Source organism: Oceanimonas marisflavi (assembly GCF_003049725.1).
Classification (GTDB): domain Bacteria; phylum Pseudomonadota; class Gammaproteobacteria; order Enterobacterales; family Aeromonadaceae; genus Oceanimonas; species Oceanimonas marisflavi.
Window position 1 is genome coordinate 1 of the sequence record NZ_QAGM01000010.1, and the last position, 56900, is coordinate 56900.

Annotated in this window: 54 protein-coding genes and 1 rRNA gene; 36 read left to right on the forward strand and 19 right to left on the reverse strand. The window is 60.2% G+C overall.

The window, feature by feature from the left end; genetic code table 11:
- Nucleotides 1-5 precede the first annotated feature (5 nt).
- Both rrf and DA373_RS07970 read left to right on the forward strand, forming a co-directional pair.
- Nucleotides 6-120, forward strand: a 5S ribosomal RNA gene (rrf, locus tag DA373_RS07965).
- Nucleotides 121-323: 203 nt separating this feature from the next.
- Nucleotides 324-1703 (forward strand): PhoH family protein, encoded by a 1380-nt coding sequence (locus tag DA373_RS07970; protein ID WP_107851785.1) that lies wholly within the window; start codon nt 324-326, stop codon nt 1701-1703.
- A 41-nt stretch (nt 1704-1744) separates the two neighbouring features.
- On the opposite strand, the gene thiQ is transcribed toward DA373_RS07970, so the two are convergent.
- The 3 genes from thiQ to thiB are packed head-to-tail and all read right to left on the reverse strand — an operon-like array spanning nt 1745 to nt 5014.
- Complete coding sequence (gene thiQ, locus DA373_RS07975; RefSeq protein WP_107851786.1) at nt 1745-2461, reverse strand: thiamine ABC transporter ATP-binding protein; 717 nt, start codon at nt 2459-2461, stop codon at nt 1745-1747.
- Entirely contained in the window at nt 2445-4043 is a 1599-nt protein-coding gene (gene thiP, locus DA373_RS07980; RefSeq protein WP_107851787.1) for a thiamine/thiamine pyrophosphate ABC transporter permease, read from the reverse strand. The genes thiQ and thiP overlap by 17 nt, the downstream gene beginning before the upstream one ends.
- On the reverse strand, nt 4043-5014 hold the full coding sequence (gene thiB / locus DA373_RS07985) for a thiamine ABC transporter substrate binding subunit (RefSeq protein ID WP_198650276.1): 972 nt from the start codon (nt 5012-5014) through the stop codon (nt 4043-4045). The genes thiP and thiB overlap by 1 nt, the downstream gene beginning before the upstream one ends.
- Before the next feature lie 146 nt (nt 5015-5160).
- On the opposite strand from thiB, the gene DA373_RS07990 reads away from it, so the two are divergent.
- The gene (locus DA373_RS07990) at nt 5161-5451 is read left to right on the forward strand and encodes a PilZ domain-containing protein (protein ID WP_107851789.1); all 291 of its coding nucleotides are present in this window, start codon (nt 5161-5163) and stop codon (nt 5449-5451) included.
- Between the two features lie 44 nt (nt 5452-5495).
- Here DA373_RS07990 and leuD read toward each other — a convergent pair whose 3' ends face one another.
- From leuD to leuA, 4 genes are read right to left on the reverse strand one after another with little or no spacing between them, the layout of a single operon-like run.
- The gene (gene leuD, locus DA373_RS07995) at nt 5496-6095 is read right to left on the reverse strand and encodes a 3-isopropylmalate dehydratase small subunit (protein ID WP_107851790.1); all 600 of its coding nucleotides are present in this window, start codon (nt 6093-6095) and stop codon (nt 5496-5498) included.
- A 10-nt stretch (nt 6096-6105) separates the two neighbouring features.
- Nucleotides 6106-7503 (reverse strand): 3-isopropylmalate dehydratase large subunit, encoded by a 1398-nt coding sequence (gene leuC, locus DA373_RS08000; RefSeq protein WP_107851791.1) that lies wholly within the window; start codon nt 7501-7503, stop codon nt 6106-6108.
- Nucleotides 7503-8603 carry a 3-isopropylmalate dehydrogenase gene (gene leuB / locus DA373_RS08005; protein WP_107851792.1) on the reverse strand — a complete coding sequence of 367 codons (1101 nt, stop codon included), beginning with the start codon at nt 8601-8603 and terminating at the stop codon, nt 7503-7505. Before leuB ends, leuC begins: the two co-directional genes overlap by 1 nt.
- Nucleotides 8604-8605: 2 nt before the next feature.
- Nucleotides 8606-10171: a 2-isopropylmalate synthase gene (leuA, locus tag DA373_RS08010; RefSeq protein ID WP_107851793.1), complete on the reverse strand. Its 1566-nt coding sequence runs from the start codon at nt 10169-10171 to the stop codon at nt 8606-8608.
- 715 nt (nt 10172-10886) lie between these two features.
- Between leuA and DA373_RS08015 the strand changes: the two genes are divergently transcribed.
- From DA373_RS08015 to DA373_RS08095, 17 genes are all read left to right on the forward strand, one after another.
- Nucleotides 10887-12605 carry an acetolactate synthase 3 large subunit gene (locus DA373_RS08015; RefSeq protein ID WP_107851794.1) on the forward strand — a complete coding sequence of 573 codons (1719 nt, stop codon included), beginning with the start codon at nt 10887-10889 and terminating at the stop codon, nt 12603-12605.
- Nucleotides 12605-13099: an acetolactate synthase small subunit gene (ilvN, locus tag DA373_RS08020; protein ID WP_107851795.1), complete on the forward strand. Its 495-nt coding sequence runs from the start codon at nt 12605-12607 to the stop codon at nt 13097-13099. Before DA373_RS08015 ends, ilvN begins: the two co-directional genes overlap by 1 nt.
- 89 nt (nt 13100-13188) lie before the next feature.
- The gene (locus DA373_RS08025) at nt 13189-13491 is read left to right on the forward strand and encodes a DUF2845 domain-containing protein (RefSeq protein WP_107851796.1); all 303 of its coding nucleotides are present in this window, start codon (nt 13189-13191) and stop codon (nt 13489-13491) included.
- A 174-nt stretch (nt 13492-13665) separates the two neighbouring features.
- A complete protein-coding gene (locus DA373_RS08030) occupies nt 13666-14328 on the forward strand; it encodes a helix-turn-helix transcriptional regulator (protein ID WP_232821228.1) in 663 nt (220 codons plus the stop codon).
- Entirely contained in the window at nt 14325-14708 is a 384-nt protein-coding gene (locus DA373_RS08035; RefSeq protein WP_107851798.1) for a RidA family protein, read from the forward strand. The genes DA373_RS08030 and DA373_RS08035 overlap by 4 nt, the downstream gene beginning before the upstream one ends.
- A 53-nt stretch (nt 14709-14761) precedes the next feature.
- Complete coding sequence (gene tusD, locus DA373_RS08040) at nt 14762-15163, forward strand: sulfurtransferase complex subunit TusD (protein WP_107851886.1); 402 nt, start codon at nt 14762-14764, stop codon at nt 15161-15163.
- The gene (tusC, locus tag DA373_RS08045) at nt 15163-15519 is read left to right on the forward strand and encodes a sulfurtransferase complex subunit TusC (protein ID WP_107851799.1); all 357 of its coding nucleotides are present in this window, start codon (nt 15163-15165) and stop codon (nt 15517-15519) included. Before tusD ends, tusC begins: the two co-directional genes overlap by 1 nt.
- A 6-nt stretch (nt 15520-15525) precedes the next feature.
- Nucleotides 15526-15810 carry a sulfurtransferase complex subunit TusB gene (gene tusB, locus DA373_RS08050; protein WP_107851800.1) on the forward strand — a complete coding sequence of 95 codons (285 nt, stop codon included), beginning with the start codon at nt 15526-15528 and terminating at the stop codon, nt 15808-15810.
- Nucleotides 15811-16167: 357 nt separating this feature from the next.
- Entirely contained in the window at nt 16168-16542 is a 375-nt protein-coding gene (gene rpsL / locus DA373_RS08055) for a 30S ribosomal protein S12 (protein ID WP_014293656.1), read from the forward strand.
- Between the two features lie 84 nt (nt 16543-16626).
- Entirely contained in the window at nt 16627-17097 is a 471-nt protein-coding gene (rpsG, locus tag DA373_RS08060) for a 30S ribosomal protein S7 (protein WP_094202188.1), read from the forward strand.
- 75 nt (nt 17098-17172) lie between these two features.
- Complete coding sequence (gene fusA, locus DA373_RS08065) at nt 17173-19272, forward strand: elongation factor G (RefSeq protein WP_107851801.1); 2100 nt, start codon at nt 17173-17175, stop codon at nt 19270-19272.
- A gap of 64 nt (nt 19273-19336) precedes the next feature.
- Nucleotides 19337-20521 carry an elongation factor Tu gene (gene tuf, locus DA373_RS08070; RefSeq protein WP_107851802.1) on the forward strand — a complete coding sequence of 395 codons (1185 nt, stop codon included), beginning with the start codon at nt 19337-19339 and terminating at the stop codon, nt 20519-20521.
- A 146-nt stretch (nt 20522-20667) separates the two neighbouring features.
- Entirely contained in the window at nt 20668-21093 is a 426-nt protein-coding gene (locus tag DA373_RS08075) for a TIGR01244 family sulfur transferase (RefSeq protein WP_107851803.1), read from the forward strand.
- Nucleotides 21094-21197: 104 nt separating this feature from the next.
- The gene (locus tag DA373_RS08080) at nt 21198-21389 is read left to right on the forward strand and encodes a bacterioferritin-associated ferredoxin (RefSeq protein ID WP_107851804.1); all 192 of its coding nucleotides are present in this window, start codon (nt 21198-21200) and stop codon (nt 21387-21389) included.
- A gap of 120 nt (nt 21390-21509) precedes the next feature.
- A complete protein-coding gene (locus tag DA373_RS08085; RefSeq protein WP_107851805.1) occupies nt 21510-21971 on the forward strand; it encodes a methylglyoxal synthase in 462 nt (153 codons plus the stop codon).
- A gap of 167 nt (nt 21972-22138) precedes the next feature.
- Nucleotides 22139-22570, forward strand: a complete 432-nt coding sequence (locus DA373_RS08090; RefSeq protein WP_107851806.1) for a GlcG/HbpS family heme-binding protein — start codon at nt 22139-22141, stop codon at nt 22568-22570.
- 166 nt (nt 22571-22736) lie between these two features.
- Nucleotides 22737-23357 (forward strand): TetR/AcrR family transcriptional regulator, encoded by a 621-nt coding sequence (locus DA373_RS08095; RefSeq protein WP_107851807.1) that lies wholly within the window; start codon nt 22737-22739, stop codon nt 23355-23357.
- 2 nt (nt 23358-23359) lie between these two features.
- Here the strand turns inward: DA373_RS08095 and DA373_RS08100 are convergent, their stop codons facing one another.
- Nucleotides 23360-24751, reverse strand: a complete 1392-nt coding sequence (locus DA373_RS08100) for an MFS transporter (protein WP_107851887.1) — start codon at nt 24749-24751, stop codon at nt 23360-23362.
- 232 nt (nt 24752-24983) lie between these two features.
- Here DA373_RS08100 and xdhA point away from each other — a divergent pair, with 232 nt between their 5' ends.
- From xdhA to pdxR, 8 genes are all read left to right on the forward strand, one after another.
- Complete coding sequence (gene xdhA, locus DA373_RS08105; RefSeq protein ID WP_107851808.1) at nt 24984-26429, forward strand: xanthine dehydrogenase small subunit; 1446 nt, start codon at nt 24984-24986, stop codon at nt 26427-26429.
- On the forward strand, nt 26422-28821 hold the full coding sequence (gene xdhB / locus DA373_RS08110) for a xanthine dehydrogenase molybdopterin binding subunit (RefSeq protein WP_107851809.1): 2400 nt from the start codon (nt 26422-26424) through the stop codon (nt 28819-28821). The genes xdhA and xdhB overlap by 8 nt, the downstream gene beginning before the upstream one ends.
- Before the next feature lie 52 nt (nt 28822-28873).
- On the forward strand, nt 28874-29701 hold the full coding sequence (gene xdhC, locus DA373_RS08115) for a xanthine dehydrogenase accessory protein XdhC (RefSeq protein ID WP_107851810.1): 828 nt from the start codon (nt 28874-28876) through the stop codon (nt 29699-29701).
- Nucleotides 29702-29729: 28 nt separating this feature from the next.
- Nucleotides 29730-31049, forward strand: coding sequence for a guanine deaminase (guaD, locus tag DA373_RS08120; RefSeq protein WP_107851811.1), 1320 nt, complete (start codon nt 29730-29732; stop codon nt 31047-31049).
- Between the two features lie 196 nt (nt 31050-31245).
- Nucleotides 31246-31980 carry a GntR family transcriptional regulator gene (locus DA373_RS08125; protein WP_107851812.1) on the forward strand — a complete coding sequence of 245 codons (735 nt, stop codon included), beginning with the start codon at nt 31246-31248 and terminating at the stop codon, nt 31978-31980.
- 236 nt (nt 31981-32216) lie between these two features.
- Nucleotides 32217-32612, forward strand: coding sequence for a nuclear transport factor 2 family protein (locus DA373_RS08135; protein WP_107851814.1), 396 nt, complete (start codon nt 32217-32219; stop codon nt 32610-32612).
- A gap of 44 nt (nt 32613-32656) precedes the next feature.
- Entirely contained in the window at nt 32657-34075 is a 1419-nt protein-coding gene (locus tag DA373_RS08140) for an NAD(P)/FAD-dependent oxidoreductase (RefSeq protein WP_232821229.1), read from the forward strand.
- Between the two features lie 123 nt (nt 34076-34198).
- Entirely contained in the window at nt 34199-35665 is a 1467-nt protein-coding gene (gene pdxR / locus DA373_RS08145; protein WP_107851816.1) for a MocR-like pyridoxine biosynthesis transcription factor PdxR, read from the forward strand.
- A 150-nt stretch (nt 35666-35815) separates the two neighbouring features.
- Here the strand turns inward: pdxR and DA373_RS08150 are convergent, their stop codons facing one another.
- A complete protein-coding gene (locus DA373_RS08150) occupies nt 35816-36856 on the reverse strand; it encodes a YeiH family protein (protein WP_107851817.1) in 1041 nt (346 codons plus the stop codon).
- Between the two features lie 138 nt (nt 36857-36994).
- Here DA373_RS08150 and DA373_RS08155 point away from each other — a divergent pair, with 138 nt between their 5' ends.
- The 5 genes from DA373_RS08155 (at nt 36995) to DA373_RS08175 (ending at nt 43126) form a co-directional block, all read left to right on the forward strand.
- Entirely contained in the window at nt 36995-37891 is an 897-nt protein-coding gene (locus tag DA373_RS08155) for a LysR family transcriptional regulator (RefSeq protein WP_107851818.1), read from the forward strand.
- 258 nt (nt 37892-38149) lie between these two features.
- A complete protein-coding gene (gene xsc / locus DA373_RS08160) occupies nt 38150-39913 on the forward strand; it encodes a sulfoacetaldehyde acetyltransferase (protein WP_107851819.1) in 1764 nt (587 codons plus the stop codon).
- A 132-nt stretch (nt 39914-40045) separates the two neighbouring features.
- The gene (locus tag DA373_RS08165) at nt 40046-40996 is read left to right on the forward strand and encodes a bifunctional enoyl-CoA hydratase/phosphate acetyltransferase (protein WP_107851820.1); all 951 of its coding nucleotides are present in this window, start codon (nt 40046-40048) and stop codon (nt 40994-40996) included.
- Between the two features lie 16 nt (nt 40997-41012).
- Nucleotides 41013-41306, forward strand: a complete 294-nt coding sequence (locus DA373_RS08170; RefSeq protein WP_107851821.1) for a DUF6506 family protein — start codon at nt 41013-41015, stop codon at nt 41304-41306.
- A gap of 350 nt (nt 41307-41656) precedes the next feature.
- Nucleotides 41657-43126, forward strand: coding sequence for an NCS1 family nucleobase:cation symporter-1 (locus tag DA373_RS08175; protein WP_107851822.1), 1470 nt, complete (start codon nt 41657-41659; stop codon nt 43124-43126).
- Between the two features lie 96 nt (nt 43127-43222).
- Here the strand turns inward: DA373_RS08175 and DA373_RS08180 are convergent, their stop codons facing one another.
- The 7 genes from DA373_RS08180 to DA373_RS08210 form a co-directional block, all read right to left on the reverse strand.
- Complete coding sequence (locus DA373_RS08180; RefSeq protein WP_107851823.1) at nt 43223-43723, reverse strand: universal stress protein; 501 nt, start codon at nt 43721-43723, stop codon at nt 43223-43225.
- A gap of 131 nt (nt 43724-43854) precedes the next feature.
- On the reverse strand, nt 43855-45198 hold the full coding sequence (locus DA373_RS08185; RefSeq protein ID WP_107851824.1) for a TRAP transporter large permease: 1344 nt from the start codon (nt 45196-45198) through the stop codon (nt 43855-43857).
- The gene (locus DA373_RS08190) at nt 45191-45826 is read right to left on the reverse strand and encodes a TRAP transporter small permease (RefSeq protein ID WP_107851825.1); all 636 of its coding nucleotides are present in this window, start codon (nt 45824-45826) and stop codon (nt 45191-45193) included. Before DA373_RS08190 ends, DA373_RS08185 begins: the two co-directional genes overlap by 8 nt.
- A gap of 66 nt (nt 45827-45892) precedes the next feature.
- A complete protein-coding gene (locus tag DA373_RS08195) occupies nt 45893-46906 on the reverse strand; it encodes a TRAP transporter substrate-binding protein (RefSeq protein WP_107851888.1) in 1014 nt (337 codons plus the stop codon).
- A 307-nt stretch (nt 46907-47213) separates the two neighbouring features.
- Nucleotides 47214-48968, reverse strand: coding sequence for a cobaltochelatase CobT-related protein (locus DA373_RS08200; protein WP_107851826.1), 1755 nt, complete (start codon nt 48966-48968; stop codon nt 47214-47216).
- 3 nt (nt 48969-48971) lie between these two features.
- Nucleotides 48972-49952, reverse strand: a complete 981-nt coding sequence (locus tag DA373_RS08205; protein ID WP_107851827.1) for an AAA family ATPase — start codon at nt 49950-49952, stop codon at nt 48972-48974.
- A 114-nt stretch (nt 49953-50066) separates the two neighbouring features.
- Nucleotides 50067-51848, reverse strand: coding sequence for a SulP family inorganic anion transporter (locus DA373_RS08210; RefSeq protein WP_107851828.1), 1782 nt, complete (start codon nt 51846-51848; stop codon nt 50067-50069).
- A gap of 167 nt (nt 51849-52015) precedes the next feature.
- Here DA373_RS08210 and DA373_RS08215 point away from each other — a divergent pair, with 167 nt between their 5' ends.
- Both DA373_RS08215 and DA373_RS08220 read left to right on the forward strand, forming a co-directional pair.
- Nucleotides 52016-53341, forward strand: a complete 1326-nt coding sequence (locus DA373_RS08215; protein WP_107851829.1) for an aldehyde dehydrogenase family protein — start codon at nt 52016-52018, stop codon at nt 53339-53341.
- Between the two features lie 191 nt (nt 53342-53532).
- On the forward strand, nt 53533-53937 hold the full coding sequence (locus DA373_RS08220; RefSeq protein ID WP_107851830.1) for a DUF3461 family protein: 405 nt from the start codon (nt 53533-53535) through the stop codon (nt 53935-53937).
- Between the two features lie 96 nt (nt 53938-54033).
- On the opposite strand, the gene DA373_RS08225 is transcribed toward DA373_RS08220, so the two are convergent.
- Nucleotides 54034-54282 carry a hypothetical protein gene (locus DA373_RS08225; RefSeq protein WP_107851831.1) on the reverse strand — a complete coding sequence of 83 codons (249 nt, stop codon included), beginning with the start codon at nt 54280-54282 and terminating at the stop codon, nt 54034-54036.
- A 208-nt stretch (nt 54283-54490) separates the two neighbouring features.
- Between DA373_RS08225 and DA373_RS08230 the strand changes: the two genes are divergently transcribed.
- Nucleotides 54491-54829 (forward strand): DUF3461 family protein, encoded by a 339-nt coding sequence (locus tag DA373_RS08230; protein WP_107851832.1) that lies wholly within the window; start codon nt 54491-54493, stop codon nt 54827-54829.
- Between the two features lie 139 nt (nt 54830-54968).
- Here the strand turns inward: DA373_RS08230 and DA373_RS08235 are convergent, their stop codons facing one another.
- Together DA373_RS08235 and uraH are read right to left on the reverse strand one after the other, a co-directional pair.
- Nucleotides 54969-56312: an NCS2 family permease gene (locus DA373_RS08235; RefSeq protein ID WP_107851833.1), complete on the reverse strand. Its 1344-nt coding sequence runs from the start codon at nt 56310-56312 to the stop codon at nt 54969-54971.
- A gap of 90 nt (nt 56313-56402) precedes the next feature.
- Complete coding sequence (gene uraH / locus DA373_RS08240) at nt 56403-56756, reverse strand: hydroxyisourate hydrolase (RefSeq protein WP_107851834.1); 354 nt, start codon at nt 56754-56756, stop codon at nt 56403-56405.
- Between the last annotated feature and the right edge of the window lie 144 nt (nt 56757-56900).

Genomic DNA, 56900 nt, shown 5'->3' on the forward strand with positions numbered 1-56900 from the left:
TTATGCCTGGCGGCCATAGCGTTGTGGAACCACCTGACTCCATGCCGAACTCAGCAGTGAAACGCAACCGCGCCGATGATAGTGTGGCAGCTGCCATGTGAAAGTAGGTCACTGCCAGGCACCCAATACCGAAAAGCCCTTCACTGATGTGAAGGGCTTTTTTCGTTTCTGCGCGTTTAATATGCAATTGCACTCCCCGCTATTTGCTTATGCTTGCCGCCCGGAGCAAAAAGGCATAGCGTTAAGTTGTAATAAAGCTGTCATGGCCCGGTGCTTTAACTGGACCATGACCATGACAAGGGCTCAGCCCGGGGAGCATGCCTATGGACGGCTACGACCGCAAACGCTTTATTCTCGATACCAATGTGCTGTTGCACGAACCCCTCTCCATTTACTCCTTCAAAGAGCACGATGTCGTCATTCCCATGACGGTGCTGGAAGAGCTCGACCGCATCAAGGACCGGCAAAAGGATGTCAGCCGGGACGCGCGGGTGGCCATTCGCACCCTGGAGGATATTTTCCACGATGCCACTCCCGAACAGATTATTGCCGGGGTGCAACTGGGACTGAAGGACGACGACGCCTCGGGCCGTATTGCCATTATCTCGGATCGTCACCTGCCGGAAGGCTATGCAGTCTTTACCGACGACGAGGCCGACAACCGTATTATCAATACCGCACTTTATCTGCAGAAACACCACGGCGGCCGCAAGGCGGTGCTGGTGACCAAGGATATCAATATGCGGCTCAAGGCCAAGGGTGCCGGTCTTGAGCATGTGGAGGACTACCGCTCCGATCAGCTGGTGGACGACATTCGTCTGCTGGCCAAGGGTTTCTGCCATTTTGACGACAGTTTCTGGGACCGGGTAGGGGAATGCGAAAGCGAAACCCATGGCCGGGAGGTGATCCATACCGTTGCCGAAGAGCTGCTGCCGGGCGCCCATATCAATCAGTACCTGATCGATGACACCGAGGACTTTGCCGGCCGCGTGCTGGACAAGGAAAACGGTCAGCTGCGCTTTGTGGATCTGGGCCGGGAGCGCATGATGGGGCGCAAGGCCTGGGGCATTCAGCCCAAGAATATCTATCAGGCCATGGCGCTGGATGCGCTGCTGGACCCTCATATCGATATGGTGATCCTGACCGGGCCGGCGGGCTGCGGCAAGACCCTGCTGGCCATGGCCTCGGCGCTGGAAATGACCATAGAAAAGGGCATTTACGATCGTGTGATCGTCACTCGAAACACGCCGGAAATCGCCGAAAGCATTGGCTTTCTGCCGGGCACCGAGGAGGAAAAAATGGCGCCCTGGCTGGCGGCCATTACCGATACCCTGGAGGTATTGCACAAGCAGGACGAATGCATGGACGGCTCGCTCAGCTATATCATGGGCAAGGCCAATATTCAGTTCAAGTCGGTCAACTTTATGCGCGGCCGCAGCATTCAGAACACCTTTGTGCTGCTGGACGAATGCCAGAACCTGACCGCGTCCCAGCTCAAGACCATCATCACCCGCTGCGGTGAAGGCACCAAGCTGGTGTGCTCGGGCAACCTGGCTCAGATTGACTCCAACTACCTGACCCCGGTGACCTCCGGACTGACTTATATCGTGGAACGTTTCAAGGACTTTGAAGGCAGCGCCAATGTCTACCTGAATGGTGTGATGCGCAGCCGGCTGGCGTCCTTTGCCGAAGAGAACCTGTGAAAAGTGGGGGGGTGAAATGTGAGGGGAGAGGAGTGGACTCCTCACTCCTCACTCCTCACCGCCGCCGTTCCCAGATACGCCCTTAATTCTGTTGTGCGGGGTGCCGACAGCAGCCCGCCGTCACCCTGCTCAAGAATACGGCCATCGTGTACATAGGCGATACGGTCGGCAACCCGGGCTGCCTCTTCCGGGTGATGAGTGACCAGCAGTACGATCAGTCCCAGCCGGTCGGTCTGTTCCCGTAACAACTGCAATAACTCAAAACGCAGTGCCGGATCCAGTGCCGAGAAGGGCTCGTCCAGCAACAGCACCGGCCGCTGGCGTACCAGACAGCGGGCCAGCCCCACCCGTTGTTGCTGCCCGCCGGAGAGTTGCCCCGGCTTGCGTTTCAGCAGGTTACCAATGCCGACCTGTTCGGCCACCGCGTGAACCTGCTGCTGCTGGGCCGGTGTCAGTTTCAGCCCCGCATGCAGCCCGATGGCGATATTCTGGTATACGTTCATATGCCAGAACAGGTTGTTGTCCTGAAACAGGGTGGTCACGGGCCGCGCCGACGGTGACAGCCCGTGCAGATCCTGGCCATTCAGGTGCAGTTCACCCCCGTCTACCCGGGCAAAGCCGCCCAGCATGGCCAACAGGGTGGACTTGCCGGCACCGCTGGGGCCAATCAGCGCAGTGATGGTGCCCGGCGCGGCGGTGAGGGAAAAACACTGGCGCTGCTCCGGGTAATGAGCGCTCAGGTTATTCAGCGTAAGCATGCTTGCCTCCCAGTACGCGCTCAATCAACAGAAACAGGGTCAGGTTCAGTGTCAGTAATACCAGGGCGGTAGCGGCGGCATCCGTCATCTGATAGCTGCCCAGTTGCTGATACAGCAACCAGGGCAGAGTCTGCAGTTGCTGGCTGCCAAACAGGGCGATGGCGCTTAAGTCCCCCAAGGACAGCATCATGGCCAGAGAGAGCGCCAGGGCCAGGGGTTGGCGCAGCAGCGGCCACTCCACCAGCCGAAGGCGGTGCAAGCCGCATACGTTCAGGCTGCTGCACAGGCGGTCGTAGCGGTGGGCCACTCGCTCCATCGGCAGTTGCAGGGTGCGCAGGGCATAGGGCATGGCCATCAGGGCATTGACCAGCACCACCAGCAAGGGGCCGAGGGCAAACACATCGGCCACGCCGCGCAGCAGAATAAACAGCCCGGTGGACAGCACCACCGCAGGTAATACCAGAATGACGGAGCCGCTGGCTTCCAGCCCGCCGGCCAGCAGGTGGCGATTACGCTGCAGCCGCAGATGGCGGCTGGTGACCAGCAGTCCGGTGGTGAGCGTGACCGACAGCAGACCGGCCCCGACGGCGATGCTCATGGACTGCCCCAGTGCCGACCACAGCCGGCTAGAGGTCAGTGCCGGCAGCAGTCTGGGGTTGAGGCCGGCGGTCACGATGGCCAGCAAGGGTGGCAGAAAGACGACGAACGCCACCGCCATCACCATGGCATCGGTCAGCCGGGTGCGCCACCAGGGCGCATCGTGGCGCAGGCAGGCGCTGAGCCGGTCACCCCGGTATTCCGGCGGCTTGCTAAGACGGTACTGCACCAGCAGAAAAGCACCACAAAACAGCAGTTGCAGCAGGGCCAGGCTGCCCGCGAGAGGCAGATCAAAGTCATAACGCAGGGCCTGATAGATGGCCACTTCCAGGGTGGTGGATTTGGGGCCGCCACCCAGCGCCATCACGGTGGCAAAGCTGGTAAAGCAGAGCATAAAGATCAGGCTGGCCAGCCCTGGCAGGGCGCCGCGCACCGCCGGCCAGATCAACCAGCGAAACAGCTGACGGCTGTTAAAGCCGAGCTGACTGGCCAGCCGCCACTGGCTGGCGGGAATGGCTTCGATGTTCTGCAGCAGAATGCGCGCCGCCAGCGGCATATTGAAGAACACATGGGCCAGCAGAATGCCGGTGAGACCATAAAGATAACTGACCGGCTCCAGGCCAAGCTGGGTCAGCAGCTGATTGCTCCAGCCCTGGCGGCCGTGCACCGCCACCAGTCCGAATACCACCAGGATTACCGGCAGCACCAGAGTCAGTCCAAACAGCCTGAGGAGCAGATTGCGGCCGGGAAAGCGCCGGCGCGACAAGGCCTGGGCCAGCGGCAGGGCCAGTCCCAGGCTGATCAGGGTGGACAGGGCCGCCTGGTAAAAGCTGAACCAGACCACATGGCGCAGGTAAGGGTCGGTAAAGACCTGAGCTGCATTGCTGCCACCCTGCATCAGCAGGGCGGCAATGGGAACAGCGGTGAGCATCAGAATGGCGACCAGACTCAGACTGCCCGGTAGCCACCATAAGCGGGATGGCATCAGCGGGTGGTGGCGTTCAGCCACTGGCGCAGCCATTGTTTGCGCTGGCTGGCCACTTCTTCGGGGCTGAAGCTCAGTGCCTGGCTGGGGGTCACCAGCTCATCAAAACCGGCGGGCAGCTCGGTGTCGATCACCGGATACATCCAGTTGCCGGCGGGAATATGCTGCTGAAAACCGGGAGTGATCATAAACCGCATAAAGCGATCCGCCAGCTCGGGCTGACTGGTACCCTTGATCTTGCCGGCCACTTCCACCTGCACATAGTGGCCTTCTTCAAAGCCGGCGGCCCGGTACTGGTGCTGTTGCTCCGCCTCAATGTGGTAGGCGGGGGAGGTGGTGTAGGACAGCACCATGTCGGCTTCGCCTTCCAGGAACATGCCGTAGGCCTCGCTCCAGCCCTTGGTCACGGATACAGTGCGTTTTGCCAGGTTTTGCCAGACGTCAGGGGCCTTGTCGCCATAGAGTTTCTGCACCCACAGCAGCAGTCCCTGGCCCGGGGTGCTGGTGCGCGGATCCTGATACAGCAGGGTCAGCTCGGGGCGCTCAAGCAGCTCGGCAAAGCTGGCGGGCGGGTTGGTCAGCTTGTCGGCATTATAGATAAAGGCGAAATAGCCGTAGTCATAGGGCAGGAAATAGGGATCGCTCCAGCCACCGGGCAGGGTCAGCCCTTTGGGGGCAAGACCGTGGGGTTCAATCAAGCCGGTCTCTTCAGCCGCCCGCAGCAGATTGTTGTCGAGCCCCAGTACAATATCGGCTTTGGTGTTACTTCCTTCCAGCCGGAGCCGGTTGAGTATGGATACACCGTCATCCAGCGCTACCCATTCCAGGTTACAGTCGCACTCGGCTTCAAAGGCGGTTTCTATCGCCGGGCCCGGCCCCCAATCGGATGCAAATGAGCTATAGGTATAGATGGTCAGCGTCGGCGTTTGTGCCGCCAGCGGCGCGCTGGCCGCCAGCAGCAGGGCAAGCAAAGTCTTTTTCACGGGCCACTCCCTGGTTGAATCATTAGTATCGGGGTGAAACGGCGCCCTTGTCGGCAAGCCCCGATGGCAAAAAGGAAAGACCGCTATTGTAGGTAGATTTACCCGGTGAAACCAGCCATTGAAAGGACAAGCCCATGTTACCAGCCAACAAGGAAAAGCGTCTGCATCAACGTATTGAGGTCAATGCGACCGTGATCCTGGCCACCGCCAGCGAGCGTGTTCAGGGAACCTGTCTCAATCTGAGTCAGCAGGGCATGTTGATGGAGGTGGAATGCGGGCGCTGTAGAAAAGGACAGCACTGGCAACTGATGCTGCCGGCAGTCGGTGACCGGGTGCCGTCAATCAGGGCCATGGCCACCGTGCTCAGGGTGGAACGTGGTGTGACCAGTGATCTGGTGGCGCTCCTTCTGGAAGACGTGCACTAAAAACGCCGACACTGGGCCGGCGTTGTGTGGTTTGCTGGGGCAGGTTACAGCCAGGCGGGCTGCTGCGCCTCGTAGGCGTCGATCTGATCCGCGTGTTGCAGAGTCAGGCCGATATTGTCGAGGCCGTTCAGCAGGCAGTAGCGGCGGAACTCATCGATCTCGAACGGGAAGGCGTGCTCGCCGGCGCGCACTTCCTGCGCTTCCAGATCCACGGTGATCTCGGCGCCCTTGCTGGCCGCCACATACTGAAACAGGCTTTCCACCTGCGTTTCGGTCAGGCGCACCGGCACCATGCCGTTGTTGATGGCGTTGCCGTAGAAGATATCGGCAAAGCTGGGGGCGATCACCGCCTTGAGGCCAAAGTCGGCCAGCGCCCAGGGGGCGTGCTCGCGGCTGGAGCCGCAGCCGAAGTTTTCCCGGGCCAGCAGGATCACCGCCTGATCGTAGGGCGCCTGGTTAAGCACGAACTCGGGGTTCGGCTGTTCGCCGGCGTCATCGAGAAAACGCCAGTCGTGAAACAGGTGCTTGCCAAAGCCGGATCGGGTCACCTTTTGCAGAAACTGCTTGGGAATGATCTGATCGGTGTCTACGTTGGCCGCATCCAGGGGGGCGGCGATACCGGTTAATTGCTTGAATCCGCTCATACTATTCCCCTTACAGATCCCGAATGTCGACAAAGTGACCGAACACGGCGGCGGCGGCGGCCATGGCCGGGCTCACCAGATGGGTGCGGCCACCCCGGCCCTGACGGCCTTCAAAGTTGCGGTTGCTGGTGGCGGCACAACGCTCACCGGGCTGCAGCCGGTCGTTGTTCATGGCCAGACACATGGAACAGCCGGGCAGGCGCCATTCAAAGCCGGCTTCGATAAAGATTTTGTCGAGGCCTTCGGCTTCGGCCTGGGCCTTCACCTGCTGGGAGCCGGGCACCACCAGCGCCTGAACGCCGGCGGCCACCTTGCGGCCTTTGGCGATGTCGGCGGCGGCGCGCAGATCTTCAATGCGGCTGTTGGTGCAGGAGCCGATAAACACCTTGTCGACACGTACGTCGGTGAGCTTGCCACCGGCGGGAATGTCCATGTACTGCAGGGCCTTGACCGCAGACTGACGCTCAACGGCATCGTCAAAGTCTTCCGGAGCAGGAATGGTGCCGTTGACCGGCATCACCTGACCCGGGTTGGTGCCCCAGGTGACCTGAGGGGCAATGGCGTTGCCGTCGAGCTCGACCACGGCGTCAAACTCGGCGCCTTCGTCGGACTTGAGGGTGCTCCAGTAGGCCACGGCCTGCTCCCACTGCTCGCCTTCGGGGGCAAAGGGGCGGCCCTTGAGGTAGTCAAAGGTGGTCTGATCGGGGGCGATAAGACCCGCCTTGGCGCCCAGCTCGATGGCCATGTTACAGATGGTCATGCGGGCTTCCATGGACAGCGCCTCGATGGCGCTGCCGCAGAATTCCACCACATAGCCGGTGCCGCCGGCGTGGCCGACTTCACCGATAATGGCCAGCACCACGTCCTTGGCGCTGATGCCCGGATTGAGCGTGCCGTTGACCTGAATCTTCATGGTTTTGGCCCGGCCCTGTTTCAGGGTCTGGGTGGCCATGACGTGCTCTACTTCCGAGGTGCCGATACCGAACGCCAGGGCGCCAAAGGCGCCGTGGGTGGCGGTATGGGAGTCACCACAGACGATGGTGGTACCGGGCAGGGTCAGGCCCAGCTCGGGGCCGATCACGTGCACTATGCCCTGATACTTGTGGTGCAGGTCATAGAGGGGCACGCCGAACTCTTCACAGTTCTTGGCCAGGGTTTCCATCTGGATACGGGCCATTTCACCGGAGGCGGCGATGTCGTTGGTCTCGGTGGAGACGTTGTGATCCATGGTTGCCCAGGTGCGGTCGGGGCGGCGCAGCTTGCGGCCCTTTTCGCGCAGGCCGTCAAAGGCCTGGGGCGAGGTCACTTCGTGCACCAGGTGGCGGTCAATGTAAAGCAGCGGGGTTTCGCCGGCTTCATTGCGCACCAGATGGGCGTCAAATACTTTCTGATAGAGGGTCTTGGCCATTAGCTTGCTCTCCGGATACGGGAAACGATCTGCTCACCCATTTGACTGGTGGACTGCACCGGATGTTCGGCCTTGTCGCTGTAAAGATCACCGGTGAAGTAACCGGCGGCCAGGGTTTCGGCCACGGCGCGCTCAATGGCTTGGGCCGCTTCTTCCTGCTTGAAGCTGTAACGCAGCATCAGGGCGGCAGACAAAATCTGGGCGATGGGATTGGCAATGCCCTTTCCGGCGATATCCGGGGCGGAGCCACCGGCGGGCTCGTACAGGCCAAAGCCCTGATCGTTCAGGCTGACGGACGGCAGCAGGCCCATGGAGCCGGTGATCATCGCCATTTCGTCGGAGACAATGTCGCCGAACAGGTTGGAGCACAGCAGCACATCGAACTGGGACGGATCCTTGATCAGCTGCATGGTGGCGTTGTCGATATAGATGTGATTCAGGGTCACGTCCGGATAGTCTTTGGCGATTTCGGTGACCACTTCGCGCCACAGAATGGAAGCCTGCAGTACGTTGGCCTTGTCGACGGAGGTGACCACGCCACGACGGCCCTGAGCCGCCTCGAATGCCAGCCGGGCGATGCGCTCGATTTCATAGCGGTGATACACCTCGGTATCAAACGCCTTTTCTTCCGGGCCAGAGCCTTCGCGGCCCTTGGGCTGACCGAAATAGATGCCGCCGGTCAGTTCACGCATGCACACGATGTCAAAGCCGCGGGCGCTGATGTCGGCGCGCAGCGGTGAAAAGCCTTCCAGACCCTGGTAGATCTTGGCCGGACGCATATTGCAGAACAGCTTGAAATGACCGCGCAGGGGCAGCAGGGCGCCGCGTTCGGGCTGCTCGTTGGGGGGCAGGTTTTCCCACTTGGGGCCACCCACAGAGCCGAACAGCACGGCATCGGCGGCTTCACAGCCGGCCAGGGTGGCGGCGGGCAGGGGGCTGCCGTGGTTGTCGATGGCGATACCGCCCACATCATAATGGCTGTATTCCAGCTGCAGGCCGAACTCGGCCTGCACCTTGTCCAGCACGCGAATGGCTTCGGCCATCACTTCCGGGCCAATGCCGTCACCCGGCAATACCGCGACCTTGTAGCTTGCGCTCATGTTCACACTGTCTCCATACGAATTTTTTTCTGAATTTCTTCTTTCTTTTCCGCGACCTGCTCGGCCCGGTAAATGCAGTTAATCACGTGCACCAGCGCCTGGGCAGACGACTCGACGATGTCGGTGGCCAGGCCCATGCCGTGGAACTTGCGGCCTTTGTACTCGGCGACGATGTCTACCTGGCCCAGTGCATCCTTGCCTTCGCCCTTGCTCTGCAGTTCGTACTTGTCGATGCGAATGTCATAGCCGGTTATCCGGTTGATGCACTGGTACACGGCGTCCACCGGACCATTGCCCACGGCGGCTTCGTTGACCACTTCGCCGCCCACTTCCATGCGCACGCTGGCGGTGGACATAACGTTGCTGCCGGACTGCACGCTCAGGTACTTGAGCTTGTACTGCTCCGGCTCTTCGTGGATCTGGCTGAAGAACACCAGGGCTTCCAGGTCGTAGTCAAACACCTGGCCCTTGCGGTCGGCCAGAGCCAGAAAGCTGGCGTAGAGGGTGTCGAGATCGTAGTCCTGCTCGCTGTAGCCCATCTCGGCCATACGGTGCTTGATCACATGGCGGCCGGAGCGGGAAGTGAGGTTGAGCTGGTTCTTGGGCAGACCGATGCTCTCGGGAGTGATGATCTCGTAGGTATTCTTGTTTTTCAGCACGCCGTCCTGGTGAATGCCGGAGGAGTGGGCAAAGGCGTTGGCACCCACAATGGCCTTGTTGGGCTGTACCGGCATGTTGCACAGGTTACGCACCAGCTGGCTGGTACGGTAGATTTCCTGGCTCTTGATGTTGGTGTGCACCCCGAGCAGCTCGCCCCGGGTCTTCATCACCATGGCCACTTCTTCCAGCGAGCAGTTGCCGGCCCGCTCGCCGATGCCGTTGATGGTACATTCGATCTGGCGCGCGCCCTGCTGCACGGCGGCGATGGAGTTGGCTACCGACATGCCGAGGTCATCGTGGCAGTGCACGGAAATGACCGCCTCATGAATGTTGGGCACCCGCTCGAACAGGGTCTGAATGATGCCGCCGAACTCGCTCGGTACGGTATAACCCACGGTGTCGGGAATGTTGACGGTGCGGGCGCCGGCCTTGATCACGGCCTCCACCATACGGCACAGGTTGTCGATGGGGGTACGGCCGGCGTCTTCGCAGGAGAATTCCACGTCGTCGGTGTAGCCGCGGGCGTGCTTGACCGCCGCCACACTCATTTCCACTACCGAGTCGAAGTCCTTGCGCAGCTTGCTCTGCACATGAATGTCGGAGGTGGAGATAAAGGTGTGAATGCGGAACTGATCCGCCACCCGCAGGGCCTCGCCGGCAGCGTCGATATCGGCCTTGAGCGCCCGGGACAGGGCACAGACCCGGCTGTTCTTGATATGGCGGGCAATGGTCTGCACCGACTCGAAGTCGCCGGGTGAAGAGATGGGAAAGCCCACTTCCATCACGTCCACACCGAGCCGTTCCAGAGCCTGGGCGATCTGCAGTTTTTCCTTGACGGTCAGGCTGGCGGAAAGCGCCTGTTCACCGTCCCGCAAGGTGGTATCGAATATAATGACCTGGTTCGACATGTCGCTTTCCTCTGTGTATCCGTGCCGCCCGAAGCAGAATGAAAAAAACCCGTGCGGACGGCACGGGTTTTTGAATGTGAAACTGTGTGAATGATAAATTCCAGCTACGCCTGACCCCGCGCGTTAATGCACCTTGTAGGTTAGTAGTAGTAGCTGAATCTGCTTTTGCATGGTCACTCACATCAGGAAGAATCCGTTAACAACGCTATACAGATAACGATTAACGGCGGCGCTGTCAACTTTACCTTGGCCGCAAGTGCCGACAACACAAACTAAATATAAAGGCGGAAAGGGTTTAATTCAGTGCTTTATTCTGTGATTTTAATTTTTTGCCAATCAATAGTTTCATGTTGCGTTGTCATGTTGTTGTTATTGTTTTGTTGTTGGTAAATCCCTGCTTTGCCGGTCCTGTTGGTGAGGCTTTAGCCGCTGGCGCCAGCGCGCGAATTTTGTTGGCGCTGTTGTGCCCGGAGCGGTAATGGCAGGCTGTTTCGAGCGAAGCCAACGGATTTGCCAAAGCCCGTAGACAACGGATTTAAAGCAGGTTAAGGTGATTTTTCATCCTTTTTCTGCTTATCTTCAGCTTCGCTGTTGTAAGTTGTTGTTTAATAAATATAAAAAGTCGCTCATTTTGCCATGTTGCCCGGCCGCCGGCCGGGTGTCATGGTACGAGGGAGTGGCAAGGTGAACGGAGCAGAGCCTGGAGGGCTTTACCATGGAGATGTTATCAGGCGCAGAAATGGTCGTGCGGGCGCTGGAGGACCAGGGGATTGATTACCTGTTTGGTTATCCTGGCGGCTCGGTACTGGACATCTATGATGCCTTGTTTGAAAACAGCAAAATAGAGCACGTGCTGGTGCGCCACGAGCAGGCGGCCGTGCACATGGCCGATGGTTACTCGCGGGCCACCGGCAAGGTGGGTACCGTGCTGGTGACTTCGGGTCCCGGTGCGACCAACTGTATTACCGGTATTGCCACCGCCTATATGGATTCCATTCCCATGGTGGTGCTGTCCGGACAGGTGCCGACCAACTACATTGGTGATGACGCCTTTCAGGAAACCGACATGATCGGTATTTCCCGTCCCATCGTGAAGCACAGTTTTTTGTGCAAGAAGGCGTCCGATATTCCGCTGGCCATCAAAAAGGCCTATTACATTGCCGCGTCCGGCCGTCCCGGCCCGGTGGTCGTGGACTTGCCCAAGGACATTCAGAACCCGAAGGAAAAGCATCCCTACGTCTACCCCGCCTCGGTGGATATGCGCTCCTACAACCCGACCGGGGTGGGCCACAAGGGCCAGATCAAGAAGGCGATGAAGGCGCTGGCCGAGGCCAGGCGTCCGGTGATGTATGTGGGTGGCGGCGCCATTACCGCCGACGCCAGCGGCCTGGTGGTGCAGCTGGCCGAGCAGTTCAACCTGCCGGTGACCAATACCCTGATGGGCCTGGGCGTCATGCCCGGTACCCACAAGCAGTTTATCGGTATGCTGGGTATGCACGGCACCTATGAAGCCAACAAGACCATGCACAACTCGGATCTGATCCTGGCCATTGGCGCCCGTTTCGACGATCGGGTGACCAACAACGTGGCCAAGTTCTGCCCCCATGCCACCATAGTGCATGTGGACGTGGATCCGACCTCCATCTCCAAGACCATTCCGGCGCACATTCCCATCGTCGGCTCGGCCGATACCGTGCTGGCGCAGATGCTGGAAGCGATTCGCGAGCTGGGGCTCAAGCCCGATACCCAGGCGCTGGACGACTGGTGGGTGCAGATCGAGCAGTGGCGGGATCGCAAGTGCCTGAGCTACGAGAAGAGCGACAAATACATCAAGCCCCAGCAGGTCATGGAGTCGGTATACCGCATCACTGAAGGCAAGGCCATCATCAGCTCCGACGTGGGCCAGCACCAGATGTTTGCCGCACTCTACTACCCCTACGACAAGCCGCGCCAGTGGATCAACTCCGGTGGCCTGGGCACCATGGGCTTTGGTCTGCCCGCCGCCATGGGCGCCAAGCTGGGCTGTCCCGATGCGGTATCGGTGTGTGTGACCGGTGACGGCTCTATTCAGATGAACATTCAGGAGCTGTCCACCTGTATGCAATACAACATACCGGTGAAAATCATCTCCATGAACAACAGCGCCCTGGGCATGGTGAAGCAGTGGCAGAAGATGTTCTATGAAGGTCGTCAGAGCCATTCCTACATGGACTCGCTGCCCGACTTCGTCAAGCTGGCCGAATCCTATGGCCATGTGGGCATGAAGGTGACCGATCCGGCCGAGCTGGATGCGGCCCTGGAGAAGTGCTTCTCCATGACCGACAAGCTGGTATTCATGGATATTCAGATCGATCCGGAAGAGCATGTTTACCCCATGCAGATCAAGACCGGAGCCATGGATGAAATGTGGTTGAGCAAAACGGAGCGAACCTGATGCGGCGTATTATTTCCCTGTTGCTGGAAAACGAGTCCGGTGCCCTGAGCCGGGTAGTGGGGCTGTTTTCCCAGCGGGCCTATAACATTGAAACCCTGACCGTGGCCCCCACCGAGGATCCCACCCTGTCACGCATGACCATCGTCACCAGCGGTGACGAGCGGGTGATCGAGCAGATCACCAAGCAGCTCAACAAGCTGGTGGACGTGCTCAAGGTCAGCGATCTGACCGACGGCGATCACATCGAGCGGGAAATCGTGCTGGTCAAGGTGCGCGCCGATGGCAGCAACCGCGACGAGGTCAAGCGCACCGCCGATATCTTCCGTGGCCAGATCGTGGATGTGACCCCGCACCTGTACACGGTTCAGCTGGTGGGCACCAGTGACAAGCTCGACGCCTTTATTCGCAACATGAGTGAAACCACCGAAGTGGTGGAAGTGGTGCGCAGCGGCGTCTGTGGTGTCTCCCGGGGCGAAAAGGCCCTGCGGGCCTGAGCCTTTGCCTCCTGAATAAAAAACCGCCTGCGGGCGGTTTTTTTGTGGCCGCAACAGGGGACTCCTATGCTTTGGGTTGGGAGGTGTTAATGCGCTACTGTTTTCTGTTATGGCTGCTGTGGCTCTGGCTGGCGCCGGCTCAGGCCGACAGCATGCGCTGCGACAACCGCCTGATCACAGACGGAGACCCGGTGGCATTGTTGCTGTTGTACTGCGGCGAACCCTTGATTCGCGAGCGCGCCTGGCGGGATTTTTACGATGACTACGGTTACCGTTTCAGCCGGGCCGATGGCGAACGATGGACCTATCATTTCGGGCGATATCAGTTTATGCAGATCGTCACCATTCGCCGTGGTCGTGTGGTGCGCATTGAGAACGGCCCCCGAGGCTGATCTCCGATTAGCTTGACCCGGCTCCCGGCCCGCTTCAAAAAAAGTTGACATTCATTATCAGCGATTGAAAATCAGAACCAGAGATATGGGTGGGAGCCAGCAATGCCAACGGAAAGTGGGACGGCCCGAAGCGGGGCGGCCCTTGTGCTGAATAATACGGCCACGGATGTCGCCTTGCGTACGTCGCACGAGGTGCTGTTGCGGTATGCGGAGCTGGTGGACGGCCTGGCGGCGCTCTACGGCCGGCATGGCGAGGCGGTGCTCTATTCCCTGCATGAACCGGCCGGTGTGGCCCTGCGGGTCGCCGGTGGCAACCGTCAGCCCGGTGCGGCCATGACCGACACCGAGCAACGGTTGCTGACCGAGCTGCAACGTCGGGGCGGAAACCGCCTGTGCCTGACCCACCAGCGTCCGGGCGGGCCGGTACGCAGCCTGCTGCAGGCGCTGCGTGGCCCTGCCGGTGAGCTCTCTGGCGTGCTGTGCCTGCATCTGGATCTGAGTGCGCCCCTGCACGAGCTGATGGCCGATTTGCTGCCGCCGGAAAACGAACGTCCCCAGGCCTCGGCGGAAAACTTCAGCAACAACGTGGAAGAGCTGGTCACCCTCACTGTAGAGCGTACCATCGAGACCATTAACGCCGATCCGGACGTGGCCAACAACGCCAAAAACAAGCAGATCGTCACCACCCTGTTTGAAAAAGGCATCTTCGATATCAAGGACGCCATTGCCATGGTGTCGGACAAGCTCAATATTTCCAAACACACTGTCTACCTCTATATCAGGCAGAAAAAACGCGATGACGAGGAGTCGTCGCCACATAACCAGGAGAACCCATGACTAAAACCGTAATCGCTACCGATCAGGCTCCCGCCGCCATTGGTCCCTATATCCAGGCTGCCCGTGTGGGCAACATGGTTTACACCTCCGGCCAGATCCCGCTGGACCCGTCCACCATGGACGTGGTGGAAGGCGGCATTGAAGCCCAGACCAAGCAGGTAATGGACAACCTGATGGCGGTGCTGGCCGAGGCCGGTGCCGATGCCACCAGCGTGATCAAGACCACCTGCTTCCTGTCCGACATGAACAACTTCCTGGCCTTCAACGAAGTGTATGCCAGCTACTTTGCCGCCGGTGCTCCGGCCCGCTCCTGTGTGGAAGTGGCCCGTCTGCCCAAGGATGTGCTGGTGGAAGTGGAAGCCATCGCCCTGGTGGAATAAGCCTTGCCAAGAGCGGCTTTGGCCGCTCTTTTGTTTTTTGCGGACTCATGTTCATGACCGAAACTCCCCTGCGTTTTGCGCTGCTGGTTACCGGCCCCTGCTACGGCACTCAGTCCGCCGCCGACGCCTGGCGCTTTGCCTGTGCCGTGCTGGAGCAGGGCCATGCCGTCGACAGCGTGTTTTTCTATCAGGAAGGGGTGCACAACGGGAACCGTCTGCTGCAGCCTGCCAGTGACGAGTTTGACCTGTACCGGGCCTGGGTGGATCTGGCCGGGCGCCATGACCTCACGCTGGATCTGTGTGTGGCGGCGGCGCTGCGGCGCGGTCTGTGCGATGACACCGGAGCCGCCGACGTGGGCCTGAGCGCCGGCAATGTGACCGCACCCTTTCGTCTCAGTGGTCTGGGGGCTCTGGCCCAGGCGGCGCTGACTGCCGATCGCGTGGTGCAATTCTGATGAACAAGGTTGCCTTTATCTTTCACACACCGCCCCATGGCAGTGCCGCCGGCCGGGAAGGGCTGGATGCGGTGCTGGCCACCTCGGCACTGAGTGAGGAGCTGGCGGTGTTCTTTATTGACGATGGTGTCTATCAGCTCAGGGCCGGTCAGGCCCCGGCGGCCATCAAGGGAAGGGACTATGCCCCCACCTTTGGTCTGCTGGAGTTGTACGACATAGAGCGAGTGTATGTCTGTGCCGACTCTCTGGCCGAGCGGGGCCTGAGTCTGGCCGATCTGTGCATCGAGGCCGAGGCCTGTGATGCCGGCGAGCTTGGCCGTCGCCTGGCCGGGCACGACGTTCGCCTGACCTTCTGAGGAATTATGCTGCATACCGTCAAACATTCCCCTTTCAGTCACCGCAGTCTGGAGCGGGCGCTGCACTATCTGCAGCCCGGGGATCACCTGGTGCTGTGGCAGGACGGGGTGATTGCCGCCACCCTGCCAGCCTGGCAGGCCCGGCTGCAGCCTCTGGCCGACGACGGCCGCCTGCATGTGATGCGTGAAGACCTGGACGCCCGCGGTCTTGAGCCGGTTATTGGCAAGCCGCTTACCATGGCCGGCTTCGTTGAGCTGGTTGCCACCCAGGGCAGCCCCACCGCCTGGTAGAAAACCAGTATTCATGACCGGCCGGTAGGTACCGCTTTAGCCGGCGTATATTCACAGGCCACTGTGTACTCAAAGCCTGTTGCACAGGCTCTGCCAGCTAAAGCGGCAGCTACAACTGGGTGCCAGTGAGTGGGCAGTGGCGGGGATTGCCGGAGTCGACCGTCAAATGTCATGGATGACATTTGCCGAGCGTCCCATGGATGGGCCTGAAGCGTGTCGGCGCAGGTAACCCCGTCACTGTCTGCACGAGCAACTGTATAAATCTTGACTTGCCCTCGGGGCAGGCATAGAATTTTGCGTCCCCGCTTTTGGGGATGGATTTTTTCAACTGTAGAACGACATTATCAGGAGCTGTTAATGGCAACTATTAACCAGCTGGTGCGCAAGCCTCGCCAACAAGCCGTTGCTAAAAGCAACGTGCCGGCGCTGGAAGCCTGCCCGCAGAAGCGCGGCGTGTGCACCCGCGTATACACCACCACTCCGAAGAAGCCGAACTCCGCACTGCGTAAAGTGTGCCGTGTTCGTCTGACCAACGGCTTCGAAGTGAACTCCTACATCGGTGGTGAAGGCCACAACCTGCAGGAGCACTCCGTTGTTCTGATCCGCGGTGGTCGTGTTAAAGACCTTCCCGGTGTGCGTTACCACACCGTGCGCGGCGCGCTGGACACCTCCGGTGTTTCCGCCCGTCGTCAGGGCCGTTCCAAGTACGGCGCCAAGAAGCCCAAGGCTTAATGGTTCTCCGTTAAGTAAGGCCAAACATTTATTTTTTTAACCTGTTTTGTTTTGGGTTATTCCTGAAGTTACGGAGAGTTTGCAATGCCAAGACGTCGCGTAATCGGCCAGCGTAAAATCCTGCCGGATCCCAAGTTCGGATCCGAGCTGCTGGCAAAGTTTGTTAACGTAGTAATGGTAGACGGCAAGAAGTCTACCTCTGAAAAGATTGTTTACGGTGCTCTCGACATCGTTGCCGCCAAGACCAGCAAAGAGCACCTGGCGCTGTTCGAAGAAGCCCTGGACAACGTTCGTCCTACTGTTGAAGTTAAATCCCGCCGGGTTGGTGGTTCTACCTACCAGGTTCCGGTTGAAGTACGCCCCGTGCGCCGTAACGCCCTGGCCATGCGCTGGCTGGTGGAAGCTGCGCGCAAGCGTGGCGAAAAATCCATGGCCCAGCGTCTGGCTGGCGAGCTGATGGATGCCTCTGAAAACAAAGGCTCTGCCGTGAAGAAACGTGAAGACGTTCACCGCATGGCCGAAGCCAACAAGGCCTTCGCCCACTACCGCTGGTAATGTGGGTGGGCGCGGCGCAAGCCGCGCCCCTTGTGGCTCACGAAGGACATTCGACCTTGGCAAGAGGATCTTATTGTGGCTCGTACAACCCCCATTGAGCGCTACCGCAATATCGGTATCAGTGCTCACATTGACGCCGGCAAAACCACCACCACCGAGCGCATCCTGTTTTATACAGGCGTGAATCACAAGCTGGGTGAAGTGCATGATGGCGCCGCCACCATGGACTGGATGGAGCAGGAGCAGGAGCGTGGTATTACCATCACCTCTGCGGCCACCACCTGTTTCTGGGACGGCATGGCGCACCAGTTTCCCCAGCACCGCATCAACATCATCGACACTCCCGGACACGTTGACTTCACCATTGAAGTAGAGCGTTCCATGCGGGTGCTCGACGGTGCGGTCATGGTGTATTGCGCCGTGGGTGGTGTTCAGCCACAGTCCGAGACGGTGTGGCGTCAGGCCAACAAGTATCATGTTCCCCGTATTGCCTTCGTCAACAAGATGGACCGTACCGGTGCCAACTTTCTGCGCGTGGTCGAGCAAATCAAGACCCGCCTGAAAGGGGCGCCCGTGCCGGTTCAGCTGCCTATCGGTGCGGAAGATCATTTCCGCGGCGTGGTGGATCTGGTCAAGATGAAAGCCATCGACTGGAATGACGACGACAACGGCACCAGCTTTGAGTATCACGATATTCCTGCCGAGCTGCAGGAACTGGCCGAGGAGTGGCACCAGAACCTGGTTGAAGCCGCTGCCGAAGCCAGTGAAGAGCTGATGGAAAAGTACCTGGAAGAAGGCGAGCTGAGCGAGGAAGAGATTAAGTCCGGTCTGCGCAGCCGCGTCCTCAGTAATGAGGTCATCCTGGTTACCTGTGGTTCCGCGTTCAAGAACAAGGGCGTACAGGCCATGCTCGACGTGGTGGTGGAGTACCTGCCGTCCCCGGTGGAAGTACCCGCCATTGCCGGTGTGAAGGACGACGGCGAAACGCCCGATTCCCGTCCCGCCGACGATGCCGCGCCTTTTGCCGCACTGGCGTTCAAGATCGCCACCGATCCCTTTGTGGGCAACCTGACCTTCTTCCGTGTGTACTCCGGGGTGGTCAGCACCGGCGATACCCTGCTGAACTCGGTCAAGGGCAAGCGCGAGCGCATTGGCCGCATCGTTCAGATGCACGCTAACAAGCGGGAAGAAATCAAGTCCGTTTGTGCCGGCGACATCGCCGCTGCCATTGGCCTGAAAGATGTGACCACCGGTGACACCCTGTGTGCCCCCGATGCGCCCATCATTCTGGAACGCATGGAGTTCCCCGAGCCGGTTATCTCGGTGGCGGTTGAGCCGAGAACCAAGGCCGACCAGGAAAAAATGGGCCTGGCCCTGGGTCGTCTGGCCCAGGAAGATCCCTCGTTCCGGGTCTGGACCGACGAAGAGTCCGGTCAGACCATTATCGCCGGCATGGGCGAACTGCACCTGGACATCATCGTGGACCGCATGAAGCGCGAGTTCAAGGTGGAGGCCAACGTGGGCAAGCCCCAGGTGGCCTTCCGCGAAACCATTCGTGGTTCCGTGGAGCAGGAAGGCAAGTTCGTGCGCCAGTCCGGTGGTCGTGGTCAGTTCGGTCACGTCTGGATCAAGATCGAGCCTCAGGAAGAAGGTGCCGGCTACACTTTCGTGAATGCCATTGTGGGCGGTGTGATTCCCAAGGAATACATTCCCGCCGTGGACAAGGGTATTCAGGAACAGATGAAGCAGGGCGTGCTGGCCGGATATCCGATCGAAGATATCAAGGTCACCCTGTATGACGGTTCGTTCCACGATGTTGACTCTTCCGAAATGGCCTTTAAGATCGCCGGCTCCATGGCGTTCAAGGCGGGTTTCATGAAGTGTAACCCGGCTCTGCTCGAGCCCATGATGAAGGTGGAAGTGGAAACGCCGGAAGAGTACATGGGTGATGTGATCGGCGATGTGAACCGTCGTCGCGGCATCATCGAAGGCATGGAAGACGGCCCCAGTGGCAAGATTGTGAACGCCCTGGTTCCGCTGTCCGAAATGTTCGGTTACGCTACCGACCTGCGTTCGCAGACTCAGGGCCGTGCTTCCTACTCCATGGAGTTTGCCAAGTACGCCGAAGTACCTGCGAACATGGCCGAGGCAGTGGTTGCTGCCCGCCGAGGTTAATTAATCTTTGTTAAATCTTCCCGTCCGTCGTTTCGGACGGGAGCAAATCAGGAAGGACTAGTCCGTGTCTAAAGAAAAATTTGAACGTACGAAACCGCACGTTAACGTTGGTACCATCGGCCACGTTGACCACGGTAAAACCACTCTGACCGCTGCCATCACCAACGTGCTGGCCAAGCAGTTCGGCGGTGCCGCCCGCGCCTTCGACCAGATCGATAACGCTCCCGAAGAAAAGGCCCGTGGTATCACCATCGCCGCTTCTCACGTTGAGTACGACACCGAAACCCGTCACTACGCTCACGTTGACTGCCCCGGCCACGCTGACTACGTGAAAAACATGATCACCGGTGCTGCCCAGATGGACGGCGCGATCCTGGTAGTAGCTGCCACCGACGGCCCCATGCCGCAAACCCGTGAGCACATCCTGCTGGCTCGCCAGGTAGGCGTACCTTACATCATCGTGTTCATGAACAAGTGCGACATGGTTGATGACGAAGAGCTGCTCGAACTGGTAGAAATGGAAGTTCGTGAACTGCTGTCCGAGTACGACTTCCCGGGCGACGACATTCCGGTAATTCAGGGTTCTGCTCTGAAAGGCCTGGAAGGCGATGCTCAGTGGGAAGAAAAGATCCTGGAACTGGCCGCTGCTCTGGATTCCTACATCCCCGAGCCCGAGCGTGCCGTTGACGGTGCCTTCCTGCTGCCGATCGAAGACGTATTCTCCATCCAGGGCCGTGGTACCGTAGTTACCGGTCGTGTTGAGCGTGGTATCGTTCGCGTGGGTGAAGAAGTGGAAATCGTGGGTATCAAAGACACCACCAAGACCACCTGTACCGGCGTTGAAATGTTCCGCAAGCTGCTGGACGAAGGCCGTGCCGGTGAGAACGTGGGTGTTCTGCTGCGTGGTACCAAGCGTGAAGACGTTGAGCGTGGTCAGGTTCTGGCCAAGCCGGGCTCCATCACCCCGCACACCGACTTCGAATCCGAAGTATACGTACTGTCCAAAGACGAAGGCGGCCGTCACACTCCGTTCTTCAAGGGCTACCGTCCGCAGTTCTACTTCCGTACCACTGACGTGACCGGTACCATCGAACTGCCGGAAGGCGTTGAAATGGTTATGCCTGGCGACAACATCAAGATGGTTGTAAGCCTGATCGCTCCCATCGCGATGGAAGACGGTCTGCGCTTCGCTATCCGTGAAGGTGGCCGCACCGTAGGCGCCGGCGTTGTAGCCAAGATCATCAAGTAATTGATGTCTGGCGCAATCCGCGCTGTAAAAAGGAGGCTTCGGCCTCCTTTTTTCGTTTTGGGCTTGCCTCCAGCCCTTTGCGTCAGTAGCGTCTGATGTAAAGGCCTGCGGGCAGTGTGCCCCGGCCACAGCATGAGGAAGCCAGCATGGATATCAAGCCGGTTACAGCAAGCTTTGCGGTGGCGGATCAGGTGACCGCCGAGGATCTGCCCCGGTTGCAGGCGATGGGTTACCGAACCCTTATCTGCAACCGCCCCGACGGCGAAAGCGCCGGCCAGCCAGCCGCCGAGACGCTGGCCGGACAGGCGAGGGCACTGGGCTTTGCCTGGGAGTGGATACCCATCAGCTCCGGTGACTTTACCGATGATGCCATTAATGACTTCCGTGTCGCTCTGGCGCAACATCCGCAGCCGGTGCTGGCGTTCTGCCGCACCGGCACCCGCTCCATCACCCTGTGGGCGCTGTCGCAGGCCGCCAGACAGCCGGCAGAGGCGCTGCTGCAGCAGTGCGCCGCGGCCGGCTATGATCTGTCGGCGCGGAAGGAGCAACTCGTCGCCAGACGGCAAGATTGAATCCGGCATCATACTGTGAGGTGACGTTGCTTTTTTCAACAAATTTAACTTGCACTGATAACCGCTATCATTTAGATTTGTCCTGAGAGCGGAGGACATCTTTCATGTATGTGTGTTTGTGCAAGGGCATTACCGAACGCCAGTTAAAAGAGGCCATTGCCGAGGGCAATACCGAATTTATGGATCTCAAGCGCGAGCTTGGGGTAGGTTCTCAGTGTGGCAAATGCATTCCCGTCGCCCTCGCCATTCTGGCCGAGGAAACAGCCAAAAACGCCGTTTATTACGAAGTGGCCTGACATCGCCGCTTGTTCAGCTCAAAAAGCTCCCTTGCGGAGCTTTTTGTCGTTTTAAGGGCTGCAGCTCCAGCGTGCTTTTGGCTACCATGAGCCTCCAAGCGTACAAGGATGCTGTCAGTGATGAAAGAGACTCAAAGAACACTTACTGTTTGCAAGAGTGTGGCCCTGGTGGCCCATGATCATAAAAAGTCCCGGCTGCTGGAATGGGCCTCAACTCATGCCGACATTCTTAAAAAGCACCGGCTTTATGCCACCGGCACCACAGGCACCATGCTGGGTCGTCAGGTTGGCCTTAGTGTGCATTGCCTGCTGTCCGGTCCCATGGGAGGGGATCAGCAGCTGGGTGCCATGATCGCCGAAGGCAAAATCGATGTGCTGATCTTTTTCTGGGATCCCCTCAATGCCGTGCCTCACGATCCCGATGTCAAGGCACTGTTGCGTCTGGCGTCGGTGTGGAATATTCCGGTGGCGACCAATGCCGCCACTGCCGACATGCTGATCAACAGCGTACAGATGGGGGCCGAGTTCGGCATCAGTATTCCCGACTACGATGGCTACCTGAAGGAAAGAACCGGCGACTGAATGTTCGGTATTCTGTTAAAAATGCGCCTGTGACAGACAAAAAGTGACAGATTATTTATCGCTACATTAAATGTATACAAATATCTGTTAACTTTGTCCCGGTTTTGTGTTTTATTAGTGGCCAGTTGGTAATACTTTAGTATGGCTAGACAGGGAGTCATTGAGTAATGAACACAGTTTCACTTGAACAGGCACTGGCAATCACTCAGGGCGCACTGCAACGGGGCAAGGAAATGTCGGCGGCACCGCTGACTGTCGCCGTGCTCGACAGCGCCGGTGTGCTGGTGTCACTGCAGCGTCAAGACACCGCCAGCCTGATGCGTCCGGATATAGCTATCGCCAAGGCCTGGGGCTCCATCGCGCTGGGGCGCAGCTCTCGTGGTCTGGCCGAGATGGCGGCGGCCCGTCCGGGCTTTATGCAGTCCCTCAACACCCTGGGTGAAGGCAAAATTCTCCCTGCGCCGGGTGGGGTGCTGATCCGGGATGAGAACAACCTGATCATCGGTGCCGTTGGCATTACCGGTGACCTGTCCGATGTGGATGAAGCCTGCGCCGTGGCCGGCATTGAAAAGGTCGGCCTGAAGGCCGACTACAGTTAACCCGGTACCGTAGCACCAGCCTGTTGTTTTGGTCGAGGGGTAACCTTGGTTACTCTTTTTTCACGCTCACCCTCTGGTGGGCGTTTTTTTATGAATTTTTAACGTATTCCGGTATGGTTGGCAAAAACAAAGCCATCGTTTTGTGCCCGGAGCCCAAAAAATAACTATGTCACGGATAAGAGCAAAGAACGAAGAGAAGATCATTCGCGCAGCCAGCCGGGTGTTTGCCGAGCACGGCTATGCCGCCACCAAGACGGCCGATATCGCTGAGCTGGCGCAGCTGCCCAAACCCAATATCTACTATTACTTTGGCAGCAAGGACAACCTGTACCGGGCGGTGCTGGAAAGCGTGGTTGAGCCCTTGCTGGCGGCCTCGGCTCCGTTTGAAGAGCATGAGGACCCGCTGACCGCACTGACCGCCTATATTCGCGTCAAGTTGCTGATCTCCCGGGATTACCCCTATGCCTCCAAGGTATTCGCCAGCGAGATCATGCACGGCGCGCCGCGCTTGCCCGAAGACATCATCGCTCGTCTGAGCGAGCAGACTCAAACCCTGAGTGCGCGTCTGAACCAGTGGATGGAGCAGGGACTGATGACCCGGCTGGAGCCCCGACACCTGCTGTTTGCCATCTGGGCGTCCACCCAGACCTACGCCGACTTCAACTGGCAGATCACCATGGCGCTGGGCAAGGACAAGCTCGACGATGCCGACTATGATCAGGCCGCCGAGGTGATCACCCGCATGGTGATTGAAGGCTGCCGGGTCAGCTCTGTGGCCGAAGCCTGAGCTTACTCCGAGGGATTTTTGGCCTGGTTGCCAAGCTCCCTGTCGGGCATCACGAAGCCCAGCAGCAGGCAAATCAGGCCATAACCTGTCAGCGACAGATATACCGGAGCTGACCAGTCGAACAGTTGCTGCTGGTACTGCCAGCCCAGCCAGATCACCCCAAGCGTCCCCCCCAGTGAGCGGCAGAAATTCATCAGCGCCAGCCCGGACCCCAGCTGAGAGGAGGGCAGGGCGTTCTGCACCGCAATGGAGCAGGCGACGATCAGAAAACCGATGCCCAGACCGGCGGAAATCAGGCCGCCATACAGCCAGCCGCCGTTCAGGCCCTGAGTTACCAGTGCCCACAGCAAGGTGCAACCCAGCCCCAGAAACAGGCCGCCCAGCCAGGGAAAGGGCCGGCAATAGCCTGCATGGGCAATGCGCTTGCCACTGATAAAGGTGCCGGTGGTCACGCTCAGAATAAACCACAGCAAAATCCGGCTGGTATCGTCAGGGCTCAGCCCCTGCTGTTCGAGAGCCAGAGGCAGATACACCAGCAGCCCCAGCCGCACCGCTTCCGACAAGGCCAGCAACAAAACGGCCATGGCCAACAGTCGTTCACCCAGCAGCCGCAGCGGCAGTACCGGATGAGGATGATGCCATTGTTGCACCAGCAGCAGCAGACTGAGCAGGGCGGCAACAGCCATCAGCAGCGGCTGAAACGGGGCCAGTGCCGGCAGCAGCTCGGCGGTATTGGTAGACAGGCCCCAGGCCACGCCCGTCAGCAACAGCAGCACGATTCCGGTGTTGTCCGGCGTGCTGCGTGCGCCCTTGTGTCCCAGCCCTTTCAGCGTCCAGTAGCTGACCGCCATGGCCAGCAGCCCCAGAGGCAGCTTGAACAGAAACAGCCAGCGCCAGTCAAAACGGGCCACCAGAAAGGCGCCCAGCAGCGGCCCCGCCACGCTCGATACCGCAAACAGGGTGGAGATCAGTCCCTGATAGCGGCCCACCTGACGGGGTGGGATCACATCGGCGATCACCGCGAATGACAGCGCAATCAGGCCGCCGCCGCCCAGGCCGGTCAGCAGCCGGGTGGCCAGCAGCAGGGGCAGGCTGTCGGTGAGGGCGCTGGCCAGAGACCCAAGCGTAAACAGACCCAGGGCCGCCGCCAGGCAGGGAGTACGGCCAAAGCGATCACTCAGCCGGCCGTACACCGGCATGGTCAGGGTCATGGCAAACAGGTAGCTGCTCACCAGCAGTGGCGCCAGGGCGGGGGACTCAAAGATTTGCCCCAGGCGGGAAATGGCGGGCATCAGTAGGGTGATCTCCAGCGCGCCCAGCATGATGGCCAGGGCCACGCCGGCAAAGACCCGGTGTGCCCGCCGGCTTTGGTGTGCCTGAATGGTTTCGGACATGATAAACAGGGCTCCCACTACACTTTAAGAAACCGGGCTGTCCAGTCCGACATGGGGAACTGTGACAGAAAACCTTTTTTTAAGCAGGCAGTTAACTATGAAGTAGCCAGCCACGGCAACCCGGGTGTAAAATTTTTGTTGACCAAAAAGTCAGATTTTAATTTAATTATATGTGAAGATATTAACAACCCATTCGTTCGGCCCGGCGCTGGAACGCTGAAGGAGGCAAGCCGTGATCACCTTTCTGTTAAATCAGGAGCTGCGACAGGAGAAAGACCTGTCCCCCAATATGACGGTGCTCAATTACCTGCGCACCCGGGCCGGCAAGACCGGCACCAAGGAAGGCTGCGGCTCCGGAGACTGCGGCGCCTGCACTGTGGTGCTGGGCGAGCGTGACGGTGAGCGCATGCGTTACCGCTCGGTCAACTCCTGCCTGACCTTTGTCTCGGCCCTGCACGGCAAGCAGCTGATCACGGTGGAAGATCTGCAGTCAAAGGACGGCAGTCTGCACCCGGTGCAGCAGGCCATGGTGGACTTTCACGGCTCCCAGTGCGGCTTCTGCACCCCCGGCTTTATCATGTCGATGTTTGCCCTCAGCAAGAACAAGCCGGCGGCCGACAAGCACGACATTTTTGAGGCCCTGGCCGGCAACCTGTGCCGTTGCACCGGCTACCGTCCCATAGTGGACGCCGCCAGAGCCATTGCCGAACAGCCTGCGCTTGCCGACGAGTTTTCCCGCTACGAGCAGCAGCTGGTGGCCCGGCTGGCAAAAATCGAAACCGACACCCTGGTGACCCTGAGCGGCGACGACAAGGTGTGCTTCTCGCCCACCAGCAGCGCCGAGCTGGCGACCCTGCTGCAGCAGCACCCGGACGCTCGCCTGCTGGCCGGCGGCACCGATCTGGCGCTGGAAGTCACCCAGTTTCACCGGGAGCTGCCCACCATGATCTACGTGGGCAACGTGGCCGACATGAAAACCCTGGAAGAGACCGATGCCGGTCTGGTGATCGGCGCCGCCCGCAGTCTGAGCGACAGCTATGAGGCCCTGAACCGCTACTACCCCGATTTCGGCGAGCTGCTGCACCGCTTTGCTTCACTGCAAATTCGCAATCAGGGCACCCTGGGGGGCAACATCGGCAACGCCTCGCCCATCGGCGACGCGCCGCCGGTGCTGATTGCCCTCAACGCCACCCTGGTGTTGCGCAAGGGCGACCGGGTGCGAGAGCTGCCGGTGGAAGACTATTTCCTCAGCTACAAGGTCACGGCTCAGGAAGAAGGGGAGTTTATCGAGAAGATCATCGTGCCCAGACCCGCCGCCAATCAGCACTTCAGGGTGTACAAGCTGTCCAAACGAATAGACGACGACATTTCCGCGGTGTGCGGTGCCTTTAACCTGATCATCGAGAACGGCACCGTCACTCAGGCCCGTATCGGCTTTGGCGGCATGGCCGCCACCCCCAAGCGGGCTTCGGGTTGTGAACAGGCGCTGGTGGGCCAGGCCTGGAACATGGCCACGGTCAAGGCCGCGATGAAGGCGCTGGAAGCCGACTTCGAGCCGCTGTCGGATTTTCGCGCCAGCAAGGAATACCGCACGCGCACCGCAGCCAACCTGCTGTACAAGTGCTTTATTGAGCAACAGGATCTGAAACTGGAAACCAGGGTGACGTCTTATGTCTAACAAACCGCAGAACACGCTCACCATCGACGAAATGATGGCGAAGATAAAACAGGATCTGCAAACCGGCGTGGGCAAGAGCGTGCCCCACGACAGCGCCGCCAAGCAGGTGTCCGGTGAGGCCCAGTACATAGACGACCGGCTGGAGTTTCCCAACCAGTTGCACGTATATGCCCGGCTTTCCGATCAGGCCCATGCCCGCATCACCAGACTGGATGTGAGCCCCTGTTACGACTTTCCCGGTGTGGCCATCGTCATTACCGCCGACGACGTGCCCGGCGAGCTGGATATCGGCCCGGTGCTGGCCGGCGATCCGCTGCTGGCCGACGGCAAGGTGGAATACTATGGTCAGCCGGTGCTGGCGGTGGCCGCCGCTGACATGGAAACCGCCCGCAAGGCGGCCATGGCCGCCATTGTGGAATACGAGCCGCTGCCGGCGGTGCTGTCGGTGGAAGAGGCCCTGGAAAAAGAGCTGTTTGTCACCGAAAGCCACAAACAGCAGCGGGGCGACTCGGCCACCGGTCTGAAAAAGGCAAAACACGTCATTGAAGGCAGCCTGCATATCGGCGGCCAGGAGCATTTTTATCTGGAAACCCAGGTCAGTTCCGTGGTGCCCACCGAAGATGGCGGCATGATGGTGTTCACCTCCAGCCAGAACCCCACCGAGGTGCAGAAGCTGGTGGCCAGCGTCCTGGGTGTGTCCATGAACAAGGTGGTGATCGACATGCGCCGCATGGGCGGTGGCTTTGGCGGCAAGGAAACCCAGGCCGCCGGCCCCGCCTGCATGGCGGCGGTGGTGGCCCGCCTGACCGGCCGCCCGGCCAAGATGCGGCTGCCGCGCATGGAAGACATGATCATGACCGGCAAGCGGCACCCCTTCTACAACCAGTACAAAATCGGCTTTGACGACAGCGGCCGCATTCAGGCGGCGGAAATCATCGTGGCCGGTAACTGCGGCTATTCGCCGGATCTGTCCTCGTCCATTGTCGATCGGGCCATGTTCCACTCCGACAATGCCTATTACCTGGGTGATGTCACCGTCATCGGCCACCGCTGCAAGACCAACACCGCATCCAACACCGCCTACCGCGGCTTTGGTGGTCCTCAGGGCATGATGACCATAGAGCACGTGATGGACGAAATCGCCTCATATCTGGGCAAGGACCCGCTGGAGATCCGCAAGATCAACTTCTACGGCAAGGACGAGCGCAACGTCACTCACTACCATCAGCCGGTGGAGCACAATATTATTCACGAGCTGGTGGCGGATCTGGAGCTGTCCTCGGAATACGCCCGACGGCGCGAAGAAATCCGGGCCTTTAACGCAAAAAGCCCGATCCTGAAAAAGGGTATCGCCATCACGCCGGTGAAGTTCGGCATCTCCTTTACCGCCACCTTCCTTAACCAGGCCGGGGCGCTGATCCACGTCTATACCGACGGCAGCATTCACCTCAACCACGGCGGTACCGAAATGGGCCAGGGGCTCAATATCAAGGTGGCCCAGGTGGTGGCGGAAGAATTTCAGGTGGACATCGACCGTATTCAGATCACCGCCACCAACACCGACAAGGTGCCCAACACCTCGCCCACGGCAGCCTCGAGCGGTGCCGATCTCAACGGCAAGGCGGCCCAGAACGCGGCCCGCACCATCAGGCAGCGGCTGATCGACTGGGCGGCGGGTCATTTTCAGGTGAGCCCGGAAGAGGTGGTGTTCAAGAACAACCTAGTGCAGATTCGCGATACCCTGATGACGTTCCAGGAGTTTGTGCAGCTGGCCTATTTCAACCAGGTGTCGCTGTCGAGCACCGGCTTCTACAAGACCCCCAAGATCTACTACGACCACGCCACCGGCTCGGGCCGCCCCTTCTACTACTTTGCCTACGGCGCCGCCTGTGCCGAGGTGGTGGTGGATACCCTCACCGGCGAGTACAAGCTGCTGCGTACCGACATACTGCACGATGTGGGCGACTCCCTGAACCCGGCCATCGACATAGGCCAGGTGGAAGGGGCCTTTATTCAGGGTGCCGGCTGGCTCACTACCGAGGAGCTGGTGTGGAACGACAAGGGCAAGCTGATGACCAGTGGCCCCGCCAGCTACAAGATTCCGGCGGTGGCCGACATGCCCATTGATTTTCGCGTCAAGCTGGTGGAAAACCGCAAGAACCCGGAAGACACGGTATTTCACTCCAAGGCCGTGGGCGAGCCGCCCTTTATGCTGGGCATTTCGGTGTGGTGTGCCCTGAAAGACGCCGTGGCCAGTGTGTCCGGTTACCGCCGCTATCCCCATATCGACGCGCCGGCCACGCCGGAGCGGGTGTTGTGGGCGGCAGAGCAAATGCGTGAGCTGGTGGAGCGGGAAGAAGCTGCTGTCACCGACGCGGTTTCCATCAAGTAAGGATCCGGCAACGGCACACCAGAGGGGCGCGACGCCGCCCCGGGAGCGACACATGTTCAAGGACAACTGGATTCGGACCCTGGCCGAACTGGAGCAGAAGGGCGAGCCCTGCGTCATGGTGACCGTGGTGGAGCACAAGGGCTCCACTCCCCGTGACAGCGGCACCAAGATGCTGGTGACCGAAATCGGCTGTTACGCCACCATAGGTGGGGGCCATCTGGAATACAAGGCCTTGGAGCTGGCCCGGCAGATGCTGAGCAGCGGCGAGCAGCAGATGCGTATCGAGCGCTTCAATCTGGGCGCCAGTCTGGGGCAGTGCTGCGGCGGCATGGCCACCATCACGCTGGAGCCGGTGGTGCGGCCTCGGCACCATCTGGTGCTGTTCGGAGCCGGCCATGTGGCCAGGGCGCTGGTGCACATACTGGCGACCCTGCCGTTTCGCATCACCTGGATAGATTCCCGGGCCGAGGAGTTTCCCGACACCCTGCCCGAGGGCGTTACCGCCCTGATGAGCGAAGATCCGGTGGATGAGGTGGATGATCAGCCAGCCGGCAGTTACTACCTGGTGATGACTCACAACCACCAGCTGGATCTGGAACTGTGCGCCCGCATTCTCAGGCGGGGTGACGCCCGCTACTTTGGCGTGATCGGCTCGCGCACCAAGCGCAAGCGCTTTGACTACCGGCTGAAGGAGCGGGGCTTTGACGACGCCGCCCTGGCTTCCATGATCTGCCCCATCGGCCTGCCCGAAGTGACCGGCAAGCATCCGGCGGAGATCGCCGTGTCGGTGGCCGGCCAGCTGATCGCCGCCTACCAGGCCGGTAATGCGGCCGCCGCCGGTGAGGCGAGCCCTGCCACGATTCAGGCCGAGCACGCCTGACTTTATTATTTCAAGGAGACGCGCAGAGATGACGCAACCCCTGGCCTATCGCGCCGCCATTCTCTACAGCCTGGGTGATCCGGCCAAGGTGGGTCTCGATGACTCTTATGTCTGGCACGAAGACGGCGTGCTGGTGGTGGCCGACGGCCATATTCAGGACGTGGGCCCGGCCCCGGAGGTGCTGGACCGGTTGCCCGCCGGCACGCAAGTGGTGACGCTGGAAAACCGGCTGATCACCCCGGGCTTTATCGATACCCATATTCACTTTCCCCAGACCGAAATGATCGCGTCTTACGGCGATCAGCTGCTCGACTGGCTCAACAACTACACCTTTCCGGAAGAGCGCAAGTTTGCCGACCCGGAACACGCCGCCCGCGTGGCCGGGTTGTTTCTCGATGAGCTGCTGCGCAATGGCACCACCACCGCCATGGTCTACGGCACCGTGCATCCCCAGGCGGTGGACGCCTTCTTTACCGAGTCGGCCCGGCGCAACACCCGCATGATCGCCGGCAAGGTAATGATGGATCGCAACGCCCCCGACTATCTGCTGGACACGCCCGCATCCTCCTATGCCGACAGCAAGGCCCTGATCGAGCGCTGGCACAAGAAGGGCCGTCAACTCTATGCGGTGACGCCCCGTTTTGCCCCCACCAGCAGCCCGGAGCAGCTGGAGATGGCCGGCCGCCTGTTGCAGGAATATCCCGATCTCTACCTGCAGACCCACCTGTCGGAAAACCGCAAGGAAATTGACTGGGTGAGGGCGCTGTTTCCCGAGCAGACCGGTTATCTGGACGTGTATGACCATCATGGCCTGCTCAGTGAGCGTTCCATCTTTGCCCACTGCGTGCATCTGGAAGACGGCGAATGCGAGCGGCTGCACGCTACCGGCTCCGGGGTGTCTTTCTGTGCCACCTCCAACCTGTTTCTCGGCTCCGGCCTGCTCGATCTGGCCCGGCTGGAGCGCTTTGGCGTCAATGTCAGCCTGGGTACCGACGTGGGCGGCGGCACCAGCTTTTCCCTGCTGCAGACCATGAACGAAGCCTACAAGGTGTTGCAGCTGCAGCAGCAGAAACTGCATCCGCTCAAGGCCTTTTATCTGGCCACCCTTGGGGGTGCCGAGTCGCTGCGGCTGGACGACCGGCTGGGCAATCTGCTGCCGGGCAAGGAGGCCGACTTCCTGGTGATCGATCTGCATGCGACCCCGCTGATGAAAGCGCGTATACAAAACGCTCAAACTTTGTACGAAAAACTGTTCGTACTGATGATGCTGGGAGATGACAGAGCCATTGCCGAAACCCATGTTTACGGTGAAAGACGGCATCGCCGAAATGAGCCGGAATGGCAGTAAGGGCCATGTGAGCACGAAAAAACGCCCTGATCGGGCGTTTTTTGTGTTCAGTCACAGACTTGGACATTGTGACTGTTGTATTGGCAAAAAGCGCGTTAGATTGTATACCTAGTGTGTAACAATTTTTTAACTGGCAATGGCAAGGATGGTGGTGACGCCGTCACCCGCAGTCAGGGCCGCAACTGGAAACCAAAGTATGAGTTCACTCAGTCAACTGGAGCCAAGACCTGTCAAGTCGAGCTCAAATACGCAGGACGATATCGTCTATGAACATATCTTCGACGCCATTCTGGAACAACGGCTGGCGCCGGGGACCAAGCTCAGCGAGGAAGCGCTGGGCGAGATTTTCGGGGTCAGCCGTACCATTATTCGCCGCGCCCTGTTGCGGCTGTCTCACGAGCAGGTGGTGATCATTCGTCCCAACCGGGGCGCCGTGGTGGCCGCGCCCAGCGTGGAAGAAGCCCGGCAGATCTTCGCCGCCCGCCGGGTGGTGGAGCTGGCGGTCACCGAGCTGGCGGTACAGAACGCCACCCCCGACAGCCTGGCCCGTATTCGCGCCATGGTGCATGAGGAGCAGGCCGCCTTTGCCCGGGGGGACAGGGGCACCGGTATTCGCCTGTCCGGTGAGTTTCACCTGGAATTGGCCCACATGGCCAACAATACGCCGCTGTTCAACTTTCAGCGCAGCGTGGTGTCCCAGACCTCGCTGATCATCGCCCAGTACGAGGTAGGGCACCAGGCTCACTGCTCCTTTAACGAGCACGAAATTCTGCTGAACGCCATTGAGTCCGGCGACAAGGCGCTGGCCATGCAAAAAATGACCGAACACCTGAATCATATTGAAGCCAAGCTCAATCTGGACGGTGATTCCGCCTCCACTGATCTGCATGTGGTGTTTTCCGGCATCGCCAAGAAACGCCGCGGCCGCTGATTTTTCCGGTTAGTGTTTCTCGGGGTGGTTTTCCACCCCGGCCTTGTCGTGTCCGCTTTTCTCCTTGTCCCTGTCTTTATTTTTTTCCGTTATTTTTCGGTGGTCCAAGTCAAGCCATGCAACTGGCGCTACCGGCCCTTGCCCCTTGTCCCCTAATGTTATGAGCATGTAAACGGCCTGGTACCGCCGGGCCATGGTTCATCGCCACCGTAGTGTGTGGCCAAGGGAGAATTGATATGTCCGCCGAAAACCAGAAAACCACCGCCCTGCTGGAGCAGCTGTTCGACGCCTTCAACCGCCACGATATCGATGGCGTGATGGCCTGCATGACCGACGATGTTGTGTTTGAAGGCGCCGCCGGCCCCGAAGCCCACGGCAACCGTTTTGTTGGCGCCGATGCCGTGGCCGCCGCCTTTATCAATGTGTGGACCACCATGCCGGATGTGCAGTGGAAAAACACCAGCCACTTTGCGGTGGGTGACCGGGGTGTATCCCAGTGGACCTTCTGTGCCACCACCCCGGACGGCCGCCGTATTGAAGCCGACGGTGTGGATCTGTTCACCCTCAAGGGCGGCAAGCTGGCGCTGAAACAGGCCTTCCGTAAGGATCGTCCGCTGCTGGATCCCCAGTAAGCCTCGGCAGTCTCACTCTGTTAACGGGAATCACGAATATGGATATGGTCAACAACACTCGGGCGGATCTCCGCCAGCAGGCACAGGCCGACACCGTGCTGGATCGTTATGATCCCGGCTATGATCCCCTGGTGGCGCCCAACCCCGGCCGGGGGCAGCAGTATGCCCCCACCTACTGGGTTGCCACTGCCGGCGCGCCGCCTGAAGATGATGGCCCCGTGACCGGTGACATGGATGTCGACGTAGTGATTATCGGCAGCGGCTTTACCGGTCTGTCCTGTGCCCTGCACCTGGCAAAGGAGCACGGCATCAAGGCCACGATACTGGAAGCCAACCAGGTCAGCTGGGGCTGCACCAGCCGCAACGGTGGTCAGGCCCAGAATGCCTCTGGCCGTCTGACCCGCTCCCAGTGGGTCAAGCGCTGGGGTCTGAGCACCGCCCGCAAAATGCACGAAGAAGTGCGGGAAGGCTTTGACACCTTCAAGGGCCTGATTCGTGACGGCAACATCGACTGTGATCCTCAGGACGGTGGCCACCTTTACATCGCCCACCGCGACAAGGCCATGCGCAAGCTGGAGGCGGAAGCCAAGGTACTGCGGGAGCAGTTTGGCTATGAAACCGAGCTGCTCGACAAGGCCACCCTGAGCCGCAACTATGTGGATGAAGCCGAGGCGGTGGGTGCCATGCATGAGCCCGACGGCATTGGTGTGCATCCGCTCAAACTGGCGCACGGCTATCATCGCTGGGCCCGGGAGCTGGGTGCCACCATTCATCCGTCGAGCCCGGTGCTGGGCTGGGAAACCATCAATGGCGTGCATCACATCAAGACCCCGGGTGGCACGGTACGGGCCCGGGCGGTTGGGGTGGCCACCGGCGGCTATACCTCTCAGGGTCTGCATGGCAGCCTGAACAGCAAGATCATGCCGATACTGTCAAACTCACTGGTGACCCGTCCGCTTACCGAGCAGGAGCTGACCGCCTGTAACTTCAGGACCAACGAGGTGATCACCGATACCCGGACACTGCGTTATTACTATCGCAAGCTGCCCGACAACCGAGTGCAGATTGGCAGCCGCAGCTCCATTACCGGCGCCGATGCCAGTAATCCCAAGCATCTGCAAATGCTGATCGACGGCCTGCACCGCAAGTTTCCGCCGCTCAAGGGAATTCAGGTCGACTACTCCTGGTGGGGCTGGGTGGATGTCAGCCACGACATGATGCCGCGCATCTATCAGCCCGACGACAAGGAGCAGATCTTCTATGCCCTGGGCTACGGCGGCAACGGTGTCATGTTCTCGGCCCACGCCGGCCGGCGCATGGCCCAGCGCATCGCCGGTATTCGCGAAGGCTTTGAACTGCCCATTTACAACTCGCCGCTGCCGGGTCATTTGTTTGCACCCTTCCGGCGCATGGGTCAGCGCATGCTCTATCACTGGTATCATTTGCGTGACGAAGTGCTGTAAATTGACATTTGATTGTTAACAAGGCTTTTACTTTACCGCCCTCTGAGTTACAAAGTTCGGCTCAGAGGGCGGCGTTTGTGGTACCGCCAGCAGAATCCAACTCGCTGACAGGTAAGCCTTTCCATGCTTCATTTGTTCCACCTTTCCACCGAAAAAAACACCAGCCTGCAACAGCAACTGCGTGAGCAGATTGCCGCCGCCATTCTCAACGGAAATATTCCGCCGGACAGCCCCCTGCCGTCCAGCCGCAAGCTGGCCAAACAACTCAGCATTGCCCGCAATACCGTGGTGCTGGCCTATGAACATCTGCTTGATGACGGCTACCTGCTGGCCAGAGAGCGCAGCGGTTATTTTGTCAATCCGGAGATCCTGTCCCGCCGGCCTGAATTGCCCCGTGAGCAGGCCCCCGACGCCGAAGGCACACCGCCGGACTGGCGCCGCAAGCTCAAGCTGCACCCCAGCGCCCAGCACAACATCAGCAAGCCCAGAGACTGGCAGAAATACCCCTATTCCTTTATTTACGGCCAGTTCGATCCCAGCCTGTTTCCCAGTAACAACTGGCGAGAATGCTGCCGCGATGCGGTCAGCATACCGGCCATTCGCGACTGGGCGTCCGACAGCTTTGACAACGATGATCCCCTGCTGATCGAGCAGATCCGCACCCGGCTGCTGCCCCGGCGCGGGGTCTGGGCTTCGGCGGATCAGATCCTGGTGACGGTGGGCGCCCAGCAGGCGCTGTACCTGCTGGCGCGGCTGCTGCTCGACAAGGACAGCACCATCGGCATCGAGGATCCGGGCTATGTGGATATTCGCAATATCGCCACCATGAACCCGTCAAAGGTACGGCCGTTGCCGGTGGACGAGCAGGGGCTGGTTATTGATGACAAGCTGGCCGGCTGTGATCTGGTATACACCACCCCCAGCCACCAGTGTCCGACCACGGTGACCATGCCCCTGGAGCGGCGCTTTGAGCTGCTGAAGCAGGCCAGCGAGCAGGACTTTCTGATCATCGAGGACGATTACGAGAGCGAGACCAACTTCAAGGCCAACCCCACGCCGGCACTGAAGAGCCTGGATAACAATGATCGGGTGCTGTACGTAGGTAGTCTCTCCAAGACCCTGGCGCCGGGCCTGCGGCTGGGCTATCTGGTGGGGCCGGCGGAGCTTATTCGCGAGGCCCGGGCGCTGCGCCGGTTGATGCTGCGTCATCCGGCGGCCAATAACCAGCGCTCGGTGGCACTGTTTCTGGAGCGCGGCTATCACGATGCCCTGATCATGAATCTGGCGAAGGCCTACGAGGCGCGGTGGCGCGAGATGGGCGCGGCCCTGAACGAACTGTTGCCCAGTTCCAGCCGTCAGCCCGGCTTTGGCGGCTCCTGTTACTGGGTACAGGGCCCGGAAGGACTCGACAGCCGTATTCTGCGCAAGGAAGCGGCGGACAGGGGCATTCTGATTGAGCCCGGCGATATTCATTTTCAGGGGGAACAGGTGCCGCTCAACTATTTCCGGCTGGGCTATTCCTCCATTCCGGCGGAGCGTATTCGCCCCGGCATCGAAGCCCTGGTGGCGCTGATCCGGGATATGACCTGAGGTGAGCCAGAATGCCGAAGGCGGCACATTCCGTGGAGCGCGGGCAGCTTGCCCGCAAATTGGCGCGAAGCGGCAAACTAATAGCGTCACCCGGCACCACAAAAAAGCCCCGCCGAAGCGGGGCTAAACAGGGCAATACATGAAAGGCACTCAGCCCACCAGCAGCAGGTAGGCGATCACCAGCAGGGCGATAAACACGGTTTCCAGCACCACCAGCAGCACCGGCTTCCAGCCCACCGAGAGAATGTCCTTGAGCTGGGTGCGCACGCCCAGGGCGGCAATGGCGGTCAGCAGCAGCCAGGAGGAGCTGCCGGCCAGAGGCTCGGCCACGTCCTGCGGGATCCAGCCTAGGCTGTTGAGCACGAACAGCACCACGAAGCCGATCAGGAAGCCGGGAATGGCCACCTTGCTGCCACCGCTGGCCTGGCCCTGCTTGCTGGCGGCGCGACGGATCAGAATACCGATGGTCATCACGATGGGCACCAGCATGGCCACCCGCAGCAGCTTGACGAAGGTACTGAGATCGCCCACTTCGGCCGACATGCTGTAACCGGCACCCACCACCTGGGCCACATCGTGAATGGTGGCACCGATAAAGAGGCCGGCTTCCTGATCCGACAGCCCCAGGCTTTCGCTTATCATGGGGTAGAAGATCATGGCCAGGGTACTGAGGGTGGTGACGCTGATCACGGTAAACAGGGTGTCGCGCTTGGCCTGTTCGCTCTGGGGCAGCACACTGCTGATGGCCATGGCGGCGGAGGCGCCACAAATGGCTACCGAGCCACCGGTCAGGGTGCCAAACTCTTTGGAAAAGCCCAGCCAGCGGGCCATGACCACGCCAAAGCAGATGGTCAGTACCACGGCGGAGCACACCATCAGCATGGGCTGCCAGCCAAGAGTGAGCACGTCACCAAAGGTAATGCGCAGGCCCAGCATGGCCACGCCCAGGCGCAGCACGGTTTTGGCCGACAGCTCCAGGCCCGGGGCGCACTGGGGCTCGTGACTGAGAAAGTTGAAGGCCAGCCCCAGCAGCAGGGCCATCAGCATGGCGGGAGCGCCATAATGCTGGGACAGAAAGCTGGCGGCAATGCCAATGGTAGCGGCCACGCAAATGCCGGGGAAGTAGCGTTTGCGGGTACCATCAAGGCGGTGCAGCAGGCCTATCACCGGGGAGTGGGTATCGGCGGCCATGGGGGTTCCTCCGTGAAGCAAAATAAATGAATGTTGCTTTTATGTTATTGACGATGGGGCTGAACGAGCCAATGCCGTTTTCGGCCCTCGTGGTTACTTTTTTGCATAGATATGAATTTCAAAAACAAGGACGGTGTCATGGAAACAAAATGGCTGCATGATTTTATCGCACTGAGCGAGCAGGGCAGCTTTTCACGGGCGGCAGAGATCCGTTTTGTGACCCAGCCCGCCTTCAGCCGGCGCATTCGCTCCCTGGAAAACTGGCTGGGAGTGGCGCTGGTGTGCCGCAACCGCTATCCGCTGGAGCTGACCCCGGCCGGTGAGGCGTTTCTGGAGCAGGCGCGGCAGTTGCTGGCCCAGATCTACGGAGTACGCAGCCAGCTGCGTCTGAGCCAGCAGCAGACCCCCGGCTTGAGTCTGATCACCCAGCCGGCGCTGGCGGTGACCTTTTTTCCGGCCTGGCTGCACCGGCTGCGCCCGGCCCTGGGTGAAGGCCTGGTCAGGCTTAACACCGGCCATTATCACGAAGCCATGGAGCAGTTTATGGCGGGGGCGGTGGATTTCTTGCTGTGCTTTGCCGAGTCCGAGGGCGCCGAGGCGCTGCAGCGGCCGGACGTGGAGCGGCTGAAGGTGGGGCAGGACCGGCTGGCGCTGGTGACGGCCACCGGTGACGATGGTGCGCCCCGGCACCGGCTTGACGATGACCGGCCGCTGCCGCTGCTGCTGTATCCGAAGGATGCCTTTCTCGGTGCCCTGGTGCAGCGGGAATGCCTGCCGGCCCTGGGCGAACGAGCCTGGCGGCCGGTGTGTGAAAATGCCCTCGGCGAGGGGCTCAAGGCCCAGTTGCTGCAGGGCGAAGGGGCGGCCTTTCTGCCCGAAAGCCTGGTGCGTGAAGAGCTGACTTCTGGCCGGGTAGTGGCTTTTCCGGAGATAAAGTCCTGTGAGCTCACCATCGAGTTGTGCCGGCTGGGCGAGCCCCGCTCGGAACTGGCTGCCCGTTTCTGGCAGCAGAGCCGTTTGCAGGCCGGCGGCTGAACCGGCCTGAACCCATTTTTTAACGCTGGCGTAACATGGTTGGTGAAACTGGCCCTATGTTCGTTTGCCCCCCCTTCCTAAGCTGTTCCCCAAGCGAGTGACCGACACCCTTGTGTGCCACCGGCGCTCACTCGTCATTCATAACGAGAACAACAAACGCAAACCTGTTTGAACAGAAAACGGATTATTTGACTCAACCCAACCCAGGAGGATGGCGTCAGGCCGCCACCGACGGGAAACAGCAAAAGGAAGACAGTTATGCCACGTATGACTCCCAGTGAAGCTTTGGTCGAAACCCTGGCGGCCAACGGTGTTACCGATGTATTCGGTATCATGGGCTCGGCCTTTATGGATGCCATGGATATTTTTGCCCCGGCCGGCATTCGTCTGATCCCCACCGTACATGAGCAGGGCGCCGGCCACATGGCCGACGGCTATGCCCGGGTGAGTGGTCGTCACGGTGTCTGTATCGCTCAGAACGGCCCCGGTATCACCAACTTCGTGACCGCCATTGCCGCAGCTTACTGGGCCCACAGCCCGGTGGTGTGCATTACTCCCGAAACCGGCTCCATGACTCAGGGGCTGGGTGGCTTCCAGGAAGCGCAGCAGCTGCCCTTCTTTGAAACCATCACCAAATATCAGGGCCATGTGTCCAACCCGGCCCGTATGGCCGAGTACACCGCCCGCTGTTTTGACCGCGCCATGCTGGAAAACGGCCCGACCCAGCTCAATATTCCGCGGGACTTCTTCTACGGCGACATCAATGTGGAAATTCCCCAGCCGATCCGCATCGAGCGCGGCGCCGGCGGCGAGCAGAGCCTGCAGCAGGCGGCAGCCCTGCTGGCCGAAGCCCAGTTCCCGGTGATCATCTCCGGTGGCGGTGTGGTCATGGCCGATGCGGTAGAAGAGTGCAAGGCCCTGGCCGAGTATCTGGGTGCCCCCGTGGTGAACAGCTACCTGCACAACGACTCCTTCCCCGCCAGCCACCCGCTGTGGTGTGGCCCCCTGGGTTATCAGGGCTCCAAGGCCGGCATGAAGCTGATCTCCCGCGCCGACGTGGTACTGGCGCTGGGCACCCGTCTTGGTCCGTTCGGCACCCTGCCGCAGCACGGTCTGGACTACTGGCCGAAGGAAGCCAAGGTTATCCAGGTTGACTGCGATGCCAAGATGCTGGGTCTGGTGAAGAAGATCTCCGTGGGTGTGTGTGGCGATGCCAAGGCCGCCGCCGTCTCCATTCTGGATCGTCTGCAGAACCTCAACGTGTCCTGCCTGGAAAACAAGGGCGCCCGCGCCACCGAAATCGCCAACGAGAAACAGGCCTGGGAAGATGAGCTGGACCAGTGGATCCACGAGAAGGACGACTACTCCCTCGACATGATCGCCGAGCAGTCGGAAGAAGAGGGCAGCTACCTGCACCCGCGTCAGGTGCTGCGCGAGCTGGAAAAGGCCATGCCCGAGAACGTGATGGTGTCTACCGATATCGGCAACATCAACTCCGTGGCCAACAGCTACCTGCGCTTTGAAAAGCCGCGCTCCTTCTTCGCCGCCATGAGCTTCGGCAACTGCGGTTACGCCCTGCCGACCATTATCGGTGCCAAGACCGCCGCGCCCGAGCGCCCGGCCGTGTCCTACGCCGGTGACGGTGCCTGGGGCATGTCCATGATGGAAATCATGACCTGTGTGCGTGAAAACATTCCGGTGACCTCCATCGTGTTCCACAACCGTCAGTGGGGCGCCGAGAAGAAGAACCAGGTCGACTTCTACAACCGTCGCTTTGTGGCCGGTGATCTGGAAAACCCGAGCTTTGCCGACATCGCCCGCGCCATGGGTGCCGAGGGTGTGACCGTCGACAAGCTGGAAGACGTGGGTCCGACCCTGCAGGCGGCCATTCAGCGCCAGATGGAAGAAGGCAAGACCACCGTTATCGAAATCATGTGTACCCGCGAGCTGGGCGACCCCTTCCGTCGCGACGCCCTGTCCAAGCCGGTACGTCACCTGGACAAGTACAAAGACTATTGCTGACAGGTACGGCTGCCCGAACGGGCAGCCTTTTTGCCCGGCCGCTTGCGGCCGGGTCTTTTCAGAAAGCCAACCCGATCCCGTTTGCCAAGCGGTATCCGGTTGTCTACTGATCACGTCAAAGGGAATTCAGTGATGCTCAATACCAATCCCAAGGAATGCCCCGCCTACCTGCTGGCGCAGGCCCGGCAATACCCGGCCGTTACTACCGTGGTGATCAACCCGGTGAATCAGGTGTCTTTGGCCAGTGCCCGGCTGGCCCAGGAGGAAGGGCTGATCGCCCCCATTCTGGTGGGCAGTGAAACACGCATTCGCCATGAAGCCGAGGCCCTGGGCTGGGATCTGGACGGCGTACGGCTGGTGGATGCCGCCGACGAGGCGGCAGCGGCCCAGGCCGGCGTGGCTCTGGTCAGCCAGGGAGATGCCGATGCCATCATGAAGGGCCATGTGCATACCGATGTGCTGTTGCGGGCGGTGCTCAGCCGCGCCGCCGGACTGCGCACCGACAGCCGCCTGAGCCATGTGTTCCACATGACGGTGCCGGGCAGCTGCAAGGCGCTGTGTATTACCGATGCGGTGATCAATGTGCAGCCCAATGTACTCGACAAGCTGCATATCGCCCGCAATGCCATTGAGCTGCTGCATTCGCTGGGCTGCGACGAGCCGAAAGTGGCGCTGCTGTCCGGCACCGAAGAAGTCAGCAAGGCCATGCCGTCCAGCCAGGATGCCGCCGAGCTGGTCAAGCTGGCGGCCATGGGCGCTCTGCCCGGCGCCGTGGTGGAAGGACCGCTGGCGTTCGACAATGCCGTATCCCGGGAAGCGGCCGACATCAAGGGCATTTCCGGCAAGGTGCCGGGAGATGCGGACATTCTGCTGGTGCCCAATCTGGAGTCGGGCAACTTTCTGTTCAAGCAGATGGTGTATTTTATGGGCGCCACCGCCGCCGGCCTGGTGCTGGGCGCACGAGTGCCGATTATTCTGACTTCCCGCGCCGATCCGCCCGAGGCCCGGCTGGCGTCCTGCGCCCTGGCCAGCATAGTGCACCATAACCGTGAAGCCGCGGCCCCGGCCCGCGCCACCGCCTGAACAAGGAGACATTCCCATGACCCTCAGCCGTTACGGATTTATCGTGAAAGCGCCCGATCTGGAGCTGTTCAAGCACCACGGCCGCATCAAGAGCGACGCCTTTGATCTGGCGGTGTCCGGCGTCAGCACCCTGGAAGAAGCCATTATGGCCGCCCAGGAAATGCTCACCCGCCGTATTGAACTGATCGAACTGTGCGGTGGTTTTACCGCCGAGGAAGAAGCGCAGATCCGCGAAGCGATCAACGATCATGTTCCCCTGGGCCGGGTGCAGCACCGGGAACAGGATCTGAACCGGGTCGACTGGCCCTGATCTCCGGCGGATCCCTCAGCGGATCCGCTGCACTGTCCCGATCCAGTACTTCCCGCCGGTGTTCCCACCGGCGGGAATTTTTTTGCGTCCTTCCGAAAAGCTGCCATACGGCACGCATTCCGCCTGCACTCCCGCTGCTCCCGATGAGTGTTTACCACAAGTGTCATCTTTGTTAACAAAACTGGTTGCGTTTCGATCGTTTTTAAAATATCGTTAACGATAAGTTGTGTTTTTTGTGAGCGAAGCGCGCTAATGAAAAGCACAACCAGTCAGTCGAGCCTGGCACCATTCCGGTTTGTCCATGTTTTGATGTCGGGCTGATTTTTTTATCCATTTAGGGAGAGTCATTCATGGATGACCGCAATCTCGACATCAAGCACAAGGATCCTTCGCTCTACAACGAGGATCTGGCTCCGATCAAGCACAAGGACAGATCCTGGGGCTGGTTTGAAATCTTCAATGTCTGGTCGAACGACATTCAGAGTCTGTTCGGCTATACCCTGGCCGCTTCGCTGTTTTTGTCCTACGGCCTGAACGGCTGGGCGGTGATGGCGGCCATCGTGCTGGCCGGTTTCATCGTGATGGTGCTGGTCAATCTGACCGGCAAGCCCAGCGTCAAATACGGTATTCCCTTTCCGGTGATGATCCGGGCCAGCATGGGGGTGCGCGGCGCCAACTTTCCGGCCCTGTTGCGGGCCATCATCGGTATCTTCTGGTACGGGGTGCAGACCTATTTTGCCTCGACCGCGGTTACCCTGATGCTGACCGCCCTGTGGGGACCGGGCAACGGCGAAACCTATCTCGGCATGTCCGGCACCGCCTGGCTGGCCTTTGTCATCGTATGGGTATTCCAGATCGCCCTGTTCTGGCAGGGTATCGACAAGATCACCGTCTTCCTCAACTGGGCCGGCCCGCTGGTGTATGTGGTGATGCTGGTGCTGATGGCCATCGTCTGGTTTGAGGCCGGCGACGAGCTGATCCCGGCAGTGGGCACCATCTTCAGTGGCGGTGGCAGCTACGAAGGTGGGGATATTGCCGCCTTTGCCGCCATTGTCGGTACCATGGTCGCCTATTTTGCCGCCGTGGTGATCAACTTCGGTGACTTCACCCGCTTTGTGCGCAGTGAACGGCAAATGAAGATCGGCAACCTGGTGGGTCTGCCCCTGAACGCCGCCTTCTTCTCCTTTATCGCCCTGATCATTACCGCCGGCACTCTGGTGCTGTTCGGTGAGGCGCTGACCAATCCGGCCGATATCGTCGAGCGGGTCGACTCCCTGCCGCTGACCATTATTGCGGCACTGACCTTCTTTGCCGCGACCGTGGGCATCAACCTGGTGGCGAACTTTATTCCGCCGGCCTATGACCTGGCCAACCTGTTCCCCAAGGCGATCAGCTTCCGTGTCGGCGGCCTGATCACCGCCACCGTGGCCTTCTTTGTCGGTGGCCTGTGGGTGTCGGTGATAAGCCAGATCGGTATTCCCGGCTTTGTGAATGCCCTGGGAGCGATAGTGGCGCCTTTCTACGGCATCATCGTGATCGATTATTATCTGATCAAGCGCCAGGAGCTGAACATGGAACAACTGTTCTCCTCCGATCCGAACGGTGCCTACTACTACAAGAATGGCTGGAACAGCAAGGCGCTGATGGCCTTTGGCCTGGCGGCCCTGTTCTCCATCTCCACGGTACTGGTGCCGGCGCTGAGCAACCTCAACGGTTATGGCTGGCTGATCGGTGCCGGTCTGGGCGGGGTCTTCTATTATCTGCTGATGTCCCGCAGTGTGGTGGCGAGTCCGGTGTCCGCCGGTCAGAAAGCGGGCTAATCCCTGCATCCGGCAATGAAAAAGACGAGGCTTTGGCCTCGTCTTTTTTTTCAGGTGATGACCGCTGCGGGAGCAGGGTCAGGACCTTGTTATCGCTCAGGAAGCGGTCTTTTCCGGACGGGGCACGATCAGGGTGGGAATGCGTGAGTCGCGCAGCACGTTTTTGGCCACGCTGCCGAGCAGGGTATGAAACCAGCCTTTTTCGTGGGCGCCCATGATGATCAGATCGCACTCCAGCTCCTTTGAACGGGCCAGAATGGTCTGCTCCGGGTAACCTTCCACCACCTCACAGCCGACAACCTTGCTGCGCAGGGCCTGTTCTTCCGGGGCGATATGCTCCCAGAAATAATCCTGGCGTTCCTGCAGCTGCTCCTTGGCGTGGTTCAGGCGCTGATGCAGAAACTCTTCCCGGCTGCTCTGGTTGAGAATATAGGATTGCAGGGCGAGCTTTTCGTCGCTGGACAATTGCTCCACCACCTTGAGGATATGAATATCGGCACCGGTTTCCCTGGCCAGGTAAACGGCATACTGAAAGGCATAGGATGCGTTCTTGGACAGATCGGTGCAATACAGGATTCGGTTGACTTTTGGCAGCATATGGCACTCCCTCGCTGGAATGGTAGTTCACACTGTTCAGCATAGTTGCCGAACCATGACATCATAATGATACTGCCGGCGCATCCGGGTATTGACCCCGATCACGCCGGCAGCATTGGCTGGATCGGTTCCTAGTACCCGAGCAGCCTGGGCAGGAACAGGGTGATTTCCGGTACAAAGGCAATAATGAACACCGCCACTACCGAGGTCAGGGCAAAGGGCAGGGCCCGTACGGAGATCTCCTCGATGGAGGTGCCCGACACGCCCGAGGCGATAAACAGGTTTTCGCCCAGGGGCGGGGTCTGGAAGCCAATGGACAGGCAGCACACCACCACAATGCCGAAGTGCACCGGGTCTATCCCCAGGCTGTAGGCCACCGGCAGCAGCACCGGGGTGAGGATCAGAATGGCCGCCAGGGTCTCCATAAACATGCCCACAAACAGCAGGAAGAAGATGATCAGCGCCCAGATCAGGTAGATATTGCTGGTCAGCTCCAGCATGGAGGACGCCACGATCGCGGGGATCTGATTCTCCACCAGCAGCCGGCCGAATACGGTGGCGGTAAACAGGATCAGCAGTACCCGTCCGGTGAGCCAGGTAGTGGTTTCCAGCGAGCGCAGCACATCCTTGATCTTCAGTTCCCGGTGCACGAAAAAGCCGATTATCAGGGTATAGAAGATGGCGACAATGGCCGACTCGGTGGGGGTGAACAGGCCGCTGTAAATGCCTCCAAGAATCACGATGGGAGCCAGCACCGACCAGGTGCCCTTGCGCAGCATGGCCAGAATATTGGCGCCCGACCAGCCGTCTGTGGTGCCGGTGTAGTTCTGCTTTTTACACAGAAAATAGTTCATGGTCAGCAGACCGCAGGACAGCACCAGGCCCGGGAAAAAGCCGGCGATAAACAGCTTGGGAATGGATACCGACTGAAACTGGCCGTGCTCGGCCACCGCCTCGGGGGGCGCCATCAGGCCAATGGCGGAAATACCGAAGATCACCATGGGAATGGACGGCGGGATCACCACCCCCAGACCACCCGATGAGGCGGTAATGGCGGAGGCGTAACCCTTGCCATAGCCCCGTTCGACCATGGCCGGAATCATCAGCATGCCCACGGCGGCGGTGGTGGCGGGGCCGGAGCCGGAAATGGCGCCAAAGAACATGCAGGCCATCACGGTGGCGGCCGACATGCCGCCGGTAAAGGGCCCGGCAAAACTTTCCGCCAGATCCACCAGGCGTTTGGAAATGCCGGCGGCCTCCATCAGGGCGCCGGCCAGAATAAAGGCGGGCAGCGCCATCAGCGGAAAGGAGCCCACCGAGGTAAAGGCGATCTGTACGAACTTGATGGGGTTTTCACCCAGATACAGAAATGACGCCAGCGCCGACACGCCCAGTGACACGCTGATGGGCGCGCCCAGCAGCAGCAGCGCCAGAAAGCTGCCGAACAGGATCAGCACGACGGATGATTCAACCATGATGGACTCCTGCCTTCATCTGATTCTGAGAGGAGGTTTTATTTTCAGGATCTGCCTCTTGGGCATGTTCAGCATCCGGACTGCCCTTGGTCTGCTGTGCCGAGTCCATCAGCTTCTCCACTTCCAGCGACTCGGGATCGCGAATATCAATGCCTTTTACCAGCTTGTAGTAATTTACCTGCAGAATGCGAAAGGTCATCAGGGCAAAGGCGATGGGCAGTATCATGTAGACATATTTCATCGGAAACCCAAGAGTCTGGGATTTCCAGAACAGGTTCATTTTGTTGAACACAAAGTCGTAGCTGAGCCAGACGAAATAGCTGTTGAAGCCCACCCAGATCAGATCGGCCAGGGCCTCGCTCCACACCGCCACCTTGGGCGGAAACAGCTTGAACTGAAAGGTGACCCGGTTGTGGGCCGCCAGCTTGGTGGCGTAGCTGGCGCCGAAGTAGACAAACCACACAAACATGTAGGTGGACAGCTCTTCGCTCCAGGAAATGGAGTGGTTAAACACCTGTCGGGAAATAATCTGTACAAACAGGATCACCACAAAGGTGGCGAGCAGGGTGCTGCAGATCACCCGTTCGATATTTTCGGTAAGTCGGTATATGAATTTGCCAAGGGTCATGGCCTGTTCCTCCCTGATACACACTGCCCCCGAGGCGATCGGGGGCAGACTGGTCGAGCTGCGTAATTAAATGGTGTCGCGGCCCAGGGATTGCAGGATTTGGTTCAGCTTGTCCTTGCCTCCCACCTGGTCGTAATACTTGGGCCAGACCTGGCTGACGGCCTTTTCCATCCATTCCTGTTCGTCGTTGGCAGGCTCGCTGATTTCCATGCCGTTTTTCACCAGCTCGGCCTTGATGCGGTCTTCCTGGGCTACCAGCCACTCGGCGCTGTGCTCGGTGGCGGCCTTGCCGGCAGCCAGAATGGCCTCCTGCACCTCTTTCGGCTGCTCCTGGAACACGGCTTCCGACATGATCAGCGGCTCAATGGAGAACAGGTAGCGAATGTTGGTGATGTATTTCTGCACCTCGTCAAACTTCATCGCAGAGACGGTGATGTAGGGATTGTCCTGACCATCCACCACGCCCATCTGCAGGCCGGTAAAGGTTTCGGACCAGGCCATGGGGGTGGGGTTGATGCCCCAGGCGCGGTAGGTATCGATCATGATCTCATTGTTGGGAACACGAATTTTGAGGCCTTCCAGATCGGCCAGACTGGACACCGGCTGCTTGGAGTTGGTCAGCACGCGGAAGCCGGAGTAGGCCCAGCCCACAATGCGCACACCGGCATCGCGAATGGTATTGTCCACCAGCTGCTGACCGACTTCACCCTGAGTCAGGGTAATGGCGTCATCCAGGCTCTGCACCATGTAGGGCAGGGTCAGTACGCCCACCGAGGGCGAAAAGGGCGTCACGTTGTTAATGGCCAGAATGGAGAAGTCGAGCAGGCCCATGGAAGCGTCGTTGACGGTGGCCTGTTCGTCCCCCAGCTGACCGTTGAGGAACAGCTGAGTATCGTGCTTGCCGCCGGTGCGCTCCTTCAGCTCTTCGGAGAAGGCCTTGCCCAGTTCGTGCTGGGTGCCGCCTGCACCGTCACCGACCGCGACGCGGAATGTCTTCGCCAGGATTTGAGGGCTGGCCATGGCGGCGCCAAGGCAAAGGGCGAGGGACAGGGATTTCACAAAACGTTGCTTGAATATCATGGTTTCTTGCTCCAGTTGTGCAGCCCGATCCAAACCGGGCACATACCTTCCGTGATAACCGGAGTGCGTACACTCCGCGAGACTGGCTCAATGGCTGCCGCTCTGCCCTTGACGGGACTGCCAGGACGGCTGGCTGAGGTGTCCGGCCTTGTTAAAAGCCTGATACCATCTTTGAATGAGACTGTTAAATTAGTTAGGGCCACTTGTGTTTTCAGGCTGGGTCCAGAATTAAAATCTTTCTATATCAATGCTTTGAAATTTACTTTTGTGAACTGCCTGTTAAATCCATGAGCATTGCCGGCCTTGTTCAGCCGGCTTTGCTGTCGCGCAGGGTTCGTCCCAGCAGCGCCAGAATTTCATCGAAAATCCGGTTGTCGGGATTGTGTTCCAGATCCAGCAGCTGGTTGTGCCGGTAATAACGGCTCAGATCCAGCCCGACCCCCAGGGAGCACAGCCGAATGCGTTGCTCCCGTTCAAGCCGGTCGGCCACGGCAATCAGGTGACTGTCGAGAATGTCCTGGTCGTTGCACTGGCGGGTGGCGGTGTCCATGGGGCAGCCGTCGGAGATCACCAGCAAAATGCGCTCGTCGGTGTCTTCGGCCAGCAGCCGCTGCTCCGCCCACAGCAGCGCCTCGCCGTCCAGTCCTTCCCGGAACATGTCGCCCTTGAGCAGGGCGGCCAGGCTGCGCCGGGCCCGGCGCCAGGGGGTGCCGGCGTCCTTGTACACCAGGTGGCAGCGTTCGTTGAGCCGCCCCGGATTGGCTGGCCGGCCCCGGCGCTGCCATTCCTTCAGCGGCTTGCCGCCGTTCCAGTGGCCGGTGGTAAAGCCCAGCACTTCGGTGCGGGCGCCGGTGCGCTCCAGGGCCCGTACCAGCAGATCGATCAGCATGCCAATCTGCTCCATATGGGTTCTCATGGAGCCGGAGTTGTCCACCAGAATGGTGACGGTGGCATGGGCGCGCCATTCGTCCCTGGGTTGTTTGAATACTCGGCGATCGGCCTGGCTGGTGACCAGAGTGGACAGCCGGCGGCCATCGAGCCGGCCTTCTTCCTCACCAAAGCGCCAGCCATCGTCGTGCGGCCGGGCCAGCAGCCGGCGCAGCTTTTTGGTCAGGCCGTTGAGGTTGAGACCCTGCTCACGAATGCGCAGATCCAGCTGCTCACGCAGCCGCTCCAGCAGTTCGGGGCGAACCTTTTTGTCCGCCTGCCATTCCTTGTCGTACTGGCCGGTAAAGATGCGGTAGCCGGTTTCCCCATCGCTGCTTCGGGTGACGGCGCCGCCGGCCTGACCGCTGCCGTCGTCGCCGTCACCGCTCAGATCCAGCAGCAGGCCAAAGCCGTTGCCCACTTCTTCCAGCGCATCCTGGGTCTGCTCACCGTCGGCCAGCTGCTGCTGCAGATCCTCAACCAGTTCGTTGACGGTGAGGGCGATGGCCAGCGCCTGTTCGGCGTAGGCGGCCTGATCCTCGCGATGACGCCGGATCCGTCCAAAGGGCTGGCCGATCTCCCGCAGCAAAAACATGCGCGTTGACTCGATCAGCATTTCGGTGCCCTCGTCGATGGGGCCACCACCCAGCTGTACCCAGCTCATCATCGACAGGGTAAACAGCAGCAGCCCCAGGTGGCTTTCGGTCTGGCCCGAGGCCAGAAAGCGGTTGCTCCAGGCACTGAAACGATAATGCAGGTTGCGGCGGCTGCCCGGATGGTGGGCGGGCACCAGGGATTCGACACGAAGCTGCTCCAGCAGCTCAAACACCAGCCGGGCCACCGGCGGCGCCGGCAGCCACTGACGGTGTAGCTCGGGGTCGTGATGGCGCAGGCGCAGGGCAATGGCATCGGCCACCCCCCGGCATGAAGCCCAGTCGTCCTGACTGGAGTCCAGCTGCAGGTGGGGGGCGCGCAGCGGGTAGGCCTTGCCCTGCCATTCCAGCCGGTGGCCCCGGTAACGCACCTCGGTCTGGGCCGACTGGGCCCGGATCAGGGCGGCGCACAGCTCTTCCAGCCGCTGCTGGCGTCGCGCTTCGGCGGCCGGATCCAGGGGAGTGTTGGATGAGGCGGCCATGGTTCAGATCGCCGTCAGCTGCAGGGCTTGCGGTTCGGCCAGCTCCTGATCGAAGCAGCGCTGATAGTATTCGGCCACCAGCGGACGCTCGGCCTCGTCGCATTTGTTGAGAAACGACAGCCGGAATGCCAGCGCGGTATCGTTGAAGATCTCGGTGTTTTCGGCCCAGGCGATCAGGGTGCGGGGCGACATCAGGGTGGACAGATCCCCGGCGGCAAAGCCGGCCCGGGTGAGCTCGGCCACCGCCACCATCTGGCTTATCAGTTCATGGCCGCGGGCATCGTTGTAGCGGGCTACTTTGCCCTGAATGATGCTGATTTCGTCTTCCCGGGGCAGGTAGTCGAGCTTGGCGACTATGTTCCAGCGATCCATCTGGGCCTGGTTGATCTGCTGGGTACCGTGATACAGGCCGGTGACATTGCCAAGCCCCACGGTGTTGGCGGTGGCGAACAGCCGGAAATGCGGGTTGGGCGTGATCACCTGGTTCTGATCGAGCAGGGTGAACTTGCCGTCCTGCTCCAGAATGCGCTGAATAACGAACATCACGTCCGGGCGGCCGGCGTCGAACTCGTCAAAGATCAGCGCCACCGGCCGGCGCAGGGCCCAGGGCACTATGCCTTCCTGAAAGCGGGTGATCTGCTTGCCTTCCTCCAGCACGATTGTGTCCTTGCCCACCAGATCCAGGCGGCTGATGTGGCCGTCCAGGTTGACCCGCACACAGGGCCAGTTGAGGCGGGCGGCCACCTGCTCGATATGGGTGGACTTGCCGGTGCCGTGCAGGCCCTGCAGCAGTACCCGGCGGTTGCGGGTAAAGCCGGCCAGAATGGCCAGGGTCACGTCCGGGTTGAAACAGTAGTTGGGATCGATATCGGGTACGTGCTCGTCCCTGTGCTCGAAAACCGGCACCTGCATGTCCACGTCGAGGTTGAACAGCTCGCGCACCGGGCGCAACTGGCTGGGATGGTCGTGAAGAAGATCGGTCATGGCACTGGCCTCACTGGCAACGGCTGAAAGTAAAAAAAGTGTTAACACACTCTAACCCTCACCCCTGCCCTGAACAGGGCCAGTTAGGCGCCGGCCATATGGCCAGTACGCCCCTCAGTCTTCCTGCTTTACGTCCAGTTGCTGGCCCGGCGGCCGAATATGGCACTCCCTGAAAATGCGTGCGGTGCAGGTGCGGCACACCTCGGCATCCAGCTGATCATAAATACGGTGAATGGCCTGCCCCTTGTTGATAAACACATGGTCCCGGCGAATTTCGTCGAGGCGGTTGTTGCGCAGCAGAAAGCGCAACACGCCTTCCCGCAGGTTGCACAGATACAGATCGCCGCCCAGCTCGCGCCGGCGTTCGGCCTCCTGCACCAGCATGTCGGCACCCACCATGTCGACGAAGTTGATGCCGTTGCCCACGATCAGCAACCGGGGCTCACGAATGGCCTGCAGGTATTCCTGCACATGGTTGACCGCGCCAAAGAACAGGGATCCCTCAATGCGGATCACTCGAAGCTGGGGGCAGTAGGGCAGGCGGCGGCGCTCGGCATTGACGAAAAACGGGTGCTTGCTGTCCGGGTCGGGCAATATCGACACCACCCGGGGGGTGGAAGTGCGCTTGAGGTAGAACACCAGCGACAGTATCACCCCGGTATAGATGGCGAACTCCAGCTCCACCAGCAGGGTGGCGGCAAAGGTGGCGGTGAGCACGGTGGCCTCGGAGCGGGCGGCGCGAATAATCAGCCTGATATGACGAAAGTCGATCAGGTTCCAGGCCACCACCAGCAGCAGGCCGGCCATGGCCGGGCGGGGCAGCCAGGTGGTGATGCCGGGGGCCAGCAGGATGATCAGCAGCAAAAAGCCGGAGGCGAAGATGGCCGCCATGGGGGTGCGGGCCCCGGAGGTATAGTTGATGCCCGAGCGGGTAAAGGAGCCCGACGAGGCATAGCAGGAGAAAAAGGCGCCCACTATGTTCGACAGCCCCTGGCCGATGAACTCCTGATTGTCGTCCAGACGCTGATGGGAGCGGCTGGCAATGGCCCGGGAGATGGCGGCGGCTTCCACCAGCCCCAGCAGGCTGATGGCCAGGGCCCCCGGCGCCAGGGCGCTGATGCTGGCCAGGCTGAAGTCGGGCAGGCTGAGGGGGGGCAGGCCGGCGGGAATGGCGCCCACCAGGGCAATATGCTCATGAGCGGGGTCAAGCAACACCGCCAGGCCACTGGCCAGGGCCAGGGCGATCAGCATGTTGGGCCAGCGCGGCCGCCAGCGCTTGATGCCCACACAGGCGGCCACGGTAAACAACGCCACCGACAGGCTGTAATAGTCCACCTCTTTCAGATGGTGCAGCAGCTCCCACCAGGTGCCGGTGACACTGCCGTTATTGTCGACGGTAATACCCAGCAGGGTGGGCATCTGGCTGGAGGCGATGACCACGGCGGCACCGGCGGTAAAGCCGATCACCACCGACTGGGACACAAAATTGACCAGCACCCCGAGCCGGGCCAGGGCCAGCACCAGCTGAAACACCCCCTTCATCAACGTCAGGGTCAGCGCCAGGGCGATAAAGGTGGCGGTGCCGGGCTCGGCCAGCGGACTCACCGAGGTGAACACCACCACCGACATGGCGGCGGTAGGGCCGGAGATCAGGTGCCAGGAGGAGCCAAACAGGGCGGCGATCACCGCGGGAATAATGGCGGCATAGAGGCCGTATTCCGGTGGCAGGCCGGCGATCAGGGCATAGGCCACCCCCTGGGGCAGCACCACAATGGCGTTGGTCAGACCGGACTGGGCATCGGCCCGCAGGCTGGCGCCATTGACCATGGGCCACCAGCCGAGAAAGGGCAGCAGGCGCTGCCAGCGTGAAGCCTGGCCGGCTTTCGGCTCGGGCATGGGAATCCTCCCTGGTTCCATTCAGCATGAAGAACTGGCCGTTGCCGGCCGGTTAACAAAACAATAACGTCGGCGAAAAGTGTGATGTCGAGTGTCACCATTGCATTGAGTATACCAGCCGATATCGTCCATGAGGGCGTGGTGAGTCCGGCACAAGGAGCCGTGTGATGACCTTTGTTTCCTTTGATCCCAGTTCGGGCCGTGTGCTGGCCCATCATGCCTGCCTGAGCGACGGCAGTCTGGAGCAACAGCTGTGCCTGGCTCATCAGGCCGCACAGCAGTGGCAGCAGGAGTCACCCGCCGAACGGGCGGCGCTGCTGTACCGGCTGGCATCGGCACTGTCGGCGCAACGGGAGCGTCTGGCCCGGGAGCTGTGCCTGGAAACCGGTACCCTGCTGGCGGACTGCCTGCGGGAAGTGGAGCGCTGTGCCGAGGAGTGCGCCTATTTCGCCGCCAACGGCCAGGCCATGCTGCCCTCGGCCCGCAGCCAGGTCAGCCAGCGGCCGCTGGGACTGATGCTGGCGCTGACCGCCGGTCCGGCTCCCCTGTGGCAATGCTTCCGCTTGCTGGTGCCGGCACTGATGGCCGGTAACGGCATGTTATTGAAACCGGCAGAGCATCTTTCCCGTTTTATCGGACTGCTGGAGCGGCTGCTGGCCGCTGCCGAGGTACCGGAAGGCCTGGTGCTGCCACTGCGAATCTCCAAGGAGCAGGTGGCCGGCCTGGTGGCGGATCCACGTATTGGCGGACTGGCCTACAGTGGCGAGCACAAGGGCGGCGCCGCCATGGCTGCCCTGGCCGGCGAGCACCTCAAGCCGCTGATCCTGGAGCTGGCCGAGGCGAGTCTGCAGTTGATCCTGGACGATGCCGAGCTGGAGCCGGCGGTGGAATCGGTACTGAACAGCTGCTTCCGTTACCGGAGCAGCTGGCGCCAGAGTGAGGGAGGGGTGCTGATCACTCCCGGGCTGGCAGAGCCGTTTCTGGAGCAGCTGACCGCCAGACTGGCGACACTCAGACCCGGCCGGCCCGACGACAGCGAAGCAGAGCTGGGCCCGCTGGCCAAAAGTGGCCAGCGGGAATGGCTGGAGCGCCAGCTGCGCGAGGCAGAGCGCCGGGGAGGCCGTATTCGCTGCGGCGGCTATTTGCCCGATGAAGACGGCTGGTTTTATCCACCGACCCTGATCGAGGGCAGCGAGCCGGCCATGACGCTGTTTCCCGCCTGGCCTGCCGGACCCGTGAGCGGGGTGCTGCGCGTGCTGGACGACAACGCAATGCTGGCCCTGTGCCGGCAGTTGTCCCCGGACGGCGTGGCCTCCATCTGGACCCGGGATCTGGCCCGGGGCGAGCGGCTGGCCCGGGCCCTGCCCTTTGATCTGTGCCGGATCAACCCGGATCCCTATCAGCAGCGGCACTGGCCACCTCGCTCCGAGCCGGCCCAGCGACGGGCCCTGAAAGACTTTTGCCGGGCCAAAACGGTATTGGTCTCGGCCTGATCCGGGCCGGCTGGCGCCACCGGCAAAAGCAAACTGGCCCTGTTCATTTTTACCGCGCCGGGATAGAATTGGCGGCCTGTTGCTCGATCCGGCCGCCATGCCGGAGCTGCTCAAGGAAGAAAGTCAGAGGCAACAGTTGCTCCGCAAGAGTGCGGGGTTAAGTTGAATCATGAACTTCCGAGCGAGCAGCAATGACCGAACAGTATCCGACCCTTACCCAGATGGGTATTACCTCCTTTGACAATATCAGCCGCTATCAGCTTCGCCGTGAAGGCCGGGCGGACGTGCTCAAGATTTATTACCACAGACCCAAGGGTTCGCTGTTGTCGCGCAGCAAGAAATTCACCTTTGCCCGCCCCAAATCACTGGGCCCGGTGGAGTTTCAGAAAACCGAACAATGGCACCAGCTGGAAGACACCAGCCCGGTGCTGCGCCAGGCGTTGCTGGAACTGCATCAGTTACTGGGCAGTGAAGTGCGCACCGATGAGACCACTGCCGACACCAAGCAGCAGTTGCTGGCGGATCTGGAGCACATGGAGCGGGTGATGCAGGACAAGCTGGACGAGCTGCGTCGCCAGATAGAAGCGCTGAAGTGAGCGGCGAAAATCGTCATTCCCGCGAAGGCGGGAATCTATAAATCCATTCACTTGTCATGGACCCCCGCCTGCGCGGGGGTGACAAATTATATGGGATCAGGCCTGAGCCGCCTGCTGCTGGCGCAGCATGGATTCCGCCATTTTCTTGCCAAACAGCTCCATCACAGCGTCTTCGTCGTCGCTGGCTTCCTGCAGGGCCGCCACCATGGCTTCCAGGGTGGGCTGGGTCTTTTCCACCAGCTGCTGAACATACTGCTCCGCGCTGACGCGGGTCAGGGCCTCGTATTCTTCAAACAGTGCCGCGAGCTCCGGGCTCAGTTCCAGGGTAAGAGAATTTGCTGCCATGACGGCTCCTTGTCTTGTTGTAATGATCACAGGTAGTGGTTCCCACTCTAGAAGTGCTCCAGCCCCGGCATTAGCACCAGCCGGCGGCATTCAATAGGGCCAGCTGGTCTTATGTGTTACTTTTAACTGGCTCTAACACTGGTATATATAATTCGCTAGCCTTCGGTTAATATAATGTAAATGAATTGTTCGCAAACCGGAGGTTGTTATGAGTCAGACTTATCCCACGCTCACCGCCATGGGCATTGAGGACACCGACTGTATCAGCCGTTTTCGCCTGCGTGATGCCGAACAGCACAAGGAGCTGAAGATCTGGTTTGAGCGCGATGCCGGCTCCTGCCAGCCCGCGAGTCTTAAATTCAGCTTTCCTCTGGCGATTGATCGGGAGCAGGCCCGGACCCTGGATGCCGCCATCGAGGAGCTGGAGCAACTGCTGGGCCGGGAAAGCTCCCGGGAGCGGCTGCTGCTGGAGCTGGGCCGGTTTGAACAGGTGATGAACGACAAGATGACCGAGCTGCGCCAGCGCATGAGCCGGCTGGCGGGGTGAGCTTCTCTGTCATTCCGGCGAAAGCCGGAATCTTTTCAAGGCAGGCAGCAAGATACCGGGTCAAGCCCGGCATGACGGGACACCGCCAACAAAAAAAGCCACCGCGAACGGTGGCTTTTTGCGTTAAGGGGTTGTGCGCTTACATATAGATAAACTTGGCCACGAAGATGGCGCTCAGCACATAGACACCGATGGATACCTTGCTGGCCTGACCGGTGGCCACCTTGAGTACGGTATAGGCCACAAAGCCCATGGCAATGCCGTTGGCAATGGAGAAGGTCAGCGGCATCATCAGTGCGGTCAGCGCCGCCGGGGCCATTTCGGTGTAGTCCTGCCAGTCGATATTGGCCAGGCTGCTCATCATGGCAAAGGCCACATAAATCAATGCGCCGGCGGTGGCGTAGGCGGGCACCATGCCGGCCAGTGGCGCCAGAAAGATGGACAGCAGAAACAGCGCGGCTATGGTCACGGCGGTGAGACCGGTGCGGCCGCCGGCAGCCACGCCGGCGGAGCTTTCCACATAGCTGGTGACCGGCGGGCAGCCCACGAAGGTGCCCAGCACCGATGAGGCACTGTCGGCCTTGAGGGACTTTTTCAGGCCCTCGATGCTGCCGTCGGGGCGGCGCAGGTTGGCGCGCTCGGCCACGCCCATCAGGGTGCCGGCGGTGTCGAACATGTTCACGAACAAAAACGACAGGATCACGGTCACCATGGCCACATCCAGCGCACCCATGATGTCCAGTTTGAACAGGGTGGGAGTGAGGCTGGGCGGCGCGGCGAAAATGCCGTTGTATTCCACCAGGCCCATGCCCAGACCGATCAGGGTGGTGCCGAGCACGCCGATCAGCACGGCGCCGAATATTTTGCGGTGGGCCAGCACCGAAATAATCAGAAAACAGGCGGCGGCCAGCCAGGTATTGGGATTGGTAAAGTCCCCCAGGCTCACCAGGGTGGCGGGGTTGTCCACTACTATGCCGGCGGTTTTCAGGCCAATCAGGCCCAGAAACAGGCCCACGCCCGCTGTCATGGCGTAGCGCAGAGACTGGGGAATGGCGTCGAGCACCCATTCCCGAATCTTCCAGAAACTCATGGCGGTAAAAATGATGCCGGACCAGAACACGGCCCCCAGGGCCACTTCCCAGCTGTAGCCCATTTCACCGACCACGGTAAAGGCAAAGAAGGCGTTCAGGCCCATGCCCGGCGCCAGCCCCACCGGCCAGTTGGCGTACAGCCCCATAAACAGGGTGGCCACGGCCGCACCAATACAGGTGGCCACGAACACGGCGCCCGCGTCCATGCCCGAGCTGGCCATGATGGTGGGGTTGACGAAAATAATGTAGGCCATGGTAATAAAGGTGGTCAGACCGGCCACCAGCTCGGTTTTGACCGTGGTGCCATGGGCGCTGAGTTTGAACAGTCTGTCCAGAAATCCCGAAGACCTCGGGAGGGATTGAGAGGTTGGCTCGTGCTTGGCGTGTTCCATACCGGAAGTCCTCGTGGGTAGTTTGCAGACTGCTCATGCCGCCGGTCGTTCCCTGAACCGGCGGCATGAGCAGGAGCCGTCTGCGCCCTTTTAGCTACCGCGGTAGGTAGAGTAGCTGTAGGGTGAGATCAGCAGGGGTACGTGATAGTGCTCTTCGCCTTCGGCAATACCAAAACGGATAACCACGTCATCCAGGAACGCCGGCTCGAGCAGTTCAATACCTTGTTTCTTGAAGTAAGGAGAGGTGTGGAATACCAGCTGGTATTTGCCGGATACGTAGTCGGCACCTTCCAGGATGGGCGCATCGGTACGGCCGTCGTGGTTGGTGTAAACGGTGTTGATCAGCGTGGTTTGCTCGCCGTCGACCTTGTACAGCTCAACCTTGATGTCGGAGCCGGGCAGGCCCTTGGCAGTATCGAGTACGTGAGTAGTCAGTCTTCCCATTTTCAAGTTACCTTGCGCATTACTGCGTCTTCAAAGTCCAAGGTACTGCCGACGGAGTACGCCGGCAGAAGTGTTTTTACATCAAGATAACTGACGCGTCCACATCTCTTTAACATCAAGATATATTTTTGGCGCGCCAGTTCA

Excerpts from the sequence above, each read along its gene's own strand:
- DA373_RS07970 (WP_107851785.1), top strand. The coding sequence starts at position 324 with ATGGACGGCTACGACCGCAAACGCTTTATTCTCGATACCAATGTGCTG.
- thiQ (WP_107851786.1), bottom strand. The coding sequence starts at position 2,461 with ATGCTTACGCTGAATAACCTGAGCGCTCATTACCCGGAGCAGCGCCAG.
- thiP (WP_107851787.1), bottom strand. The coding sequence starts at position 4,043 with ATGCCATCCCGCTTATGGTGGCTACCGGGCAGTCTGAGTCTGGTCGCC.
- DA373_RS07990 (WP_107851789.1), top strand. The coding sequence starts at position 5,161 with ATGTTACCAGCCAACAAGGAAAAGCGTCTGCATCAACGTATTGAGGTC.
- leuD (WP_107851790.1), bottom strand. The coding sequence starts at position 6,095 with ATGAGCGGATTCAAGCAATTAACCGGTATCGCCGCCCCCCTGGATGCG.
- leuC (WP_107851791.1), bottom strand. The coding sequence starts at position 7,503 with ATGGCCAAGACCCTCTATCAGAAAGTATTTGACGCCCATCTGGTGCGC.
- leuB (WP_107851792.1), bottom strand. The coding sequence starts at position 8,603 with ATGAGCGCAAGCTACAAGGTCGCGGTATTGCCGGGTGACGGCATTGGC.
- leuA (WP_107851793.1), bottom strand. The coding sequence starts at position 10,171 with ATGTCGAACCAGGTCATTATATTCGATACCACCTTGCGGGACGGTGAA.
- DA373_RS08015 (WP_107851794.1), top strand. The coding sequence starts at position 10,887 with ATGGAGATGTTATCAGGCGCAGAAATGGTCGTGCGGGCGCTGGAGGAC.
- ilvN (WP_107851795.1), top strand. The coding sequence starts at position 12,605 with ATGCGGCGTATTATTTCCCTGTTGCTGGAAAACGAGTCCGGTGCCCTG.
- DA373_RS08025 (WP_107851796.1), top strand. The coding sequence starts at position 13,189 with ATGCGCTACTGTTTTCTGTTATGGCTGCTGTGGCTCTGGCTGGCGCCG.
- DA373_RS08035 (WP_107851798.1), top strand. The coding sequence starts at position 14,325 with ATGACTAAAACCGTAATCGCTACCGATCAGGCTCCCGCCGCCATTGGT.
- tusD (WP_107851886.1), top strand. The coding sequence starts at position 14,762 with ATGACCGAAACTCCCCTGCGTTTTGCGCTGCTGGTTACCGGCCCCTGC.
- tusC (WP_107851799.1), top strand. The coding sequence starts at position 15,163 with ATGAACAAGGTTGCCTTTATCTTTCACACACCGCCCCATGGCAGTGCC.
- tusB (WP_107851800.1), top strand. The coding sequence starts at position 15,526 with ATGCTGCATACCGTCAAACATTCCCCTTTCAGTCACCGCAGTCTGGAG.
- rpsL (WP_014293656.1), top strand. The coding sequence starts at position 16,168 with ATGGCAACTATTAACCAGCTGGTGCGCAAGCCTCGCCAACAAGCCGTT.
- rpsG (WP_094202188.1), top strand. The coding sequence starts at position 16,627 with ATGCCAAGACGTCGCGTAATCGGCCAGCGTAAAATCCTGCCGGATCCC.
- DA373_RS08075 (WP_107851803.1), top strand. The coding sequence starts at position 20,668 with ATGGATATCAAGCCGGTTACAGCAAGCTTTGCGGTGGCGGATCAGGTG.
- DA373_RS08080 (WP_107851804.1), top strand. The coding sequence starts at position 21,198 with ATGTATGTGTGTTTGTGCAAGGGCATTACCGAACGCCAGTTAAAAGAG.
- DA373_RS08085 (WP_107851805.1), top strand. The coding sequence starts at position 21,510 with ATGAAAGAGACTCAAAGAACACTTACTGTTTGCAAGAGTGTGGCCCTG.
- DA373_RS08090 (WP_107851806.1), top strand. The coding sequence starts at position 22,139 with ATGAACACAGTTTCACTTGAACAGGCACTGGCAATCACTCAGGGCGCA.
- DA373_RS08095 (WP_107851807.1), top strand. The coding sequence starts at position 22,737 with ATGTCACGGATAAGAGCAAAGAACGAAGAGAAGATCATTCGCGCAGCC.
- DA373_RS08100 (WP_107851887.1), bottom strand. The coding sequence starts at position 24,751 with ATGTCCGAAACCATTCAGGCACACCAAAGCCGGCGGGCACACCGGGTC.
- xdhB (WP_107851809.1), top strand. The coding sequence starts at position 26,422 with ATGTCTAACAAACCGCAGAACACGCTCACCATCGACGAAATGATGGCG.
- xdhC (WP_107851810.1), top strand. The coding sequence starts at position 28,874 with ATGTTCAAGGACAACTGGATTCGGACCCTGGCCGAACTGGAGCAGAAG.
- guaD (WP_107851811.1), top strand. The coding sequence starts at position 29,730 with ATGACGCAACCCCTGGCCTATCGCGCCGCCATTCTCTACAGCCTGGGT.
- DA373_RS08125 (WP_107851812.1), top strand. The coding sequence starts at position 31,246 with ATGAGTTCACTCAGTCAACTGGAGCCAAGACCTGTCAAGTCGAGCTCA.
- DA373_RS08135 (WP_107851814.1), top strand. The coding sequence starts at position 32,217 with ATGTCCGCCGAAAACCAGAAAACCACCGCCCTGCTGGAGCAGCTGTTC.
- DA373_RS08140 (WP_232821229.1), top strand. The coding sequence starts at position 32,657 with ATGGTCAACAACACTCGGGCGGATCTCCGCCAGCAGGCACAGGCCGAC.
- pdxR (WP_107851816.1), top strand. The coding sequence starts at position 34,199 with ATGCTTCATTTGTTCCACCTTTCCACCGAAAAAAACACCAGCCTGCAA.
- DA373_RS08150 (WP_107851817.1), bottom strand. The coding sequence starts at position 36,856 with ATGGCCGCCGATACCCACTCCCCGGTGATAGGCCTGCTGCACCGCCTT.
- DA373_RS08155 (WP_107851818.1), top strand. The coding sequence starts at position 36,995 with ATGGAAACAAAATGGCTGCATGATTTTATCGCACTGAGCGAGCAGGGC.
- xsc (WP_107851819.1), top strand. The coding sequence starts at position 38,150 with ATGCCACGTATGACTCCCAGTGAAGCTTTGGTCGAAACCCTGGCGGCC.
- DA373_RS08165 (WP_107851820.1), top strand. The coding sequence starts at position 40,046 with ATGCTCAATACCAATCCCAAGGAATGCCCCGCCTACCTGCTGGCGCAG.
- DA373_RS08170 (WP_107851821.1), top strand. The coding sequence starts at position 41,013 with ATGACCCTCAGCCGTTACGGATTTATCGTGAAAGCGCCCGATCTGGAG.
- DA373_RS08175 (WP_107851822.1), top strand. The coding sequence starts at position 41,657 with ATGGATGACCGCAATCTCGACATCAAGCACAAGGATCCTTCGCTCTAC.
- DA373_RS08180 (WP_107851823.1), bottom strand. The coding sequence starts at position 43,723 with ATGCTGCCAAAAGTCAACCGAATCCTGTATTGCACCGATCTGTCCAAG.
- DA373_RS08185 (WP_107851824.1), bottom strand. The coding sequence starts at position 45,198 with ATGGTTGAATCATCCGTCGTGCTGATCCTGTTCGGCAGCTTTCTGGCG.
- DA373_RS08190 (WP_107851825.1), bottom strand. The coding sequence starts at position 45,826 with ATGACCCTTGGCAAATTCATATACCGACTTACCGAAAATATCGAACGG.
- DA373_RS08195 (WP_107851888.1), bottom strand. The coding sequence starts at position 46,906 with ATGATATTCAAGCAACGTTTTGTGAAATCCCTGTCCCTCGCCCTTTGC.
- DA373_RS08200 (WP_107851826.1), bottom strand. The coding sequence starts at position 48,968 with ATGGCCGCCTCATCCAACACTCCCCTGGATCCGGCCGCCGAAGCGCGA.
- DA373_RS08205 (WP_107851827.1), bottom strand. The coding sequence starts at position 49,952 with ATGACCGATCTTCTTCACGACCATCCCAGCCAGTTGCGCCCGGTGCGC.
- DA373_RS08210 (WP_107851828.1), bottom strand. The coding sequence starts at position 51,848 with ATGCCCGAGCCGAAAGCCGGCCAGGCTTCACGCTGGCAGCGCCTGCTG.
- DA373_RS08215 (WP_107851829.1), top strand. The coding sequence starts at position 52,016 with ATGACCTTTGTTTCCTTTGATCCCAGTTCGGGCCGTGTGCTGGCCCAT.
- DA373_RS08220 (WP_107851830.1), top strand. The coding sequence starts at position 53,533 with ATGACCGAACAGTATCCGACCCTTACCCAGATGGGTATTACCTCCTTT.
- DA373_RS08225 (WP_107851831.1), bottom strand. The coding sequence starts at position 54,282 with ATGGCAGCAAATTCTCTTACCCTGGAACTGAGCCCGGAGCTCGCGGCA.
- DA373_RS08230 (WP_107851832.1), top strand. The coding sequence starts at position 54,491 with ATGAGTCAGACTTATCCCACGCTCACCGCCATGGGCATTGAGGACACC.
- DA373_RS08235 (WP_107851833.1), bottom strand. The coding sequence starts at position 56,312 with ATGGAACACGCCAAGCACGAGCCAACCTCTCAATCCCTCCCGAGGTCT.
- uraH (WP_107851834.1), bottom strand. The coding sequence starts at position 56,756 with ATGGGAAGACTGACTACTCACGTACTCGATACTGCCAAGGGCCTGCCC.